General features: G+C 65.1%; 57 protein-coding genes and 2 tRNA genes (1 of these 59 only partly in view). 39 read left to right on the top strand and 20 right to left on the bottom strand.

Annotated features, from left to right (window positions below):
- Window positions 1-149: the final stretch of a bifunctional lysylphosphatidylglycerol flippase/synthetase MprF gene (locus E3O48_RS02130; RefSeq protein ID WP_241982362.1), read on the top strand. Its footprint begins 2341 nt before the window's first position; the window shows 149 of its 2490 coding nt (coding positions 2342-2490); the start codon falls outside the window, past its left edge; the stop codon is at window positions 147-149.
- A 180-nt stretch (window positions 150-329) separates the two neighbouring features.
- A complete protein-coding gene (gene leuA / locus E3O48_RS02125) occupies window positions 330-2102 on the top strand; it encodes a 2-isopropylmalate synthase (protein ID WP_134537153.1) in 1773 nt (590 codons plus the stop codon).
- A 130-nt stretch (window positions 2103-2232) separates the two neighbouring features.
- Here leuA and E3O48_RS02120 read toward each other — a convergent pair whose 3' ends face one another.
- Together E3O48_RS02120 and E3O48_RS02115 are read right to left on the bottom strand one after the other, a co-directional pair.
- Window positions 2233-2886 (bottom strand): hypothetical protein, encoded by a 654-nt coding sequence (locus E3O48_RS02120; RefSeq protein WP_198413010.1) that lies wholly within the window; start codon window positions 2884-2886, stop codon window positions 2233-2235.
- A 213-nt stretch (window positions 2887-3099) separates the two neighbouring features.
- Window positions 3100-3798: a trimeric intracellular cation channel family protein gene (locus E3O48_RS02115; RefSeq protein WP_134537178.1), complete on the bottom strand. Its 699-nt coding sequence runs from the start codon at window positions 3796-3798 to the stop codon at window positions 3100-3102.
- A gap of 75 nt (window positions 3799-3873) precedes the next feature.
- Between E3O48_RS02115 and recO the strand changes: the two genes are divergently transcribed.
- The 16 genes from recO (at window position 3874) to E3O48_RS02040 (ending at window position 20426) form a co-directional block, all read left to right on the top strand.
- Entirely contained in the window at window positions 3874-4596 is a 723-nt protein-coding gene (recO, locus tag E3O48_RS02110) for a DNA repair protein RecO (RefSeq protein WP_134508656.1), read from the top strand.
- Complete coding sequence (locus E3O48_RS02105) at window positions 4593-5411, top strand: isoprenyl transferase (protein ID WP_134537152.1); 819 nt, start codon at window positions 4593-4595, stop codon at window positions 5409-5411. The genes recO and E3O48_RS02105 overlap by 4 nt, the downstream gene beginning before the upstream one ends.
- Window positions 5412-5577: 166 nt before the next feature.
- On the top strand, window positions 5578-6381 hold the full coding sequence (heR, locus tag E3O48_RS02100) for a heliorhodopsin HeR (RefSeq protein WP_134537151.1): 804 nt from the start codon (window positions 5578-5580) through the stop codon (window positions 6379-6381).
- A 75-nt stretch (window positions 6382-6456) separates the two neighbouring features.
- Window positions 6457-7116 (top strand): DsbA family protein, encoded by a 660-nt coding sequence (locus E3O48_RS02095; protein ID WP_134508662.1) that lies wholly within the window; start codon window positions 6457-6459, stop codon window positions 7114-7116.
- On the top strand, window positions 7113-7244 hold the full coding sequence (locus E3O48_RS18155; protein WP_255453687.1) for a hypothetical protein: 132 nt from the start codon (window positions 7113-7115) through the stop codon (window positions 7242-7244). Before E3O48_RS02095 ends, E3O48_RS18155 begins: the two co-directional genes overlap by 4 nt.
- 82 nt (window positions 7245-7326) lie before the next feature.
- Window positions 7327-8502 carry a tRNA dihydrouridine synthase DusB gene (gene dusB, locus E3O48_RS02090; RefSeq protein WP_134508664.1) on the top strand — a complete coding sequence of 392 codons (1176 nt, stop codon included), beginning with the start codon at window positions 7327-7329 and terminating at the stop codon, window positions 8500-8502.
- Entirely contained in the window at window positions 8495-9742 is a 1248-nt protein-coding gene (locus E3O48_RS02085) for a deoxyguanosinetriphosphate triphosphohydrolase (RefSeq protein WP_134508666.1), read from the top strand. Before dusB ends, E3O48_RS02085 begins: the two co-directional genes overlap by 8 nt.
- 25 nt (window positions 9743-9767) lie before the next feature.
- A complete protein-coding gene (gene dnaG / locus E3O48_RS02080) occupies window positions 9768-11651 on the top strand; it encodes a DNA primase (protein WP_134508668.1) in 1884 nt (627 codons plus the stop codon).
- Between the two features lie 179 nt (window positions 11652-11830).
- Entirely contained in the window at window positions 11831-13462 is a 1632-nt protein-coding gene (locus E3O48_RS02075; protein ID WP_134537150.1) for an ABC transporter substrate-binding protein, read from the top strand.
- Between the two features lie 97 nt (window positions 13463-13559).
- The gene (locus E3O48_RS02070; RefSeq protein ID WP_134508672.1) at window positions 13560-14645 is read left to right on the top strand and encodes an ABC transporter permease; all 1086 of its coding nucleotides are present in this window, start codon (window positions 13560-13562) and stop codon (window positions 14643-14645) included.
- 16 nt (window positions 14646-14661) lie between these two features.
- Complete coding sequence (locus tag E3O48_RS02065; protein WP_370248912.1) at window positions 14662-15702, top strand: ABC transporter permease; 1041 nt, start codon at window positions 14662-14664, stop codon at window positions 15700-15702.
- On the top strand, window positions 15699-17387 hold the full coding sequence (locus E3O48_RS02060; RefSeq protein ID WP_134508674.1) for an ABC transporter ATP-binding protein: 1689 nt from the start codon (window positions 15699-15701) through the stop codon (window positions 17385-17387). Before E3O48_RS02065 ends, E3O48_RS02060 begins: the two co-directional genes overlap by 4 nt.
- A 5-nt stretch (window positions 17388-17392) precedes the next feature.
- Window positions 17393-18331, top strand: coding sequence for an ATP-binding cassette domain-containing protein (locus E3O48_RS02055; RefSeq protein ID WP_134537149.1), 939 nt, complete (start codon window positions 17393-17395; stop codon window positions 18329-18331).
- 109 nt (window positions 18332-18440) lie between these two features.
- A complete protein-coding gene (locus E3O48_RS02050) occupies window positions 18441-19349 on the top strand; it encodes a D-isomer specific 2-hydroxyacid dehydrogenase family protein (protein ID WP_370248948.1) in 909 nt (302 codons plus the stop codon).
- 61 nt (window positions 19350-19410) lie between these two features.
- A tRNA-Asn gene (locus E3O48_RS02045) sits at window positions 19411-19483 on the top strand.
- A gap of 79 nt (window positions 19484-19562) precedes the next feature.
- On the top strand, window positions 19563-20426 hold the full coding sequence (locus E3O48_RS02040) for a sensor histidine kinase (RefSeq protein WP_134508678.1): 864 nt from the start codon (window positions 19563-19565) through the stop codon (window positions 20424-20426).
- 26 nt (window positions 20427-20452) lie between these two features.
- Here E3O48_RS02040 and def read toward each other — a convergent pair whose 3' ends face one another.
- Entirely contained in the window at window positions 20453-21019 is a 567-nt protein-coding gene (gene def, locus E3O48_RS02035; protein ID WP_134508680.1) for a peptide deformylase, read from the bottom strand.
- Between the two features lie 40 nt (window positions 21020-21059).
- Between def and E3O48_RS02030 the strand changes: the two genes are divergently transcribed.
- The 5 genes from E3O48_RS02030 to E3O48_RS02010 all read left to right on the top strand — a co-directional run bounded on the left by E3O48_RS02030 (window position 21060) and on the right by E3O48_RS02010 (window position 25061).
- Entirely contained in the window at window positions 21060-21974 is a 915-nt protein-coding gene (locus tag E3O48_RS02030) for a DMT family transporter (protein WP_134508682.1), read from the top strand.
- 197 nt (window positions 21975-22171) lie between these two features.
- Window positions 22172-23428, top strand: coding sequence for a glycosyltransferase (locus E3O48_RS02025; RefSeq protein WP_241982360.1), 1257 nt, complete (start codon window positions 22172-22174; stop codon window positions 23426-23428).
- Window positions 23429-23439: 11 nt separating this feature from the next.
- Window positions 23440-23513 (top strand) — tRNA-Ile (locus E3O48_RS02020).
- Between the two features lie 171 nt (window positions 23514-23684).
- Window positions 23685-23921 (top strand): AlpA family transcriptional regulator, encoded by a 237-nt coding sequence (locus E3O48_RS02015; RefSeq protein WP_134537148.1) that lies wholly within the window; start codon window positions 23685-23687, stop codon window positions 23919-23921.
- 204 nt (window positions 23922-24125) lie between these two features.
- Window positions 24126-25061, top strand: a complete 936-nt coding sequence (locus tag E3O48_RS02010) for a tyrosine-type recombinase/integrase (protein ID WP_134537147.1) — start codon at window positions 24126-24128, stop codon at window positions 25059-25061.
- Between the two features lie 1348 nt (window positions 25062-26409).
- Here E3O48_RS02010 and E3O48_RS02005 read toward each other — a convergent pair.
- The 4 genes from E3O48_RS02005 to E3O48_RS01990 form a co-directional block, all read right to left on the bottom strand.
- Window positions 26410-26760, bottom strand: a complete 351-nt coding sequence (locus tag E3O48_RS02005; protein WP_134537146.1) for a GntR family transcriptional regulator — start codon at window positions 26758-26760, stop codon at window positions 26410-26412.
- The gene (locus E3O48_RS02000; protein ID WP_134537145.1) at window positions 26757-27611 is read right to left on the bottom strand and encodes a hypothetical protein; all 855 of its coding nucleotides are present in this window, start codon (window positions 27609-27611) and stop codon (window positions 26757-26759) included. The genes E3O48_RS02005 and E3O48_RS02000 overlap by 4 nt, the downstream gene beginning before the upstream one ends.
- A gap of 381 nt (window positions 27612-27992) precedes the next feature.
- A complete protein-coding gene (locus E3O48_RS01995; protein ID WP_134537144.1) occupies window positions 27993-28505 on the bottom strand; it encodes a hypothetical protein in 513 nt (170 codons plus the stop codon).
- Window positions 28506-28705: 200 nt separating this feature from the next.
- Window positions 28706-29875, bottom strand: a complete 1170-nt coding sequence (locus tag E3O48_RS01990) for an epoxide hydrolase family protein (RefSeq protein WP_134537143.1) — start codon at window positions 29873-29875, stop codon at window positions 28706-28708.
- A gap of 63 nt (window positions 29876-29938) precedes the next feature.
- Between E3O48_RS01990 and E3O48_RS01985 the strand changes: the two genes are divergently transcribed.
- Together E3O48_RS01985 and E3O48_RS01980 are read left to right on the top strand one after the other, a co-directional pair.
- Window positions 29939-30934 carry a YafY family protein gene (locus E3O48_RS01985; protein WP_166788588.1) on the top strand — a complete coding sequence of 332 codons (996 nt, stop codon included), beginning with the start codon at window positions 29939-29941 and terminating at the stop codon, window positions 30932-30934.
- 74 nt (window positions 30935-31008) lie between these two features.
- Window positions 31009-31653, top strand: coding sequence for a 2'-5' RNA ligase family protein (locus E3O48_RS01980; protein WP_166788587.1), 645 nt, complete (start codon window positions 31009-31011; stop codon window positions 31651-31653).
- A 105-nt stretch (window positions 31654-31758) separates the two neighbouring features.
- Here E3O48_RS01980 and E3O48_RS01975 read toward each other — a convergent pair whose 3' ends face one another.
- Both E3O48_RS01975 and E3O48_RS01970 read right to left on the bottom strand, forming a co-directional pair.
- The gene (locus tag E3O48_RS01975; protein ID WP_206751280.1) at window positions 31759-32238 is read right to left on the bottom strand and encodes a GNAT family N-acetyltransferase; all 480 of its coding nucleotides are present in this window, start codon (window positions 32236-32238) and stop codon (window positions 31759-31761) included.
- A gap of 86 nt (window positions 32239-32324) precedes the next feature.
- Window positions 32325-32936 (bottom strand): VOC family protein, encoded by a 612-nt coding sequence (locus E3O48_RS01970; protein ID WP_198413009.1) that lies wholly within the window; start codon window positions 32934-32936, stop codon window positions 32325-32327.
- 36 nt (window positions 32937-32972) lie between these two features.
- Between E3O48_RS01970 and E3O48_RS01965 the strand changes: the two genes are divergently transcribed.
- Both E3O48_RS01965 and E3O48_RS01960 read left to right on the top strand, forming a co-directional pair.
- Window positions 32973-33578: a GNAT family N-acetyltransferase gene (locus E3O48_RS01965; RefSeq protein ID WP_134508708.1), complete on the top strand. Its 606-nt coding sequence runs from the start codon at window positions 32973-32975 to the stop codon at window positions 33576-33578.
- A 244-nt stretch (window positions 33579-33822) separates the two neighbouring features.
- A complete protein-coding gene (locus tag E3O48_RS01960) occupies window positions 33823-34293 on the top strand; it encodes an N-acetyltransferase (protein ID WP_134508710.1) in 471 nt (156 codons plus the stop codon).
- 126 nt (window positions 34294-34419) lie between these two features.
- Here E3O48_RS01960 and E3O48_RS01955 read toward each other — a convergent pair whose 3' ends face one another.
- Window positions 34420-34767, bottom strand: coding sequence for a type II toxin-antitoxin system PemK/MazF family toxin (locus tag E3O48_RS01955; RefSeq protein ID WP_134508712.1), 348 nt, complete (start codon window positions 34765-34767; stop codon window positions 34420-34422).
- On the bottom strand, window positions 34754-34984 hold the full coding sequence (locus E3O48_RS01950; RefSeq protein ID WP_134537140.1) for a ribbon-helix-helix domain-containing protein: 231 nt from the start codon (window positions 34982-34984) through the stop codon (window positions 34754-34756). The genes E3O48_RS01955 and E3O48_RS01950 overlap by 14 nt, the downstream gene beginning before the upstream one ends.
- A 414-nt stretch (window positions 34985-35398) precedes the next feature.
- On the opposite strand from E3O48_RS01950, the gene E3O48_RS01945 reads away from it, so the two are divergent.
- Window positions 35399-36004, top strand: a complete 606-nt coding sequence (locus E3O48_RS01945) for a helix-turn-helix domain-containing protein (RefSeq protein WP_134508716.1) — start codon at window positions 35399-35401, stop codon at window positions 36002-36004.
- Window positions 36001-36543 (top strand): DUF6036 family nucleotidyltransferase, encoded by a 543-nt coding sequence (locus E3O48_RS01940; RefSeq protein WP_134508718.1) that lies wholly within the window; start codon window positions 36001-36003, stop codon window positions 36541-36543. The genes E3O48_RS01945 and E3O48_RS01940 overlap by 4 nt, the downstream gene beginning before the upstream one ends.
- 145 nt (window positions 36544-36688) lie before the next feature.
- Here the strand turns inward: E3O48_RS01940 and E3O48_RS01935 are convergent, their stop codons facing one another.
- Window positions 36689-37741, bottom strand: coding sequence for an SDR family oxidoreductase (locus tag E3O48_RS01935; RefSeq protein ID WP_134508720.1), 1053 nt, complete (start codon window positions 37739-37741; stop codon window positions 36689-36691).
- 96 nt (window positions 37742-37837) lie between these two features.
- Here E3O48_RS01935 and E3O48_RS01930 point away from each other — a divergent pair, with 96 nt between their 5' ends.
- Complete coding sequence (locus E3O48_RS01930) at window positions 37838-38152, top strand: helix-turn-helix transcriptional regulator (RefSeq protein ID WP_134508722.1); 315 nt, start codon at window positions 37838-37840, stop codon at window positions 38150-38152.
- 284 nt (window positions 38153-38436) lie between these two features.
- On the opposite strand, the gene E3O48_RS01925 is transcribed toward E3O48_RS01930, so the two are convergent.
- The gene (locus tag E3O48_RS01925) at window positions 38437-40194 is read right to left on the bottom strand and encodes an oleate hydratase (protein ID WP_134537139.1); all 1758 of its coding nucleotides are present in this window, start codon (window positions 40192-40194) and stop codon (window positions 38437-38439) included.
- A gap of 30 nt (window positions 40195-40224) precedes the next feature.
- Window positions 40225-40893 carry a TetR/AcrR family transcriptional regulator gene (locus E3O48_RS01920; RefSeq protein ID WP_134537138.1) on the bottom strand — a complete coding sequence of 223 codons (669 nt, stop codon included), beginning with the start codon at window positions 40891-40893 and terminating at the stop codon, window positions 40225-40227.
- A gap of 739 nt (window positions 40894-41632) precedes the next feature.
- Here E3O48_RS01920 and E3O48_RS01915 point away from each other — a divergent pair.
- Window positions 41633-42949 (top strand): FAD-dependent oxidoreductase, encoded by a 1317-nt coding sequence (locus tag E3O48_RS01915; protein WP_134537137.1) that lies wholly within the window; start codon window positions 41633-41635, stop codon window positions 42947-42949.
- 716 nt (window positions 42950-43665) lie between these two features.
- On the opposite strand, the gene E3O48_RS01910 is transcribed toward E3O48_RS01915, so the two are convergent.
- Entirely contained in the window at window positions 43666-44076 is a 411-nt protein-coding gene (locus E3O48_RS01910) for a metalloregulator ArsR/SmtB family transcription factor (protein WP_134537136.1), read from the bottom strand.
- Between the two features lie 372 nt (window positions 44077-44448).
- On the opposite strand from E3O48_RS01910, the gene E3O48_RS01905 reads away from it, so the two are divergent.
- From E3O48_RS01905 to E3O48_RS01895, 3 genes are all read left to right on the top strand, one after another.
- Entirely contained in the window at window positions 44449-45498 is a 1050-nt protein-coding gene (locus tag E3O48_RS01905) for a permease (protein WP_134537135.1), read from the top strand.
- A gap of 26 nt (window positions 45499-45524) precedes the next feature.
- Window positions 45525-45767, top strand: a complete 243-nt coding sequence (locus E3O48_RS01900) for a thioredoxin family protein (RefSeq protein WP_134537134.1) — start codon at window positions 45525-45527, stop codon at window positions 45765-45767.
- Between the two features lie 99 nt (window positions 45768-45866).
- Window positions 45867-46301 carry an OsmC family protein gene (locus E3O48_RS01895; RefSeq protein ID WP_134537133.1) on the top strand — a complete coding sequence of 145 codons (435 nt, stop codon included), beginning with the start codon at window positions 45867-45869 and terminating at the stop codon, window positions 46299-46301.
- A gap of 7 nt (window positions 46302-46308) precedes the next feature.
- Here E3O48_RS01895 and trxB read toward each other — a convergent pair whose 3' ends face one another.
- From trxB to arsB, 4 genes are read right to left on the bottom strand one after another with little or no spacing between them, the layout of a single operon-like run.
- Window positions 46309-47286, bottom strand: a complete 978-nt coding sequence (trxB, locus tag E3O48_RS01890) for a thioredoxin-disulfide reductase (RefSeq protein ID WP_134537132.1) — start codon at window positions 47284-47286, stop codon at window positions 46309-46311.
- Window positions 47287-47288: 2 nt separating this feature from the next.
- The gene (locus tag E3O48_RS01885) at window positions 47289-47948 is read right to left on the bottom strand and encodes an arsenate reductase ArsC (protein WP_134537131.1); all 660 of its coding nucleotides are present in this window, start codon (window positions 47946-47948) and stop codon (window positions 47289-47291) included.
- 12 nt (window positions 47949-47960) lie between these two features.
- A complete protein-coding gene (locus tag E3O48_RS01880; protein ID WP_134537130.1) occupies window positions 47961-48371 on the bottom strand; it encodes an arsenate reductase ArsC in 411 nt (136 codons plus the stop codon).
- A 56-nt stretch (window positions 48372-48427) separates the two neighbouring features.
- Complete coding sequence (arsB, locus tag E3O48_RS01875) at window positions 48428-49540, bottom strand: ACR3 family arsenite efflux transporter (protein ID WP_134537129.1); 1113 nt, start codon at window positions 49538-49540, stop codon at window positions 48428-48430.
- Window positions 49541-49653: 113 nt separating this feature from the next.
- On the opposite strand from arsB, the gene E3O48_RS01870 reads away from it, so the two are divergent.
- The 5 genes from E3O48_RS01870 to E3O48_RS01850 all read left to right on the top strand — a co-directional run bounded on the left by E3O48_RS01870 (window position 49654) and on the right by E3O48_RS01850 (window position 53931).
- The gene (locus tag E3O48_RS01870; RefSeq protein WP_134537128.1) at window positions 49654-50001 is read left to right on the top strand and encodes a metalloregulator ArsR/SmtB family transcription factor; all 348 of its coding nucleotides are present in this window, start codon (window positions 49654-49656) and stop codon (window positions 49999-50001) included.
- 550 nt (window positions 50002-50551) lie between these two features.
- Window positions 50552-50932, top strand: coding sequence for a VOC family protein (locus E3O48_RS01865; RefSeq protein WP_134537127.1), 381 nt, complete (start codon window positions 50552-50554; stop codon window positions 50930-50932).
- Window positions 50933-51498: 566 nt separating this feature from the next.
- On the top strand, window positions 51499-51705 hold the full coding sequence (locus E3O48_RS01860) for a hypothetical protein (RefSeq protein ID WP_134537126.1): 207 nt from the start codon (window positions 51499-51501) through the stop codon (window positions 51703-51705).
- A gap of 132 nt (window positions 51706-51837) precedes the next feature.
- On the top strand, window positions 51838-52035 hold the full coding sequence (locus E3O48_RS01855; protein WP_134537125.1) for a hypothetical protein: 198 nt from the start codon (window positions 51838-51840) through the stop codon (window positions 52033-52035).
- A gap of 120 nt (window positions 52036-52155) precedes the next feature.
- Window positions 52156-53931, top strand: coding sequence for a bifunctional diguanylate cyclase/phosphodiesterase (locus tag E3O48_RS01850; protein ID WP_134537124.1), 1776 nt, complete (start codon window positions 52156-52158; stop codon window positions 53929-53931).
- Window positions 53932-53952: 21 nt separating this feature from the next.
- Here the strand turns inward: E3O48_RS01850 and E3O48_RS01845 are convergent, their stop codons facing one another.
- Entirely contained in the window at window positions 53953-55182 is a 1230-nt protein-coding gene (locus E3O48_RS01845; RefSeq protein ID WP_134537123.1) for a hypothetical protein, read from the bottom strand.
- Window positions 55183-55806: the final 624 nt, after the last annotated feature.

Raw genomic sequence — 55806 nt, 5'->3', positions numbered from 1 at the left:
AACGCAAATTCCAGCCCGAATTCCAGCCCCTGTTCATGGCCTACCCCGACCCGGTGGCGCTGCCGGCCATCGGGATCGCGCTCGCCCGCGCCTACCTGCCGACGCTGTCGATGCGGGAGGCGCTGGTCTTCGCCCGCGGCCTCGGCTAGGTGCCGGCGCCCCGGCATCCGGTGTCGAAACGCAATCGAAACTGGGACGAAACGATGCTAAGTTAAAAATGTGTTTGCCGGTGCGCTCCTCCTTAGCTGCCGCGACGAGTCCTACTGAGGCCTCCCTCGTCGCGGAGTTTGTCGTTGGCTGACCACCAATTCGCGAGGAGATGAAGGACCATGAAGAACAACCAGACCGCGTCGGCGATGCCGATCCACAAGTACCGTCCGTACCACGAGCAGTTCCGGGTTGACCTGCCCGACCGCACCTGGCCGACGAAGCAGATCAGCCAGGCACCGCGCTGGTGCGCCGTCGACCTGCGCGACGGCAACCAGGCCCTGATCGACCCGATGAGCCCCGAGCGCAAGCGCATCATGTTCGACATGCTCGTGCGCATGGGCTACAAGGAGATCGAGGTCGGCTTCCCGTCCGCGAGCCAGACCGACTTCGACTTCGTGCGCAGCCTGATCGAGCAGAACGCCATTCCCGACGACGTGACCATCCAGGTGCTCACCCAGGCCCGCGAACACCTGATCCGCCGCACTTACGAGTCGATTGCGGGCGCCAAGCAGGCGATCGTGCACCTGTACAACTCGACCAGTGTGCTGCAGCGCGAAGTGGTCTTCCGGGAAGACAAGCAGGGCATCATCGACATCGCCCTGTTCGGGGCGCGCACCTGCCGGGAGATGGAGAAGACCGTCCCCGGCACCATCGTCTACTACGAGTACTCCCCGGAGAGCTACACCGGCACCGAACTCGAGTTCGCCGTCGACGTGTGCAACCAGGTGATCGAGATCCTCGAACCGACGCCCGAGCGCAAGGTCATCATCAACCTGCCGGCCACGGTCGAAATGACCACCCCCAACGTCTACGCCGACTCGATCGAGTGGATGGGCCGTCACCTCGCCCACCGTGAGAACGTGCTCATTTCCCTGCACCCGCACAACGACAGGGGAACGGCCATCGCGGCCGCCGAACTCGGTTACCTGGCCGGCGCCGACCGCATCGAAGGCTGCCTCTTCGGCAACGGCGAGCGCACCGGCAACGTGGACCTGGTCGCCCTCGGGGTGAACCTGTTCACCCAGGGCATCGACCCGCAGATCGACTTCAGCAACATCGACGAGATCAAGCGCACCGCCGAGTACTGCAACCAGCTGCCCGTTCCCGAGCGCAGCCCCTGGGCGGGCGACCTCGTGTTCACCGCGTTCAGCGGGTCGCATCAGGACGCCATCAAGAAGGGCTTCGAGGCCATGGCGGCGGATGCCGCGGCGCGAGGCTGCTCGGTCGACGACCTGCCGTGGGCGGTTCCCTACCTGCCGATCGACCCGAAGGACCTCGGCCGCAGCTACGAGGCCGTGATCCGGGTCAACTCCCAGTCCGGCAAGGGCGGAGTCGCCTACCTGCTCAAGACCGACCACGCGCTCGACCTGCCGCGCAAGCTGCAGATCGAGTTCTCCGGGGTCGTGCAGTCCAAGACCGACGCGGAGGGCGGTGAGGTCACCAGCGAGCAGATCTGGGAGATCTTCAACGACGAGTACCTGCCGGCGAGCCACACCACGCCCGACGCCAAGTGGGGGCGCTTCGAACTGCACGCCACCCGCACGTCGAGCGACCTGTCCGGCACGGTCGAACTCTCGGTCGACCTGCGCGACGACAGCACGGTGGCCAGCGCCGTCGGCTCCGGCAACGGCCCGATCGCGGCGTTCCTCGGAGTGATGGCCGAGCGCGGAATCGCGATCACGCTGTACGACTACGTCGAGCACGCCATGTCGGCCGGCGGGGACGCCCTCGCGGCGGCCTACGTCGAACTGGACGTGAACGGCAAGCGGTTCTGGGGCGTCGGCATCGATGCCGACATCTCGACCGCCTCGCTGAAGTCCGTCGTCTCGGCGGTCAACCGCGGCATCCGCGCCGAGGCCGGCAAGCGCAGCCTCGCCGACGCATCCGTCTGACTGCATAACTGCGTGACCGCATGACTGACTGACTGCACAACTGATGCACAACGCATCCGCCGGGAGCCGCCCCTCGTGGGCGACTCCCGGCGGATGCTGTTGGCTGTCCGGACGGACTGTTCGCGGCCGCTCAGCCGCGGGCGTCGACCGACTCGCGGACCCGGGGCTGCGCCGCTTTCGTCGGAGCCGCTCCCGCCGCGGCCGGCTGTTCCGGCGCTTTCCTGGACGTCGCTGTCCGGCCGAGCACGCCGACGCAGTCGTCGATCGACCCGGCGAGCAGGTCGTACAACCGGTCGTCGGGGTTGGGCGTGCACGCCTCGGCGATGCCCTGAACGGCCACCCGGATGATGGTCTCGGCCGTGCGGTCGGTGAACTTCGAGCGGGACCAGGACCCCATCGAGGCAATGAAATCCCGTGCCCAGCGTTCGGCTTCGGGCGCTTCGTCGAATGCTTCCCGGATCCGCAGGGCAAGGCCCTCAGGCAGTTCCCCGGTGTCACCGGCCAGGTGCCGTTCGCAGTTCAGGATCCCGACCGCGAGCGCGTGCTGGTGTTCGGCGCTGGTCACCGACAGCGCCGACGTCGCGGCGCGGACGGCGATCAGCAGGCGCACCCGGGGATCGTCGCCACGGAGGCCGATCACCGACGGGATGAGCGGAACCAGTCGAGACCTGGCCGTGTCTGAGGTGCAGTCGTTCACCATCCTGGCCAGTGAGGCCAGCAGCGGGTGGGTGCAGGTGGGGTGGTCGGTCCAGGCTTCGCCGGCGAGGTAGGAGGCGAACTCCATGAAACATGCGCCCGACCGTGGGTTTCTATGCTTTCCCCTGGAAAGCACGGGCATGAGGTCTGGCACCGGCATCGGGCCGGGTGTGTTTCCTTTCAGTAGATTCATGAGCATCCTCCAAGCAGGGTGAATTCTTCTCACTAGTGTCACCCCGTGCGGCAGGAAAGGCGAGAGTGAATTCGCCCTGCTGTAGGGGATTTCACAGGATTCTGGTCGTCAGGTCCCGCGGTTGCGGCGGCGGAAGGCGACGATGTTCTCGTTGCGTCGCCAGCGCGGCCAGCTGCCGATCGCCCGCTGCTGGGGGAGGCTCCAGCCGTAACGGGCCGCGAGCACGCGGATGACGGTCGTCACCACGACGCAGCTGATCCCGGCGATCGTGATCGGCACCTGGAGCACGAACAGCACCACGAGCAGCCCGCTGCCCACCCCGGCGGCGACGGCGTAGAACGAACCGACGTGCATCACCGCGATCGGCACGTTCAGCATCATGTCCCGGAGCGCCGACCCGCCGACGGCCGTGATCACTCCCACGAACAGGGCGGGGATCTCCGGCAGCCCCTGGGCGAGCGCCTTGCTGGTGCCCAGGGCGCCGAACAGGCCGATCGTGACGGCATCGAGGGTGATGATGAGCGGGCCGAGCCGGTTGAACAGGCTCTGCAGGAGCATGCCGAGCAGGGCTGCCCCGGCCGACACCGGCAGGTACCAGTTGCTCTGCAGGGCGGCCGGCACGCCGTCGAGCATGATGTCGCGGAGCAGGCCGCCGCCGAGCCCGACGGTGATGCCGATGAACGCGATCCCGAGCAGGTCGAAGCGGCGGTCGGTGAAGCGCCCCGCGAACATGGCGCCCTGGATCGCGCCGATCGCGACGGCCGTGAGGTCGAGCCACAGCGGGATCGTGAAGGAGGTTGTGGGCACACTCAATGAAACCACCGAAACGCGCGCTGCGGCGTGCACGCAGGCATCCGTCGCCGCAAGTGGGACAATCGTGATGTGCCTGTCTACCGTGATGAAGCCGTCGTGCTGCGCACCCAGAAGCTGGGTGAAGCCGACCGCATCGTCACCATGCTCACCCGCAAGCACGGCAAGGTGCGCGCGGTGGCCAAGGGAGTGCGGCGCACCGCGTCGAAGTTCGGGGCGCGGCTTGAGCCGTTCATGGTCGCGGATGTGCAGCTCTACGAGGGCCGCAGCCTCGACATCATCACCCAGGCCGAGTCGATCGGGTCGTACGGTGCGCAGATCACCGCCGACTACCCCAGCTACACCGCGGCCAGCGCCATGGTCGAAACCGCCGACAAGCTGACCGAGGCCGAAGGCTCGCTGCAGCAGTACCTGCTGCTGGTCGGCGCGCTGAGGTCGCTGTCCCGCCAGGAGCACGGCGCCGGCCTCACCCTCGACTCCTACCTGTTGCGCGCCCTGTCGATGGCCGGCTGGGCGCCCAGCTTCCAGGACTGCGCCCGGTGCGGCGCCCAGGGCAGCCACTCCGCGATCGTCGTGCAGGTCGGCGGGATCGTCTGCGACGACTGCGCCGCCCCCGGCTCGCCGAGGCTCGACGCCCAGACGATCGCCCTGCTCAGCTCCCTGCTCACCGGTGACTGGGACCACGCCGAATCAACCCCTGAGAAGACCAGAGCCCAGGCCACCGGGGTGGTCGCCGCGTACACGCAGTGGCACCTCGGCCGAGGCCTCCGATCGTTGGAGCATGTCAGTCGATGACCCCGAATCCGTTCGCGCCCAAACCGTTCACCCATAGGGACGCGATGCCGTTCAAGCCCCTGGACTGGACCGGGCTCTACCCGCCGGCCCTTCCGCTGAAGGTCGTCCCCGAGCATGTCGCCGTGGTGATGGACGGCAACGGCCGGTGGGCGAATGCCCGGGGCCTGCCACGGGTGGAAGGCCACAAGGCGGGGGAGGCGGCGCTGCTCGACGTCGTCGCCGGCGCCATCCAGATCGGCGTCAAGCACCTCAGCGTCTACGCGTTCTCCACCGAGAACTGGAAGCGCTCGCCCGACGAGGTGCGCTTCCTGATGGGGTTCAACCGGGACGTGCTGCACCGCAGGCGTGACCAGCTCAACGAATGGGGGGTGCGCGTGCGGTGGGCCGGGCGGAAGCCCCGGCTCTGGGCATCCGTCATCAACGAGCTGCAGTTCGCCGAACGCCTGACCGCCGGCAACGACGTGCTCACCCTGACCATGTGCGTGAACTACGGCGGGCGCACCGAAATCGCGGATGCCGTGCGCGCGCTGGCCGAGGACGTCGCGGCCGGCCGGTTGAAGCCGTCCGGCATCACCGAGAAGTCGATCCAGCGGAACCTGTACACCGCCGACCTTCCCGACGTCGACCTGTTCGTGCGCAGTTCGGGGGAGCAGCGCACCAGCAACTTCCTGCTCTGGCAGAGCGCCTACGCGGAGATGGTCTTCCTCGACACCCTGTGGCCGGACTTCAGCCGGGTCGACCTGTGGCGGGCGATCGAGCTCTACGCGACCCGGAACCGCCGCTACGGCGGCGCCGTCGACGCTCCCTCCGCCTGAGTCCCGGGCCGGCCCCGCCCGTCGCGACCCGTCCAGCCCCAGCCCGAGCCCCTTTCCGCAGCCCGCGCCCGCCGTGGCTGCCGGGTCTCGACCGGCTCGAACAGCGGAGGGGCCGAGATCGGATCAATGCTAGGTTGGCCCCAATATCAGGCGAGGGAGGCCAATCATGGCGAAGAAGACATACACCTCTGACCAGCAGATCGACCGGCTGAGGGTTTACAACCTCGTCGCGGGGAGCCTGCACCTTCTCCAGGCCATCGGCTTCGCGATCGTGCTCCTAATGCTCAGTTCGCAGGTTCTCTTCGCCGTCACGGCCGACTACCTGGCCGGTCCTCCCGGAGTCCCCATACCGCCCGAGCGTGTCACGGTGTTCGAAGTGAACATCGGAATCGGCGTGGTGGCGTTCCTGGCGTTGAGCGCGTTCTTCCATTTCCTCGTCTCGAGCCCCTGGTTCTTCGGCCGGTACAAGGGCGGGCTGCTGCAGAGCCGCAACTACTTCCGCTGGACCGAATACTCGCTGAGCTCCTCAATCATGATCTGGCTGATTCTGGCCATCAACGGCGTGACCGACATCGCGGCGCTGTTCGCCGTCTTCGCGGTGAACGCCGCGATGATCCTGTTCGGTGCCCTGCAAGAGAAGTACGAGCAGCCGGGATCCGGCGGAATGCTGCCGTTCATCTTCGGGTCGATGGTGGGCATCGTGCCCTGGATCCTGATTCTGATCTACTTTCTCCGGCCGGGCAGCGCGAACGAGGTTGCGGCGCCCGGTTTCGTCGTCGGCATCGTCATCTCGCTCTTCGTCTTCTTCAACACCTTTGCCATCAACCAGTGGTTGCAGTACAAGCAGGTCGGAAAGTGGAAGAGCTATCTTCAGGGGGAGCGCACGTACATCACGCTGAGCCTGGTCGCCAAGACAGCCCTGGCCTGGCAGGTCTTCTCGGGGGCGATCATTCCCGCGATAACGGGCTGACCGCGCGGGGCCTGGTCTCGACAGGATCGACCGCCGGGACGGGAATACTGGGGCGCGCCGCCGGTTGGCCTCAGAGTGAGCGAAACCATCAAAGTAGACATCTGGTCCGACGTGCAGTGCCCCTGGTGCTACATCGGAAAGCGCAAATTCGAGGCCGGCGCGGCCCTCTTCGACGGTGACGTCGAGGTCGAATACCACAGCTTCGAACTGGCGCCCGATACCCCCGTCGACTTCGACGGCAGCCCGGTCGACTACCTCAGCCAGCGCAAGGGCCTGCCCGTGGCGCAGGTCGAGGAGATGCTCGAGCGGGTCACCGGGATCGCCGAAAGCGTCGGCCTGCACTACGACTACGACTCCGTGCACCAGACGAACACCGTCATCTCGCACGAGTTGCTCCACTACGCGAAGGCACACGGGCGCCAGCTCGAGATGAAGGAGCGACTGCTCAAGGCCTACTTCGTCGACGGCCTGCACGTGGGCCGGATCGAAGACCTCGCCGACCTGGCCGCCGAAATCGGCCTCGACCGGGCCGACGTGGTCAGGGCGCTCACCGCCCACGACTACCTGGCCGACGTCAAGGCCGACGTCGCCCAGGCCAACGCCTACGGCATCCAGGGCGTTCCCTTCTTCGTCATCGACGGGAAGTACGGGATCTCCGGAGCCCAGGACCCTGATACCTTTGCGCAGGCTCTCCGCCAGGCCGCCACCGAGAAATCCGAGGAGAAGAACAAATGACCGAACAGACCAGCACCGCCGAGGCGACCACCCCGGTCGGCACCCCGGCAGCGGCTCCCGTCCCCACCATCGAACTGCTCGGCAATGCCGGCGGCGGATGCTGCGGCGGCGGCTCCTGCGGAATCTGAACACCCCGCTCGACGACACCGCTTCACGCCGTTCACCGCGGGCGTCGAGCGGTGTCGCCCGGGTCTGGGAGAATTGAACGAAATGATTCCTGAAACTGCGACCAGCCGCGCCGCGCCGCTCTCGATCGGCCCCCTCACGCTGGATGTCCCCGTCGTGCTCGCGCCGATGGCCGGCATCACCAACACCGCCTTTCGCAGGCTCTGCCGTGAATTCGGCGCTGGGCTCTACGTCAGCGAGATGATCACCTCCCGGGCGCTCGTCGAGCGCACGCCCGAATCGATGCGTCTGATCAACCATCATGAGAGTGAAACCACCCGGTCGATCCAGCTGTACGGGGTCGACCCCAAGACCGTGTCCGATGCGGTCACCATGCTCGTCGCGGAAGACCGGGCCGACCACATCGACCTCAACTTCGGCTGCCCGGTGCCCAAGGTCACCCGCAAGGGCGGCGGAGCTGCCCTCCCGTGGAAGCTCGGCCTGTTCCGGCAGATCGTCGAAGCCGCCGTCACCGCGGCCGGCGCCGTCCCGGTCACGGTGAAGATGCGCAAGGGCATCGATTCCGACCACCTCACCTACCTGGAGGCAGGCAAGGCCGCTGAAGGGGCCGGCGTCTCAGCGATCGCGCTCCACGCGCGCACCGCGTCAGAGCACTACTCCGGCGTGGCCGACTGGTCGGCGATCACGACCCTCAAGAACACCATCACCAGCGTGCCCGTGCTCGGCAACGGTGACATCTGGTCCGCCGACGACGCCCTGCGCATGGTCGCTGAGACCGGCTGCGACGGCGTCGTCGTCGGCCGCGGCTGCCTGGGCCGGCCGTGGCTGTTCGGTGACCTCGCGGGGGCCTTCCGCGGCCAGTCGACCGGGGAGCAGACCGCGCTGATCCAGCCGAACCTCGGCCGCGTCGCCGAGACCTTCCGCCGGCACGCCGAACTGCTCACCGAATTCTTCGACAGCGAAGAGCGGGCCTGCCGCGACATCCGCAAGCACGTCGCCTGGTATTTCAAGGGCTACCCGGTCGGCGGCGACCTGCGCGCGAGCCTCGCCTCGGTCGTGTCGCTCGCGCAGCTCGACGACCTGCTCGGCACCCTGGACTGGCAGCAGGAATACCCCGGCGTCGGCGCCGAGGGTCCGCGCGGCCGAGCCGGGAGCCCGAAGAAGACGTCGCTGCCCGAACACTGGCTCGACTCCCGGGAGATCGCCGGCGCGGAACGGGCCAACCTGACCGAGGGCGAAGGGGATACCAGCGGTGGCTAACGAAACCGGGTACAGCAGCACAGACGAGGAACGCTGGCTGCCGGAGGTGCACGGCTCGCGCCGCAGCGACTTCGCGCGCGACCGGGCCCGGCTCCTGCACTCCAGCGCCCTGCGCCGCCTCGCAGCCAAGACCCAGGTGCTCAGTCCCACCGCCGGCCTCGACTTCGCCCGCAACCGGCTCACCCACTCGCTCGAGGTCGCCCAGATCGGCCGGGAGCTCGCGCTCCGGCTCGGCCTCGACCCCGACATCGTCGATACGGCCTGCCTCGCGCACGACATCGGGCATCCGCCGTTCGGTCACAACGGGGAGAAGGCGCTCAACGCGTGGTCCCTGGACATCGGCGGCTTCGAGGGCAACGCGCAGACCCTGCGGCTGCTCACCCGGCTCGAACCGAAGGTCTTCGGCGACGACGGCCGCAGCTACGGGCTGAACCTGACCCGGGCCAGCGTCGACGCCAGCTGCAAGTACCCCTGGCCGGAGGACTCCTCCGTCGCCGATCCCAGCGGCCGGGCCAAGTTCGGTTTCTACCACGACGACATCGCCGCCTTCGAATGGATGCGCGCGGGCGCGCCGGAGCGCCGCCTCTGCATCGAGGCCCAGGTGATGGACCTGTCCGACGACATCGCCTACTCCGTGCACGACTTCGAAGACGCCGTCGTCAACGGGTACCTGGACATCGCCGAACTCGGTGGGCGGGCCAGCACCGAACTCGTCTCCTCGATGCACTCCTGGATCGGCGGCGCCGTCTCGCACGCCGAACTGGCGCAGGCCTATGACCGGCTGGGCGCCCTCGACTACTGGTTGCACGGCTGGACCGCCGGGCGGCGCGACCAGGGGCGGCTGAAGAACCTCACCAGCCAGCTGATCGGCCGGTTCTCCGGCGCAGCGGTGCGGGCCACCCGTCAGGCGTACTCGGGGGAGCAACTCATCCGCTTCGGCGCCCACGTCGTCGTTCCCCGCGAGGTCCAGGCGGAGATCGCCGTGCTCAAGGGCATCGTCGCCGCCTTCGTGATGTCGAAGAACACCCGCCAGCCCATCTACCAGCAGCAGCGGCAGGTGCTCACCCTGCTGGCCGAGCGCCTGCACGCCACCGGCGACGAGCACCTCGACGCCGGCTTCCGCGAGGACTGGCACGCGGCCGTAGACGACGCGGCCCGCAAGCGCGTCGTCGTCGACCAGGTTGCCAGCCTCACCGACCAGTCCGCGCTGGCCTGGTATGAACGTCTCGTGCAGAACTGACAATGGGCAGGACTAGCATTCAGCTATGGCTGGCCTGATTCGACAAAACGACATCGAAGAGGTCAAGGCCCGCACGAACATCGCGGACATCGTCGGCGACTACGTCACCCTGAAGTCGGCCGGAGTCGGCTCGATGAAGGGCCTGTGCCCCTTCCACGACGAGCGCAGCCCGAGCTTCCACGTGCGCCCCCAGGTCGGTTTCTACCACTGCTTCGGCTGCGGCGAGAGCGGCGACGTGTACTCGTTCCTGCAGAAGATGGACCACGTCTCCTTCAGCGAGGCCGTCGAGCGACTCGCCGCCCGGGTCGGGATCGAACTGCACTACGAGGGCGGCGGCGACGCCCCCGACCACACCAACCGGTCTCGCCTCTACGCGGCCAACCAGGCGGCCGCCGAATTCTTCGTCGAACGCCTCGGCAGCGCCGGCGCCCTCGTCGGCCGCAACTTCCTCGGCGAACGCGGCTTCGACTCCCAGGCCGCGGCCCTCTTCGGCGTCGGATTCGCGCCCAAGAGCTGGGACGAACTGACCAACCATCTCCGCGGCAAGGGCTACACGACCGAGGAACTGACCCTGGCCGGACTGGTCTCCAGCCGTGAGGGGTCCACCGGGGTGTACGACCGTTTCCGCGGTCGGCTCGTCTGGCCGATCCGCGACATCACCGGGCAGACCATCGGCTTCGGCGCGCGCAAGCTGCTCGAGGACGACAAAGGCCCGAAGTACCTCAACACGCCGGAGACACCGATCTACCACAAGGCCCAGGTGCTCTACGGCCTCGACCTCGCCAAGCGCGACATCTCGCGCAACCACCAGGTCGTCGTGGTCGAGGGCTACACCGACGTGATGGCCTGCCATCTCGCCGGCGTGACCACCGCGGTCGCCACCTGCGGCACCTCCTTCGGGGTCGATCACATCAAGGTGCTGCGCCGCGTCCTCGGTGATGACAGCGGCGTCGGCGAGGTCGTCTTCACCTTCGACCCGGATGCCGCGGGCCAGAAGGCTGCGATGCGCGCCTTCAGCGAGGAGCAGCGCTTCTCCGCCCAGACGTTCGTCGCCGTCGCCCCCGAGGGCCTGGACCCGTGCGACCTGCGCCTGCACCGCGGCGACGACGCGGTGCGCCGACTCGTCGACTCGAAGAAGCCGATGTTCGAGTTCATGATCCGGCAGTTGCTCGGCCAGTACAACCTCGACACCGTCGAAGGGAGGGTCGGGGCGTTGCGCCAGGCCGCTCCGCTCGTCGCCGACATCCGCGACCCGGCCCTCCGCCCCGGCTACACGCACGAACTGGCTCGCATGCTCGGCATGGAGCTGGGCGAGGTTGCCAGGGCCGTCTCGACGTCGCTGTCGCGCACCCGCTCCGCCGGCGCCGGGAACTCGGCGGGGCAGAGCCACGACGGTGCACGCCGCGACGGCACGGACGAGGCGCCGCGCGAGCAACCGTTCTCGATGACCAACCTGTCCACGGACCCGGTCACCCGGCTGGAACGGGACGGGCTGATGGCCATGCTCCAGCGCCCCGTCCTGGTCGGCGCGGACCTGATCCAGCGCGCGGTGCTGACCAGTTTCGCCCAGCCCTCACTCGCGGTCGTGCGGGATGCGATCGCGGCCAACCTCGAACACCACGACGCCCCCGACTGGCTGGACCGGATCGTGGCGGACGTGCCGCCACCGCTGGAGAACCTGGTCAAGGAGCTGGCCATGGCCCCGCTGCCCGAGCGCAGCGAACGGGAGATCAGCCGCTACGTCCGAGACATCACGGTCGCCCTCGTCGACAAGGACTTGCTCCGCCAGAAGGCTGAACTTCTCGGTCGGCTGCAGCGAGCGGATGCCGCCAACCGCGAGGTCTACGTGGCGCTCCAGCGTGAACTGGTACGGGTCGAGGCCGAACGGCGCAACCTCCGCGAGGACTAGGCACCGGGGTTCGCCGGGGCCTCCCGAGGGCCTCAGCGCTACATTGCAGCTCGGTAAAGATGCCCCGTCCTTGCCGGACGAACCGCGCATTCTGTGCTATTTCTTTCCTTACAGCTATGCCGGGTGACGCGATTGTCGGCGCCCGTGCCTGGATTTTTCAGAGGAAGAGGCTCACGGATATGGCATTCTCATCCACTCCCCGCGCTCGAGGGCTCAGTGCCGCAGCAGTAGTCGCTGTCGCCGCGCTGGCCATGACGGGTTGCTCCGCAGGTGGAACCACCGGTGGGACGACCGGCGGCGCGATCACGATCGGCACGACCGACAAGATCACCACGCTTGACCCGGCCGGTTCGTACGACAACGGCTCGTTCGCCGTGCAGAACCAGGTCTTCCCGTTCCTGATGAACACCCCGTACGGCAGCCCGGATGTCCAGCCGGACATCGCGACCAAGGCCGAGTTCACCGCGCCGACCGAGTATACGGTCACCCTCAAGAAGGGCCTCAAGTTCGCCAACGGCAACGACCTGACGAGCTCGGACGTGAAGTTCAGCTTCGACCGCCAGCTCAAGATCGCCGACGACAACGGCCCCTCGTCGCTGTTGTACAACCTCGACAGCACCGAGGCCAAGGACCCGACCACCGTCGTCTTCCGCCTCAAGGCCGCTGACGACCAGATCTTCCCGCAGATCCTGACCAGCCCCGCCGGCCCGATCGTCGACGAGGAATCCTTCTCGGCCACCGCGATCACGCCGGACAACGACATCGTCAAGGCCAAGGCGTTCGCGGGCCAGTACGTGCTGACCAGCTACGACTTCAACAACCTGCTCTCCTACAAGGCGAACAAGGACTACCAGGGTCTCCTGGGCGCGGCCAAGACCGACGTCGTCAACGTCAAGTACTACTCCGACTCCTCGAACCTGAAGCTCGATGTGCAGGAAGGCAACATCGACGTCGCGTTCCGCAGCCTCTCGGCAACCGACATCGACGACCTCCGCGGCAATAAGAAGGTCAAGGTCGTCGACGGTCCCGGCGGCGAGATCCGCTACATCGTCTTCAACTTCGACACCCAGCCGTACGGGGCGAAGACCCCGGAGGCCGACCCGGCGAAGGCCCTCGCGGTTCGCGCCGCAGTGGCCGACGTCGTCGACCGCGCCGAGATCGCCGACCAGGTCTACAAGGGCACCTACACGCCCCTGTACTCCTACGTTCCGGACGGACTCACCGGCGCCACCGAGTCCCTCAAGGGGCTCTACGGAGACGGGTCGGGCAAACCGGATGTCGCCAAGGCGAAGGCGTCGCTCGCCGCCGCCGGCGTCACGACCCCGATCACCCTCAACCTGCAGTACAACACCGACCACTACGGCCCCGGTTCGAGCGACGAGTATGCGCTGATCAAGGACCAGCTGGACGCATCCGGCCTGTTCACGGTCAACCTGCAGTCGACCGAGTACGTGCAGTACGTCAAGGACCGCACCGCCGACGTCTACCCCGTCTACCAGCTCGGCTGGTTCCCGGACTACTCCGACGCGGACAACTACCTGACGCCGTTCTTCCTCACGGAGAACTTCATCAAGAACCACTACAGCGACCCTGAGGTCAACGACCTGATCCTCAAGCAGGCCGTCACCGTCGACCCGACTGCCCGAACCGCCGTGATCAAGGAGATCCAGGACAAGGTCGCGGCGCAGCTGCCGACCGTGCCGCTCCTCCAGGGTGCCCAGGTGGCTGTCACCGGAACGAACGTGACCGGAACCCAGACGACGCTGGACGCGTCGTTCAAGTTCCGTTACGCAGCACTGGCGAAAGGTTAGTCCGTCAAACGGCTAGAGTTTCTCTAATTTGAAATCCGGGGGCATCCAGCAGCTCGATCGCTGGGTGCCCCCGACCCTTTCCAAGCGTTAGGCAGGCATGACAACTGTGGCAGCGCGCCCACCGGCCCAAAAAGCCGCTCGGCGCAAACGGACTTCCTCGGGTGGGGGGATCGGGCGGTACATCCTCATCCGCTTCACCCTCATCTTCCCCACCATCTTCATCCTCGTGTCGATGGTGTTCTGGCTGATGCGAGCCACCGGCGACCCGATCACGGCCGCCCTCGGCGGTCGCCTCGGTCCGGAGCAGCTCGCCGAGCGCATCCAGGCGGCCGGCTACGACCGGCCCATCCTGGTGCAGTATTTCGAGTACCTCGGGAACATCTTCACCGGCAACTTCGGCACCACGATCAGCACCAACAAGCCCGTCACCGAGGTGCTCCTCACCTACGGCGTCGCCACCGCCGAACTGGTCTTCTACTCGCTCATCGTCGCGTTCATCGTCGGCATCCCGCTCGGCCTCGTCGCCGCGTACTGGCGGGACAAGGCGCCCGACGCGTTCCTGCGGATCTTTGCGATCCTCTGCTATGCCACCCCGGTGTTCTTTTCGGCGTTGCTCTTCAAGCTCGTCTTCTCGGTCTGGCTCAAGGTCCTCCCGGTCGCCGGGCGCGCGTCGACCGGCTCTGAGCTGCAGATGCAGTTCCTGCCCGGCAAGACGGGCATCTACACCATCGACGCCCTCCAGACCGGCGACCCCCAGATCCTCCTGGACGTGGTGTCGCATGCGGTCCTCCCCGCGCTCGCGCTCGGACTGCTCACCGCCGGCGTCTTCCTCCGCCTCGTCCGCACGAACGTCATCGGCACCCTCGGCGCCGACTACGTCGACTCCGGACGCTCGCGCGGCGTCAGCGAATACCGGCTGGTCACCAAGCACGCGTACCGGCCGGCCCTGATCCCGATCATCACCGTGATCGGACTCCAGATCGCGCTGCTGCTCAGCGGCGCGGTCCTGACCGAGACCGTCTTCGAGTGGAAGGGCTTGGGCTTCGAGCTCGCCCAATTCCTCACCGCCCGCGACTTCGTCGCCGTGCAGGGCATCGTCGCCCTGCTCGCCGTGATCGTGGCCCTGTCCAACTTCGTCGTCGACATCATCGCCGCGCTCATCGACCCGAGAGTGAGGTACTGACATGACTGGTAGTGGCATGACCGATACCGAAATGATCGCCACGTCCACCGCGACGGGCTCGAACAAACACGGCCTGTGGAGTCGGCTGCCCGTCGTGCACCAGCTCCGCCAAAGCGTCGGGCTGCAACGCGGGATGCTCGTCGTCGGCCTCGTCATCACCGGGATCTTCATCCTCACCGCCATCCTCGCGCCCCTGGTCTCGCCGTTCGGCTACAGCCAGCTCCGCGACGCGAGCGGCGCCTTCGGCGCCCAGAAGCCCCCGGGCGGTTCGCACCTGCTCGGAACCACTGTCGGCGGCTACGACGTGCTGTCCCGGGTCATCTGGGGTGCCCAGACGGCGCTGATCGTCATCGTCATCGCCGTGATCCTCTCCATCTTCGCCGGGGTCATGCTCGGCTTGGTCTCCGGGTACTTCGGCGGCTGGCTCGACCGCGTGTTCGTCGTCGTCTTCGACGCCGTCTACGCGTTCCCGTCGCTGCTGCTGGCCATCGTGATGTCGATCGTGATCTCCGGGGGCCGGTCGAACCTGATCGGCGGTGTCCTCGCCGCGGCCATCTCCATCACCACCGTGTTCATCCCGCAGTACTTCCGGGTGATCCGGGCGGAGACGGTGCGGATCAAGGCGGAGGCCTACGTCGAGTCGGCTCGCGTGCTCGGGGCCAGCAACGCCCGGATCATGTTCCGCCACGTGCTCCGCAACGCCACCCGCACGCTCCCGCTCATCTTCACGCTCAACGCCTCCGAGGCGATCCTGACCCTCGCCGGCCTGGGCTTCCTCGGCTTCGGCATCGAACCGTCCGCCGCCGCCGAGTGGGGCTACGACCTCAACAAGGCGGTGTCGGATGTCTCGAGCGGCATCTGGTGGACGGCACTCTTCCCCGGCCTCGCCATCGTGCTGGCCGTCCTCGGCATGACCCTCGTCGGTGAGAGCCTCAACGACCTGGCCGATCCCCGATTGCGCGGCCGTCGATCGGTGGCGAAGGCGTCCGGGCTGGTGGCCGAGACATCGGTCGTGCCCGGCGGCATCCTGAAAGACGAATTCGAGGTTCCCCAGTGAGCGACGTCCTGACCATCACCGACCTGGGCATCTCCTTCTCCACGGATGCGGGTGCCGTGCGGGCCGTCGACGGCGTAAGCCTGCGGGTGGCCCCCGGTGAGGTCCTCGCCATCGTCGGCGAGAGCGGCAGTGGCAAGACCGTGACCGCCAAAACCATCCTCGGCCTGCTCCCGGAGACTGCGACCGCCTCCGGCGTGGTGCTGCTCAGCAGCAAGGACGGCTCGAGCGAGCACGACATCCTCTCCATCGGCAAGCGCAAACTGCGCCAGGTGCGCGGCACCGACGTGTCGATGGTCTTCCAGGAACCGTCGACCGCGCTCAACCCGGTCTACACGGTCGGCTGGCAGATCGCCGAGGGTATCCGGGCGCACGGGCAGTTCAGCCGCAAGGAGGCCAAGGCCAAGGCGATCGAGATCCTCGGCCGGGTCGGGATCCCCGACCCGGAGACCCGGGTCAACTACTTCCCGCACCAGTTCTCCGGCGGCCAGAAGCAGCGCGTCGTGATCGCCATGGCCCTCGTGCTCGACCCCGGCCTGATCGTCGCCGACGAGCCGACCACCGCCCTGGACGTGACCGTGCAAGCCGAGATCCTCGACCTGCTCCGGCGCTGCCGCGACGAGTTCGGCACCGCCATCGTGCTGATCACCCACAACATGGGCGTCGTTGCCGACCTCGCCGACCGGGTGGCCGTGATGTACCAGGGCAAGGTGGTCGAGGAGGCCGACGCGCAAACGCTCTTCTCCTCGCCGCAGAACGACTACACCAAGCGCCTCCTCGCCGCAGTGCCGCACGTCGGCCAGGGAATCGCGCACGCCGCTGTGCGCGCGGAGGCCAGGGAGCCGGCCTGGCTGGAACTCCCGCCGGTCGTCGTGGCCGACAACCTCACCATCGAATACCCCGGCCGGTTCGGCCGGGCCGGCTTCACCGCCGTGGACGGCGTGAGCTTCGTCATCCGCCCGGGAGAGGTTCTCGGCCTCGTCGGCGAGAGCGGATCGGGCAAGACGACGACGGGCCGGGCCATCGCCGGCCTGACCCGGGTGACCGGCGGCTCGCTCACGGTGCTCGGGCACGAAATGCACGGGTTCAAGGAACGCGAGTTCAAGAAGCTCCGCAGCGACATCGGCTTCGTGTTCCAGGACCCGGCGTCGAGCTTCAACCCGTTGCTCACGATCGCCGAATGCGTGGCGGAGCCGCTGGTGGTGCACGGGCGGGCCCAGAACCCGGCCGGCGCGCGCACTCGCGTGAACGAGCTGCTCGAGGCCGTTCAGCTGCCCCGGGCCTACGGCGACCGCTACCCGCACGAGCTCAGCGGTGGGCAACGCCAGCGGGCCAGCCTGGCCAGGGCGCTGGCGCTCGAACCGAGCCTGCTCATCGCCGATGAGCCCACCTCGGCCCTCGACGTGTCGGTCCAGGCGAGGGTGCTCGAACTGTTCGCCGAGCTGCAGGAGGAATTCGGTTTCGCCGCCCTGTTCATCAGCCACGACCTTGCCGTCGTCGACATCCTCGCGGACCGGATCGCAGTGCTGTACAAGGGCAAGCTGGTCGAAGAGGGTACCGGTGCCGAGGTCCTGGGGGCGCCGAAGGACCCGTACACGCAGCGACTGCTTGCCTCGCTTCCGGTTCCCGACCCGGCAGAACAGGCCGACCGACGGGAGAAGCTTCGCCGGCTGCGTGCGGCAGGATAGAACGCATGACTCGCGGCGCCAAACCGATTTTCCCGATCTCGACCAGCGATCTCACGGTCGAGTATCCGCCGCACGGAGTGAGCCCGGCCCATGTCGCTGTGCACGGGCTCACCCTGCAGATCAAGCCGGGCGAGGTGCTCGGGCTGCTCGGGGAGAGCGGTTCGGGCAAGAGCACCCTCGCCAGCGTTTTGTCCGGTGCGGCGTTCGCTCCGGGGCTCGGCAGCGCCCGGCCGATCATCACGGGGGGAGAGGCAACGGTGCTCGGCTTCCGGATGCGCAGGATCGGCCGCCGCAAGCTCGCCCGCCTCACCTTCGGGGTCGGCCTGCTCGAACAGAACGCGGCCGACACGCTCCCGCCGACGATGACGGTGGCGGAGATCGTGGCGGAGCCCGTGCTGGAGCGCGACCGGCGCTACAACCGCAAGGCGCTCGACGCGCGCGTGGCGACGATGGTGGACGCCGTGCGGCTCCCGCTGGCGGTGCTGCCTCGCTACCCTTACGAACTGAGCAACGGGCAACGCCAGCGGGTCGCCCTCGCCCGTGCCCTCGTCTTCGGACCAGCCCTGCTGATAGCGGACGAGCCGACCGCCGGGGTCGACGTGACGGTGCGCGACGCGGTGGTCGACCTGATCGGCGAACTCCAGCGTGAACGGTCATTTTCTGCGCTCGTGATCAGCTCGGACCTCACCGTGCTGCGCCGGGTGGCGAACCGGATCGGCGTGCTGTACCAGGGGGTGCTCGTCGGCCTCGGAACCATCGACGAGGTGTTCAAGGACCCGTGGCATCCGTATGTGGCGGGGCTGGCCGCGGCGCTGACCGGGCCGGAGGCAGACGACGAACTGGACAATGAGGCGAGCGACGGTCCGGGCGAGGACGCGGACGCCGATCCGGACGCCGATCCGGACGACCACGACCGGGGCGACGACCGTGCCGACGAATCCTGACCGCCGCGTCGCGGACGACACCGGGCCTGCCGCGCAGCACCGGGCCGTGCTCGCCGACGAGGTGACGCCCATTCCCGAGGGGATGCGCCCGGCCCGCGGTCCGATCGCCGTGCTGCCACGGCCCGCAGAGGTCTTCACAGCGGCCGTCCGCGCCGCCGAGGGGGAGGTGGCGGAGTTGTCGCCCGCGACCCGGGGATTGATCTGGCTCTCCTACGCCCAGGCCGACCTGCTCGGGGCCACCCTGGCCGCCAACCCGCAAATCCAGTGGGTGCAGCTGCCCTGGGCCGGCGTCGACGCGTTCAGCGCCGTCCTGGCCGCGCAGGCCCGTCCGGACCTGCTCTGGACCAGCGCCAAGGGCGCCTACGCCCAGCCGGTGGCCGAACATGCGCTCGCCCTCGCACTGGCCCTGCTCCGCGTTCTGCCCACGCGGGCCAGGGCCTCAAGCTGGTCCACCGTGCCGGAGGGTCGCTCGCTGTACGGCCGTTCCGTGGTCATCATCGGCGCCGGGGGGATCGCCCTGGAACTCATCCGGCTGCTGGAGCCGTTCGGGGCCCGCATCACCGTGGTGCGCCGCAGCAGCCGGCCGGTACCCGGCGCGGACCGCACCGTGCCGACGGATGCCCTGTCCGAGGTTCTGCCCGAGGCCGATCTGGTCATCGTCGCCGCAGCGCTGACAGAGGCCACCCGGCACCTGATCGGGGCGGTAGAGCTCGCGCTGATGCGTCCGGAGGCGAACCTGGTCAACATCGCACGGGGGCCGCTGGTCGACACGGACGCGCTGGTGGCGGCCCTGGCCGCCGGCTCCATCGCCGGCGCGGCCCTGGACGTGACCGACCCGGAGCCGCTGCCCGACGGGCATCCGCTGTGGAGCGAACCGCGGTGCCTGATCACACCGCACTCGGCAGACACGCCCGAGATGACGGCGCCCCTCCTTGCTGAACGCATCCGGTTGAATGTGAGAGCGTTCCTTGGCGATGGGCGGTTCGTCGGCGTCGTCGACGCCCGGATCGGGTACTGAACCCAGGCCCCGATTTGGCAGATGCCGAACTTTTGATAAAGTAACAGAGTTGTTCAAGCATTCCTCGATAGCTCAATTGGCAGAGCAGCGCACTGTTAATGCGCAGGTTCTTGGTTCGAGTCCAAGTCGGGGAGCTAAAGGCCACCTAGGGCTCCACCCCGGGTGGCCTTTTTTGCACCCGGGGCACTAGCCGCCGCAGGAAAGGCGTAGTCCATGGATTTCTGGTTGATCGCGAGCATCGTGCTGGCAGTCCTCTCCGTGCTGTTGCTCGTGCTGTGGCTGCGAGCGCGGCGAGTCGCCGTCAACCAGTCCGCGGCCGAGCAGCTGCGGATCGACCTCGAGCTGAGCCTCGCTGAGCAGCAGGGCCGACTCGGCATCATCCGCGAGCTCCAGGACATCGCGGTGCTGGCCGTCTCCCGGTTGGTCACCGGGGCCGAGGCGGCCAGGTACACGGCCGAGACAGACCCGTCCAGCGCGGTGCGGGCCGCCACTGCCCTCGCCGAGGACGGGCGCGGCGCCCTCGCGGACATGCGCCGGGTGCTCACCATCGTGCGCGAGGGCGAATCCGTCGCCACCGCGCAGCCGGGCCTCCAGTCGGCCAGGGACCTCTTCCGGGTTATGCGCGATGCCGGCCTCGTCGTGGGTTTCACCGAGGCGGGCGAGCGGTTCCCGCTCAAGCCAGGCGCTGAGCTGGCCATCTTCCGGATTCTCCAGAGCGCGCTGGCCAACTCCCTCAAGCACGGCGGCCCGGGTACGGAGGCGAAGATCACCTTCACCTGGACCCGGGACGGCCTGCAGCTGCAGGTCGACGACGACGGCATTCGTGCCGGCGCCCGGCGTTCAAGCGCCGATGCGGGGGAGTTCGCCGCCCGCACCAGTTACACGATCGACGACGACCTCAAGGCGCTCAGTGAGAGCATCAGCGGTGCGGGGATCACCCAGATGCGGGAACGGGCCGAGTTGTTCGGCGGTGTCTTCAAAGCCGGCACCGTGCCCGGCGTCGGATTCTCCGTGTCCGCGATCTTCCCGTCGCTGCGTTTCCACAACGGTGTGCACGGCGTCGACCTCTCCCGCTGAGCGGGAGGTGGCCGTGTCCCGGTGGCTCAGTCCTCGAGGTTGTCGACCCCGGGGACCCAGCTGAGGTCGGGGATGCCCCAGCCGCGTTTGCGGGTGACCTTGTTGGCGATCTTCGCGTAGAAATGCTCGAGACGGTCCACGTAGAGCGTGCCGTCGAGGTGGTCGTATTCGTGCTGGAAGATCCGGGCCAGCCAGCCCTCGGCATGGATCTCGAACGGCTCCTGGTCCAGGTCGACCGCGCGCAGGATCGCCGACGGGGAGCGCAGGAGGGGGAAACGTTCGCCCGGGTAGGACAGGCAGCCTTCGACGTCCTCGTCCTCGTCCGCTTCACCGGCCGGGACCGGGGTGATCCACAGTTCAGGGTTGATAGCCACACCACGCCATGACCGGTCGTCATCGTCGAGGTAGCTGTAGGTGAAGAGGCGCAGCGGCACGCCGACCTGGGGCGCGGCGAGGCCGACGCCGGGGGCGGCATCCATTGTCTCGTACATGTCCTGTACCAGGACGCGCAGGTCATCGTCGAATTCCTCGACGGATGCTGCGGGGGAGTGGAGAACGGGATCTCCGGAAATAACAATTGCTCGCACGGCCATTCAGCAAGGATAACGGGCTGGTTCTCGATAGGGTCATTGAGTGACCCTCGACCTGACTGACTTGGCTGTGGACCTCACGATCGATCCCCGCCAGGCCATCGGAATCCCGCTCGCCCTGGTCGGCGCGGTCTTCCTCTCCCTCGGGGCGCAGTTTCAGCACCGCGGGGTGACCAAGGTCGAGGCCAGGACCGTGGAGGTCACCGGCGGGCTCAACCCGCGCCAGCTCGCCCTCCTGCTGGGCCGGCCCTCCTGGGTGTTCGGCACGCTGATGCTCGGCCTGGCCATCCTCTTCCAGTTGTCCAGCCTCAACTTCGCGCCGATCATCGTGGTCCAGCCTCTCGGCGCGGTGGCCCTCGTGATCACCTCGATCCTCAACGCGCGCGTCTCCGGCGTGAAGGTCAACCGGGCGTCCAAGATCGCCATCGGCATGTGCGTGGGCGGGGTCGGACTTTTCGTCACTGTCGCCGCGTTCACCGCCGTCGACAAGCCGGTCACGGATGCGAACCTCGTCACGATCCTGATCATGCTGGGCGGTGTCCTGCTCGTGTTCGGGGGCCTCTTCGGCTTTCTGCGCACCCGCTTCCCGGCGATCCTGTACATCATCGGCGCCGGAGTTCTCTATGGATTCGTCGCGACCCTCGCGAAGGTGATCATCAACCGCACCCAGAACGGCAACTTCGAGTGGCTGACGCTGACCTGCGTGGCCGGGCTGCTGCTCGGCGCGACCCTCGGGGCCTACTTCGTGCAGAACGCATACGCGTCCGGTCCGCCCGACCTGGTGATCGCCGGCCTGACCGTGATCGACCCGCTGATCGCGGTCGGCATCGGAATCGTCGTGCTCGGCGAGGTGGCGCAGGCGCCGGCCTGGGCGGCCGTGGCCTTCATCGTCGCCGGTGCCATCGCGATCTACGGCGTCTTCCTGCTCGCCCGCTACCACCCGCAGGCCGCGGGATAGCATCCGCCGGCACCCTCGTTCCGCTTGTGCGATGCCCCTCCGCGGCTCCGCGCAGTGACGCGCCGGTGCCGGGAATGGCTGTAGTCACGACGGTTTAGAATAGGGTGCTAGAAGACCTCGTCGGTGTGCGCGCCGATGAATCCTTGATTTCTTGCCGGATGACGACCTCCGGCTCACTTACGTTGGGACAATTCCACTTGTCAGATTCGACCGATTTGCCGAGCGACGCCTCCCGTGTCGAGCCGGCAACGAAGAAGCCGATTCGGGTTCTCATCGCCGCGGACACTTTTGCCCCTGACGTCAACGGTGCGGCACGCTTCGCCGAGCGGCTCGCCGCCGGCCTGGTCGCGCGCGGCCACGAGGTGCAGATCATGGCACCCGCGCCGTCCCGCAAGCACGGCACCTGGACCGAATTCCACGAAGGCCAGCCGATGGTCGTGCACCGCCTGAAGAGCTGGCGCTGGTACCCGCACGACTGGCTGCGCTTCGCCCTGCCGTGGCTGATCCACGCGGAAAGCCGCCGCATCCTCGACACGTTCAAACCGGATGTCGTGCACTTCCAGTCCCACATCAACGTGGGCCGCGGCGTCACCATCGAAGCCGCCAAGCGCGGGATCCGCATCATCGGCACGAATCACTTCATGCCGGAGAACATGCTCGAATTCACCCTGCTGCCCAAGTGGCTGCACGAGGGCATGGTCAGGGGCGCCTGGAAGGCCGCACGCCGCACCTTCGGCCGCGCCGAAGCCGTGACCACGCCGACCGTGCGTGCCGCCGAGTTCCTCGAGCGCTACACCGGGCTTGAGGGCGTCCACGCGATTTCGTGCGGCATCGACGCGCACAACTACGCGCCAAGCTTCGAACCGCGCACCGAGAACCGAATCCTCTTCGTCGGACGCGTCACCGGGGAGAAGCAGATCGATGTGCTCCTGCACGCCGTGACCCTGCTGTCACCCGACCTGGACGTCAAGGTCGAGATCGTCGGCGGCGGCGACCAGAAACGCAATCTCGAGCACCTGGCCCAGACGCTCGGCATCCGCAACCGGGTCACCTTCACCGGGTATGTGACCGACGAGGAGCTGCGCGCCGCGTATACGCGATCGACGGTCTTCGCGATGCCGTCCATTGCGGAGTTGCAGAGCATCGCCACGATGGAGGCCATGGCCTCCGGGCTTCCTGTGGTCGCCGCGAACGCGATGGCCCTGCCGCACCTCGTGCACGACGGTCAGAACGGGTACCTCTTCGAGCCGGGCAGCGCCAAGGACATGGCCGCCAAGCTCACCCAGGTGCTCACCGCGGCTCCCGACGAACTCGCCGCGCTCAAGCGCGAGTCGCTGAAACTGATCGGTGTGCACGACATCAACCGCACCCTGAACACTTTCGAGTGCCTGTATCGTGGGGAACCCGTGGTTGACACGATCACCTCCGAGGCTGCCGCACACTCCCCGGAGTAACCGCGGTTTTTGGGGCGGTAGCTCAGCTGGTTAGAGCAGCGGACTCATAATCCGTCGGTCCCGGGTTCAAGTCCCGGCCGCCCTACTTTAATTAATATCTGATCAGGGTTTCTTGTCCTCACTGAAAGGGCAAGACTTGATGCACTATCCGTTTATTCACCGTCTATTCCAAAGTTCCCGCCGTTTCGGGGTGCTTGTAGGGAAGCTGCACGATCCAGTTCGATTGGGTTGGGGTGACCTCGAACACCTACAGGATATGGACAGCGAACGACTCTTCGGGCTCGGCCTCGAGCCTGTACTGACTACAAGCGAGCTCGCCGAATATCTCGGCGTGCACGTGCAGGCCATCTACGACCTGCGCACCGACGGCCGCGGCCCGTCCGGCATTCGAGTCGGCCGGGAGATCCACTACCGCGTCTCTGACGTTCGCCAATGGCTGGACGGACTCCATGAACCCGAACGATCCCTCAGCGGCAGCGGGACTGAGTGCTAGTGGCCGGACGACCCCGACTACCGATCAGCACATTCGGCGAAATCACTACGCGACAGGTGAGTCCCGGGATCTTCCGAGCGACCACACGCTTCCGCGACTGGGATGGTCAGTCGCGGAAGGTCACAGCGACTCGTTCGAGTCGTAATGCGGCACAGGCAGCGCTCAAAGTCGAACTGGCCGGGCGCATGCGCACCGGCGGCATAGGTGACGCTGAATGCGGGCTCGCCATTCCCGATGCTCGCCGACGCCTGGCTGGAGGACGTGATGCTCGACGTCGACCGTGCCCAAGGAACAAAGGACACCTACAAGCGGGAGTTGCGCGTGCTCGTGCTGCCCTTCTTCGAGCACTTCACCATTCGCGAAGTGACCGTCGGCCGGATCGAGCTGTTCCTGAAGAAGCAGCGTGAAAAGTCCTACACGCGAGCGAAGCACTCCCGCACGATCCTCAGCATGATCTTGGCGTTCGCGGTGCGACGGGAGATCATCGCGCGCAATCCCGTGAAGGAGACCTCGCGGATGAAGAAGCCCCCTCATACCCCGAAGGCGCTCACGACGGAGCAGATAGCCGCCATCCGCCTCGTTACCCACGACTGGCGCACGGCGGCGGGCACGATGGGACCACGCTCCGACGGGCAGGTGCGAGACATCATCGAGGTGATGCTCGGCACGGCGACGCGGATCGGGGAGGCACTGGCACATCGGCAATGCGATGTAGACATGGATGCCGACCCGCCGCGAGTGAACATCAGCGGCACCCTCGTCGTGCACAACGGCGCCGGTACTCTCCGTCAGGCGCACCCGAAGACTCACGAGTCGAACCGCGTCATTGCCGCACCGCAATTCGCGGCCGACGTGATTCGCCAGCGCTTGGCGCTCATTGATCCGGCGGACGCTGAGCACTTGCTGTTCTTTTCACGGAAAGGCACTCCACTCACGCCGTACAACGTCAGACGCACGTTTCGGGGCATCCTCCGGAACGCCGGCCTCGAGGGCATGGAAATCACCCCGCACTCCTTTCGTCGTGCCGGGGCGACGTTGCTCGCCAACGAGTTGGGCATCCAGGCTGCGGCCGACACATGCTTGGACACACCTCGACGTCGACGACGAAGGCTCACTACGCCGAGCCGGACCGCACGGTGAAGTCGGAGCCGGCGACGGTGCTGCAGCGGCTGGCGCCGCCCTCCTAGGAGACCCCAGACTCTCAAGACGCCCAACTCGGAGGCCGGTGACCAATTGGTCGGCCCGGTGTCGGCCAGGGCCGGTCGGGTGCCAAACTTTGGCTCGGATTCGGCTACACGCCTGTGTCTCCATCTGCACCGTCGACCTTGGTCTGTCTCAGTAAGGGAACCCCTGGCGGGACTGCTGCAGCACCTCTAGGACTGCCGCTTGTTTGCCCCGCGGACGCCTCGAATGAAGTTCACGACCGACAGGATGCCAACGATGAGTAAGAAGGTCGGAATCAGCACGCTAGGAAGTAGATGGCTGGCATCAAGTACATTCTGGGACGACCATTCAACGTAGGCCGTGACCCAACCTAGAAGGCCCAGAAAGATGCAGGCGAAGGAACCAAGCGTTACTACCGCTGCCTTCACGATCCGTTTTCGGTTCGGGTGCATTTCTCTCCTGACTTCCCATGACCATGAACGTAGGGCACATCCGCTGATCTTGGACAGTGCCAAGTTTGGGCCTGCTGAGTGCGTCAGCTGCGCGGGTCGTCTACGGTCGATACTCTTTCGCCGGCGGCGATGTTGGCAGGTCGCCGGGGGCCGCTCGGCCTCCGAAAGTCATGGTGGCGATCGAGGACAGCCCGGCACCGATGCCCTTGGCGAGGAAGGACAGGAATGCCCCCAGTATTTGCCATAGCCCGGCATAGCCACGTGACTGAGTCATGCGGTGCCCCGATCTCTAGGTCGTATGCATCTCGGCGTCGAGGCCTGCACGATCGCGCGGGCACCGCACGGCGCGTATTTGTCACGACCAAGTGAGGTTTCAGATGGCGGCGCCCACGAAACTTGGAACCCATCATATTGCTCGGGGTGCGCACTAGCATTGGCGCAGGGGGAACAACTTATGACGCAACGTCACCACTCTCGGGCACTTATGGGACTTTCGGCGATAGCCATCCTGCTTCTGGCCGGCTGTTCGAACTCAGCCGCACCAGTCCCTTCGACGACGTCAGCTATCAGTACTCCACTCGCTTCGACCGAGCCTGAAGAAGATTTGTCGGCGTGGCAGGTGGAGATGATCGCTTGCCTCGCCGATCAGGGCTGGGAAGCTGCCGGAGATGGCCAACATGGTTCGGTGAGTCCACGAGCTGACTTGACCGGTGATGATTCCGTTCAAGACGGTATGGCAGCGGAAGAGTGCATTGAGCGCCTCGCTCCTCCCAACTAGGTAAGCCGCCAGCCACGTCCCCATCGGGAGAACTTCTACCCGACCGCGGGAAAGTGCTCTCCAAACGATGAGCGATGTCCCCGAAGGGGGAACGTCACGTCGCTTCTGTTCGCCAGACTGCGCGGAGGATTGCGATGGTGTCTTCGAGGGTGACGAGTGCGCCTTCGCTTGCTTCCGCGAGTGCGCGGGCGTGCTCGATGACCGCCTGTGGCGCCCGGGATGCGCCAGGGGCCACGCGGGTGCCGGCGGCGGTGCGGGTGACGATGAGTCCGTCGCGTTCCAAAGATTTGTAGGCCTTTGCGGCTGTGGCCTGTGCGACGCTGAAATCTCGTGCGGTTTGTCGGACGGTTGGCAGGCGTTCGCCGTCACCGAGTTGTCCGGAGCGGATCGCTCCGCGGAAGAGCGCATCGATTTCATCCGCAGAGCTTGGCGTGGTCCCGGTCATCGCCGTGGTCCGTTGGTCGAGACTTCATGCTCCGGTGTTGCGAGGCGTGAGCGTCGTGTCGCGAGTGCGGCTCGGGCGGTGTCGACTGCAAGTCGGAGGAGGAACGCGACTCCGCCAGCCTGGAATGCATAGCCCAGGAGGTTCATGGGGCGGGCGATCGCGTCGTAGCCACCGGCTACGAGAATGCGCGGGTAGGACTGATTGTCGGAGACCCATTGCTCGTCTAATCCGACCAGAGCTTGCCCGGAGGAACCGGTGTGCATCCACACGGCTCCGAGCGTGGTGATGAGTCCACCGAGCAGGATGTACGTGAACAGTCGAGCGGTTAGTTCTCGTTCCGAGCGCGCGCTGGAGGCGGTCGATCGGGCAAACACGGGCCGGTTGGCGTCCGTGTGCAGCACGGCGAAAAAGACGGCGCAGGCCAGTGCGAGCGCCACGAGAGTGGCGAGATGGTTCGGCCATCCTGCCCCGGATAGGTAGCCGTACCCGCTGTTGAAGCTCATGTAGATCGGCAGGTCGGTGTAGTCGGGAACGTTTCCGAAAAACGGTCCGTCTGCAGGCGCCGTCCTGGCGATCGCAATCTGCCACGCTGCCGTCAGTGCGAGCAACGTCGCGGTGATTCCGGAGATCCAGAGCAAGGTACGAGACGCAAACGCATGCCACGGGCGGCGGGGAACAATTGAACGCTCTCCCGGCGCGGGAAGTGGCATCCGTCGAAGCGCTACGGCCGCCGCAGCCACCACGAGTGTCGCCGCGAATAGCGGAGCCGGCCTACGCCACCAACCGTCATACCCGGATGCGTCATAGGTCGACACGGCGATCGCGCTGACTGCCGTCGCGACGACAACCACGAGCAAGGAACCCGCCACTCCCGCCCAGGTGAGAGTGGCCGTGCGCCGCCCGGTCTGGGGGAGTGAAACCATGCGCCGGGGTCGAACCCACGACAGAGCGAAGAGGACCAGGCCGAAGGTGATGGCCACTTCCAGAGGTAGTAGATCTTGAACGGCGTGCACGAAGAGAAAGAGGAAGTTCATCTAGGCCCCCAGAAGATCGAATCCCTCGCGAGCATCGCGAGCATTGTGCTGTAAAAGTAGCACAAGATTGTGCTATCGAAACAGTGCAAGTAAGCGCGGGGGAATTCGTCCCCGATCGGCGAACCGTGAACGGACTTCGACGACGCGTCGAAAATGCGGAGCGATAGGAGTGATGGCTCGACGCGGTGGCGGGAACGGTTAGCGGTTCTTGATGCTGCTCAATTTGAATTGAATGATCCGCTCGACGTCGTCATAATCCGCGAGTTTCAAGACTTTGATCTCCACGTCATACCCGTCAATGATCCCTGTTGCCGAGCAGGCCGTGTACGCCCCGGTGAGCCCGGCCGGAAGCGGCGAAGTCTCGCAGTCACCTTCAACTTTCGCACCGCCAAGCGCTTCATCGCTGATCCGTTGTACATCGGCGGGAGTCACGTGCTGTTCAGTCCGGTAGGCGCGCCACATGCTGTCGCAAGGCACCGTGTAGCGAATGCAGAAGGGTCCGCCAGCCACGTTGTGGCCATCCTCGCTCCAGCTCGGATCGGGACGCATTTTGTCCGCGATGGCCACCATCGGTGCCGTGGCGATGTTGAACGCGACTTCCATTACGACGAATGGGGATGCCAGCACGACCAACGCAATGAGGGCGCCCGTCAGCCATTTCCGAAGCCGACTCCTCTTGCTCGGCTGGGAGCTATCCACGGGGAAGCCCATGTTCTTCTCCGTCTCTGCGTGAAGTTGCCTCGCAAGTTGAATCGTCGAAGAGTGTTCAACGTGTCGGGTGCAAAGCTATCGGTGCTCCCGCACCTCCGGGCACTCCCTCGTTTGGGGATATCGTTCGGGAGGCCGAGTACAGGAACCCTCTACACGACGCCCTATCGGTTAGTTGGGCTGCAGAAGTAGAGAGCCTTAGGCTAGTCCTTCTCCTTCAGTTGGTGCAGGAAGCCGCGGAGGTCATTGATGAGAAGTTCGGGCTCTTCGAGGGCGGCGAAGTGGCCGCCGTGATCTTCGAAGTCGTTCCATCGAACGATCGTATTCGCTTGGATGGATTGTGAGCGGATGCCGACGTCGTGCGCGAACTGGATAGCTGCGGTCGGCACTCCAGAGTTTGCTGGCGTGGCGCCCCAGGAATTTTGGGCGTAGCCGACGTAAGCGGACGAGCCGCCGCTGGCGGTGAACCAGTACAGCGAGGCGTTCGCCAGGATCCACTCGCGCCCGAGGATCTCATCAGGCAGGGTCTCGAGTGGCCAGGTCCAGGAACGGAACTTGTCGAGCATCCAGGCCAACTGGGCAACAGGCGAGTCGGCAAGGGCGACGCCGACGAGGCCCGGCCGGGTGGACTGGATGGAAATGTAGCCATACTCCTCGTTCATGAACCTGCGAACGCGCGCCATTCGGTCCTGATCGAGGGGGCTCATCGCGGCACGGTCGTCCTCACTGATATCGCCGGAGAAGCCCAGCGCTCCGTTGATGTGCACGCCGATCACGCGTTTAGGGGCGACGCGGGCGATTTCCGGGGAGATGACGGCGCCGAGGTCGCCGCCCTGCACCAAGAAGCGCCCGTAGCCGAGGCGGTCCATCAGCTCGACCCATGCCGCAGCGATGTGCGCGGTGGTCCAGCCTGCGCTGTTGAGCGGAGTGGAGAAGCCGAAGCCGGGCAGCGAGGGGATGATCAGATGCACGGCATCTGCCCTGTCTCCGCCGTAGGCCTCCGGGTCAGTGAGCGGTCCGATGAGGTGCAGGAACTCAAGGAACGATCCGGGCCAGCCATGGGTGAGGAGCACCGGCGTCGCATCCGGCACGGCAGAGCGAACATGGGCGAAGTGGATCCGCTGACCGTCGATGACCGTCATGAACTGCGGGACCTCGTTCAGACGCGCCTCGAAGGCCCGCCAATCGAAATCCTCGGCCCAGTCGGTGACCAGATCCTGGAGGTAGCCGCTGGGGATTCCCGTGTCCCAATCGTTTCCAGGCAGCGGGGCAGGTATCCGAGTCGTACGAAGGCGGGAGGTGAGGTCGTCGATGTCTGCCTGCGGGATGTCGACGCGGAAGGAAGTGATCGTGCTGTCGTGTGTGGTGTCCATGAGCGCACTCTCGCAGGCAAGGCGGACAGGTCTTGTCCTGCTATTTACGGGATGATGGTTTCTATGTGGGATACGCCCGGGCGGCTGCTGCGACTACTGGCGCTCCTGCAGCGGCGGCGCGACTGGAACGCGGAGCAACTCGCCGAAGAGCTTGACGTGACGCCACGCACCGTGCGGCGGGACATCGGCAGGCTGCGGGAGCTCGGCTACCCTGTCACGACCGTGCTGGGTGCCGGCGGCGGCTATCAGCTCGAGGCCGGGGCAACACTGCCGCCCCTCATGTTCGACACCGACGAAGCCATCGCCGTGATGGTCTCCCTCCGGGACATGGTCGCCAACACCGCCGGTACCGCCGAGGGCGCCTTGAGCGCGTTCGACAAACTGCACCGGGTCATGCCACCCCGGTTGCAGCCCGTCGTCGAGGCGTTCCTGGCTCACACCAGCAGCCTCGACCTGGGGACAGCAATCGGTCCATCGGCTGGACCGGTCAACATCACCACGCTCGTGCTCCTCGCGCGCGCCTGCCGCGACCGCCGACAACTCCTGTGCCAATACCGCCGCTACTCGGGCGAGATCGGAAACCGGCAACTCGAACCGCTACACCTCGTGCATACGATGGGCCACTGGTACCTCCTCGCCTACAGTCTCGAGTCCTCTGGATGGCGCACATTCCGCGTCGACCGGCTCAGCGAAACGCAGATCACGAACAAGCCCAGCTACCCGCGGCAACCGCCAGCCGAGGACCTGCACGAGTATGTGACAGCGCAACTAGCGGCCGGATGGCGGCAGGTCACAGGAACCGTGCGCGTGCACGCTCCGTGCGCACAGGTTGACGCCTGGATCAGACCGGCCTGGGGAACGGTCACCGAGGAGACCGCTAATACGTGCATTGTGAACGCGGGTGCCGACAGCTACCAGGCAATGGCCAGATGGCTGCTACTCATCGGCGCCCGTCTCACCATCCTGGAGCCAGCCGAGCTCCGCACCGCATTCACGGACCTGGCAGCCGAAATCGCCCGCATCGCCGACGACAACCCCGACGAGGAACGTGCCATCTGACGAACCGTCAGCGCATTCAGGCCGATCCTTTGCATACGCTGTCACTCGGGACTGATGTTTGGGGAAGGACCGTCATGCCGGCCGAGGCCAGGGAAGGCGCAATCGATCTACGAGACCATTGGTGGTGGCGCTCCGGCTGGGAGAGAGGGACTCGCTACTACACCTGGCATCTCACCTTTGAACATGAGCCCGCGCTGCAGCGGCTCGTCCTCGACTATCAAGAAGTCCTGAGCGGCTTCTCGTTTCTGGACCCTGTACCGATCGAATGGCTGCATCTAACCCTCGTCGGGGTAGGGAATGCAACGACTGTCAATGATCTGCACGTGCGCACGGTCATTGATCAGGTTCGAGGCGAGATCGCTGGGGGGCCACCGATCTCACTCACCTTCCAGGAACCAGTTGTTCTGCGGGAGGCGGTCTCGCTCATCGTCGAACCGACCGAATCCCTTTCGAGGCTGAGGGCAACGCTCCGCCACGCAGTGACTGGCTCCTTGGGAGCAGCGGCTCCACCTGAGGATGCCCGCTTTCCATTTGTCCCACACGTGACGATGGCCTACGTCAACGCTGACGCGGACGGACGGGGAGTCATACGTGCTCTGGAGCACAAGCCGGAGCGGGTCGCGGCCCGGGTCTCGCCGGTTCTCGCACTCATTGAGCTCCACCGTGACAACCGGCAATACGAGTGGCGAACCTTGGAGGAGATCCCGCTAGCGGATTAGAGGACATTGAGCTTCTGGGGCCCCACAGCGTGCCGTCGCGCAGCCGAACGTTAACCGGGCACCATCAACCAGCCAAGTCCTTCGCTGGGCGTCAGGAATCGGACGTCAGGCCAGTTCCTTCCGGAACCAGTGGTTAGCGTATGGGTCGGTATTGTGCGCTTCCCCTTCGATGTAGCCAAGGGACGCGTACAGGCTTCGCGCTTCGACGAGGTCCGTTCGTGTGTCCAACCGCAACGCATGGAGTCCGAATTCGAAGGATTTGCGTTCTAGTTCCTTCATGAGAAGGCGTCCCACGCCCCTACCCCGTGCCGCAGGTTCCACGAAGACTCTGGTCACCTCGCCGATGTCGCCGGGCCGTACCCGCATTCCTGCACAGCCGAGAACGGTGGCTCCTTGGCGGGCCAGCAGAAGGATGCCCAGTGGTGCGACCAGGTCATCACTGGGGTATCCGGCCTGGGCGTCCAGGGTCTCCTGTCGAGAGGCGGGTCGCCCGTAGTAGCGACTCACAAGCTCCTCGTAGTACCGACGTGACACGTCCTGGGCTTCAGCAGACGTCGGTGATGTCGCGGAGACAAGGATCGGCATCGTTGGAGTCATGCGATCCACAGTAGTTCTCGAGACACCCGACCAAGCGTGAGCTTGCTCCTACAGAGCGGCGTCAGGCTGCAGGGTTAAAGGGTGCCGGCCCCGGTAGGCCTGCGGCCCAGAGATGCTTGGAATCGGATCAAGTATCCATCCGGGTCCTGAACCAGGAACTGGGCTACGCCGGCCTCGGTCGTGCCAGTCCGGTACCACTTCGTCTCCGGTTCCATGAAGAGGGTCCAGCTCGCGGCGTCGAGAGCACTCAGCAGCGGTTGTATCGACGCCACAGTGATCTGGAAGTTGATCCCGCGGCCGAGAGGCGGTTCCAGAGGGGCAGGTATCCAGTTCCGTCCCGATCCTCTTTGTTCGAGCATGATGTGCGCCGTGCCGCTGGTGATGTAGGCAAACCCCTCGTCGGGGCGGTCGTAGAGCACCTCGAATCCGCACAGACGGCACCAGAAATCCAGGCTCGCCTCGAGAGAGGTGATCAGTAGCTCCGGGACCAGGCCGGGACCCGGCGTGCTGTCCGCGTCTGGCACGACTTCGGTTTGAAGCGAGACCTCTACCTCAGCGGACGTGGTCGATGCCGCAGGGACAAGGATCGGCGTTGGCATCATTCGGTCCACCTTACGCTCCGACCCACTGAGCGGATGTGTCGCGGCTTGATCCTCAAAACCGCCCGTGATCAGCGCCTCATTCAAGCTCAAAGAGTTTCCGAGGTGCCATAGCGTCAAAACATGGATCTCTCAGTATCGTGCACGCTCACAGGTCCGCTCGTGACCCTTGAACCGCTCTCGCTGGATCATGTGGGTGATTTGTGTGTGGCCGCGGACGAGGGTGAACTCTGGCGCGCTTGGTACACCGCGGTACCGCACCCCGAGTCGATGGCGGGAGAGATTGCCCGCCGGCTCCGTCTTCACGCACAGGGACTTGTCCTGCCCTGGGCCACCCGGCTTACATCAACAGGACGGATAGTCGGCATGACGACCTTCATGAATCCGAACGTCGATGCCCCGCGAGTGGAGATTGGATCGACCTGGCTGGCCAGAAGCGCTCAGGGCACCGGGGCGAATCGCGAGGCCAAGCTTTTGCAGCTGGGCTACGCCTTCGACGACTTGCACTGCATCGCGGTGGAATTTCGCACTCACTGGCACAACCGCATATCGAGAAAGGCGATAGCAGCATTGGGCGCGAAACAGGACGGAGTGCTACGCAGCCACTCCGTCGGACCAGACGGCGCGCTTCGGGACACCGTCGTATTCTCAAATATTCAGAGTGAGTGGCCGGCCGTTCGGGTTGGTCTCCGACACTCCCTGGCAACGGGCGGATTCTCCGCAGAATAGTTGCGCGATGGCAGAGACAGCCTCATGGGCTCAGATTCGTCTCCATCCCCGGACGATCCCCGGCACTCATTCTGCGAGAAGGGGGGAGCGGCTGCTGATGGCGTCCAGGGTTCGCAAGGGAACGCTAAGAGTGACAGATCTAGGCCAGGGCCTCATCCAATAGTTCATGCCCTCCGGCCCGTCCCCGCTCTGCTCTCGGAATCCGTCGGTGCAACTCGACGGCTCGGCCTGGAAGAATTGAGAGGTGACCGTAACCCTTCAGCGAATCTTGGCCAGCGAGTTCCCGACATGGATTGAGCAAAGCTGCGCGGAGTATGTCGGCGATTTACTTGCCCAGGGTCGATCACACGAGGAAGCTCGGCGCATAGCGGTCGAGAGCATGGCTCGTTCATTCCCGAAGAGTACTCAGAGCCCCGGCAATGAGGTCTTTCACGTTATGAACGAGGTTGGCACGGCAGTGGGATATCTGTGGATCGGGCAGGATGTCACCACCGATCCGGGGGCGTGGTGGGTCTGGGACGTTTTCATCAACGCTGACCAGCGTGGCCAGGGTCATGGGAGAACAACGATGCTGCTCGGCGAGGAATATGCACGCTCACACGGTGCGCGCTCTCTCGGCCTCAGCGTCTTCGGATTCAACACCGGTGCCAGGGGACTTTACGATTCCCTCGGCTACGAGACAACCTCGGTGAAGATGCTCAAGAAGCTCGAATGAGCCTTGTCTTCGCTATCGCTGGTTGGCGTCACCGCAGGGCGGCGCCGAGATGGATGCCCGTAGGTGGAACCCTCAGCGGGCACGCCAAAGTCCGGTAGCGGATCCCGCCGCGGAGCGGTGGGGTCGCTACAGCTGCAGGTGAAGACGTAATGCGTCGTCAAGTTGTTCCATGACATCCGCAGGGGCACGCCCGAGGATCGCGCCCAGCCGCTCGACGGCGATCGAGCGCACCTGCTCGGCCTGGGCCTTGGAGTCCTGAGGTAGCCCGGTCGCGCCGGCGGGCAACAGCGCCTGAAAAGGGAAGATCCGGTCAGTGTTGCTGGTGACGGGCACGACGGTGACCACTCCGCGGCCCAGCCGCGCCGCGATCGAATTCGCGCGATCGTTGCTGACGATTACGGCCGGACGTCGTTTGTCGGCCTCGCTCCCTCGCACCGGATCGAGATCCACGAGCCGGATCTCACCGCGCAGCATCGGCAATCCCGTCAGCCGCGGTCACGCTCCACACCGCGAGGTCACCCGAGGCTTCCCACTCGCTCCAGGCCGCCTCGTAATTCTGCTCCAGAGCGGGAAGCCGCAGCATGCGCACGGCGTGGTGCACTGCGGCCGACCTAGACGAGAGGCCGGCAGCGCGAGCATATTCATCGAGGACAGCAACATCCTCGTCTGGCAGACTAACACTGATTTTCATACCATAATACTACCGCGGTACTACCAAAACGGCGATAGGTGTTCCAGGTTGCTGTCGTCATCGCGCCACACGGCTATCAAGCCAAGTTCTTGCTATCCCAGAGCGGGCACAGGGCCTGCTGCCGATGCGTCGCAGGGGGAACCCCCTGTGCTTCTGCAGGGCGGGCGTACACTCGGCGGCAGGGCTGAACGGCGCCGTTCCGCGGCCGGCCGGCCATCCGCCGCGTTGGGCGGGTGGTTGTTCAGGCGGAAAGTTGTGCAGTCACCTGGATGGATCACCCAGTTGGACGCTGCGGGCTGACAGGAGGAAGGTGCACACCATGGACGCGGACGAGATCGTTCAGGAGGAGGAGCCTGGTCCAGTTGCCGCGGTCACGCGGTACCGCTGGCGAGCCTTGCCGGCACCCGCCTGGTCATGTCTCTAGTCGACGAGGTGCACGTCCCGGTTGGGATGGTCTGGGAAGACCTCCAGCGCCCTCGACCTTGTTGCAGTACAATGCAACACAGGAGGAATGAGATGTCGACAACGATTGCAGACACGCGCCGGTCAGTCGGGTGGACGGTTCGTGATCTCGCTGAGAATCTGGGTGTTGCTCCCAGTACGGTCACGCGGATGGAACAGTCCGAGCGGGACGACCGGATTCAGCTCGGAACGCTCAAGCGTGCCCTGGCTGTGATGGGGCGACGTCCCCGCGTGGAGGTCGTCAACACTCGTCGTGAAGAGAGGGTGACGATGGAACTGCATCGCACTCTCGCGAACAGGCTCAGGACCGATCCGCAGGCTGTGCTTGATGTGGTGCCGGACAACCTCGTTCGCCTTCGGGCTCGGCTCCGTTCCCCGATCGGGCAGAAGTGGGTTGATCGTTGGGCCGAGCTTGTGGATAGTCCCGTGGACCTACTCATCCTGGGCATGCTCGCGGACACTCCGGAGGGTCGGGAACTCCGACAGAACTCGCCGTTCGCTGGTGCCCTCACTCAAGGCGAGCGGGTCGCAGCAATCGAGCGGGCTAACCAAGAATGAAACGCAGGGAGCTCGAGGAGGCGATCCGGCACGCCACCAGGGTCACTGAGCAACGCGAGGTACTCGTCATTGGCAGCCAGGCCATCCTCGGTTCCTATGATGAGACGCAGCTGCCCGAACGGGCCACGCTCTCTGAAGAGGTCGACATTGCACCGATCACGGACGATGCGGACTACACCCTGGCTACGCTCATCGACGTCAACCTGGGGGAGTGGTCCCAGTTTCACATGGACCACGGCTTCTACGTGCAGGGTGTCAACGCTACGACCGCGGTGCTCCCGAATGGCTGGGAGACCCGCACCGTTCAGCTGGCACCAGACAGTCCCAACGGCGCACTGGCCCGATGCCTCGATCCACACGATCTGTGTGCCGCAAAGTTGGTTCGTGGTGATGAAAAGGACCTGGAGTTTGTGGACGCGCTAGTCGAAGCCGGGCTCATCGATCCCGTCTCCCTCGTTCGAATATGCAGCGAGTTCCCCGTCACCGATACCCGACGCAACATTACGATCCAGCGCGCGCAGGCCTTCCTCCGTGGATAGTTCGTCGTCGACCATGGTGCCGGGGAATTCGAGCCGGCGCCACACTCCGAAGCTGGGCAGCCGCAGCCGCATTCCGACCACCGTCCGCGTCAGTTCGGGGCATCGTCCGGGCAGGCGCTTTGGCTGCGGCGTTCCCGCCTTCCGCTTAGGGAATCAGTCGCTGGTCTCGGAGGCTCTGGAAGATTCTCAGGAACATTGCTTCGCTATCAACATAGGTGTGGAAGCCAGCACGTCTCGATTTTGAGGTGTCGGCAATGACGTCGTAATCCCACGCAAAGACGAAGTCGCCAAACTGCCAGGAGGACACATCAGAGTAGGGAGTCTTTGCCAGATCGTGCTTCGCAACCATTGCGTCCCAGAGGTCAGACTTGCCTGCCATCACGTCGCTCAGGCTCATCGGCAGCGGTGGCGCTACCTCGAGGTCGAAGAACGCTGCAATTTTCGGCCACATCGACGACCAGCGGAACATGTCCCCGTTAGTGATGTTGAAAGCTTGGTTCCTGCTACCGGGGCTCGTTGCCGCCCAGACCGTGGCTTCCGCCAGCAGCCCCGAGTCCGTCATCTCGATCAAGCTTGAGTAGGCCCCGGGCTTGCCCGGGAACCGAAACGGGACGCCGAGCTCTTTGCTGATCGAGGCGTACACCGCAAGCACCATGGCGAGGTTCATGGGGTTACCGAGCCCAATGCCGGCCACAACCGAGGGGCGCAATGCCGACCACGACCAAGCGGCGTCGGCCTGACGGCGCTCAAGGAACTGCTGCTGGTCAACGTTGAATTCCGGCGGCATGTGCGGCGGATCGTCCTCACGGGCCGGCGTCGAGAAGGGCCCCAGGTGAGCGCCATAGACCTTGTACCCCTGCATCAAACTGATGTGCTCCAGCTTCGGCGCCACGGGTTCGATCGCATCGACAACATTTGTGAGCATCGCCAAGTTCGGCGGCACCAGTTCCGCCCAACTCGCGCGATCCTGATAGGCGGCATAGAAGACATGGGTGACCTCAGTCAGGCTGGCGAGCTTCCCAGCGGTGTCGTCCTTGTCCAAAAGGTCAACGGCGATATGCCGAATCGATCCCTGACAAACCCCTCCCCGCCGAGAGAGTCCGATGATCGTCCAGCCTCCCACGCGATCGAGGTGCTCGATCAAGTTCCCGCCGATCACACCACGTGCTCCGACGACCAATGCAGTTCTCAGTGCCATGGTTCCTCTTTCATCGCAATAACGCAATTTACCGATATCAGGTCTACCACAGCATCGTGACATCGCGATATCACGATTTGACACTATGCTGGAGTCATGGAAGACCTCAGCGACGATCAACTGGTGAGCGCCTTCAAAGCGCTCGGCCACCCAACTCGCTTGGCAATCTTGGGCTGGCTCAAGGACGGCAACTCATTTCCGCCGCAGGATCGGCCAGCGGACGAGGTCGGAGTGTGCCTCAAGCACATTCAAGCGCGTGCAAACGTGTCACAGTCCACCGCTTCACAGTTCATGGCGACGCTGCAACGCGCAGATCTTGTGATCTGTACTCGTATCGGCCAGTTCTCGCACTACCGTCGTAACGAGCGGACCATTGCCAAACTCGGCGAGGCCATCGGCGGCGATATCTAGCCACATTGCCGCCCCGTTCACCGCAAGCCCCGAGCGAACCGGAACCACTATGGCGCTCTGATGTACGTCACCATGGCGGACGTCTACGGACGCAGATTTGGCCCCAATTCGCAGAGGGGACTCCGACGCCTCGGGGGAGTGGCGGTTGGGAAGGCTCGTCGGGCACTCGTACTTCCCCTGGTGCACCGAGAGCGACAGCTGACTGAGTGCATCAACCCGAAGCGCCCGCCCAACCACAAGGGGGCGGGCGCTTCACCTTGACACGCGACGGACATCACTCCGATTCAGGAGATGAGGCCGTACTCTGTGAGCATCTCGCTGATCTGGGTGTCGGCAATCCGCTTCATCACTTGCTGCTGGACCGGGCCCGGGATCTCGAGCTCCTTGCCGTCGCGAAGACGGCTGGTGGCGGCCAGTAGCTTGCGCACGTCGTAGGTGGAATTGACGACTTCTGGCACGCCGCGGTCGATGCCGAGGAGCTGGTAGGCCGCCTCCATTCCGGTGCGCACCGAATACTCGACAGTGAAGATTGTGTCGCGGGTTCCGGCTTCGGCGAACTGGCCGAGAAACGCGAAATTGACCGCGTCGGCCGGGACCACAGCGGGTCGGTCGCCTGCTTGTCGGGGCATAAAGAACGCCGTGATGTAGGGCATCATCACGGGCACGCATGTGGCGGCCTGCGCCGCGAGCTCGTCGATCTCGGCCACGGGAACGCCCATGTGGTAGAGCCACTCCTGGGTGATCTCCTCACCGGTGCACTCCTGCATGGTCTTCTTCACGTAGTCGCCAGGCTTGTCGACGAACAGCGAGTACACCCAGACGACGATCTGGTCCGGGGGCTGCTGCTTGAAGTGCGGCTGGCGGTTGACGGTCCAGCTCAGCAGCCAGGAGGAGTCCGTGGCGGTGACGATGCCGCCGGTGACCACCCTTCCGCTGAATGGATCGCGTTTGGCGATCTTCTCGATGTACGCAGGGATGCGCCGGTCCAACGTGGTGACCGTTGCCGACTCCCATTTGGTCTGCGGGATGTTCGAGCCGAAGACGTCCGGGTGCCCGAACGACGGGTCCTGTGCGGCTATGCGCCGCCACAGGTCCCAGGCCGGGGCCGGGCCCTGGTCAAGCTTTGCCGGTGTGTGCTGGTCCCCGTTGTCGGAGTTCTCGGTCAGTGAGCCGATAGTGGTGAGTACGAGGTCATCGTCGCCGAGATCGATGCCGCCGCTGACGCCCTCAGCGATCCAGTGGATGGCCGTGGCCGTCTTGCGGTCGGCCGTGATCGCGAAGTCGACGTCGGTGACCTCCGTGCCGAACCTGAACGTCACGCCCTGGTCGAGCAACCAACGGTACAAGGGCAGCACCAGTGACTCGTACTGGTTGTATTTCGTGAACTTCAGGGCCGTGAAGTCGGGCAGTCCGCCGATGAGGTGGATGAATCGGTGCAGGTACAGCTTCATCTCGAGGGCGGAGTGCCACTCCTCGAAGGCGAACATGGTTCGCCAATACATCCAGAAGGTCGTGGTGAGGAACTCCTCGCTGAAGACTTCGTTGATCCGCTTACCCTCCATCGACTCACGGGTGGCCAAGAAGACCTCGGTGAGTTCCTTTTGGGAGCTTTCGGAGAGATCGAAGCGGCCGCCGGTCCCGGCGTCCTGGCCCCGCTCGATCGTGGCCCGCTGGAGGGAGTAGTTCGGGTCGTCTTTGTTCAACCGGTAGAACTCATCGAGCACGGACAGGCCCTCGGTCTCGATCGAGGGGATCGAACGATACAGATCCCACAGGCACTCGAAGTGTTCTTCCATCTCCCGCCCGCCGCGGATGACGAAGCCCTTCTTCGGCTCTCGGATTCCGTCCAGGGCCCCGCCGGGGAGCGGGAGCCGCTCGAGGATGGTGATCTTTGACCCGTCCATCTGGCCGTCGCGAATCATGAAGGCCGCTGAGGCCATTGACGCCACGCCGGCTCCGATGAACCATGCGGTCTTGCGTTCGACGCCGTCGGGTTTGCGCGGGTGGACGAACGCTTCGTAATTGCTGCTGGAGTAGTACACGGTCCGGCTTCTCTCTCTGTGATTTCTGGATTACTGCTGTACGGTCGCGAGGAAGCCGCGCACGATCTGCGCGACCTGTCCCCGAAGTTCGTCGCTGGGATCTGCTGTGGGCTGCGCGCCCGTGGACGGCGCGGCGAGTATGAGTGAGAGCGCCGCGAAGATGGTGCGGGCGGCCCACCGCGCCTCTTGCGCAAGGACGTCCTCTTCGATGCCGCAGGCAGGAGTGCTCTCAACCAGCCGCGCAGCAATCGCTCGCTCGAGACGGGCGACCAGTTCCAGGCCCTCGGCCCGATACACCTCGGCTGCGGCGCCGAAAAGCAGCTCCCGCTGGTAGGCGACCATCGTGAACGGGTTTTGAAGGGAAATCATCAGGATGGGCCGGACCAGCGCGACGAGTGCCTCGACCGCGTCGAGGACGCCTGCCGATGCCCGATCACCGTCATCGATGGCCGCATTCATGTCTTGGTTGTAGACCATGAGCAGGAGCTCGTTCTTGGACGACGCGTACCGGAACACGGTGCCGGCGGCGACGTCGGCACGGTCGGCGATCTCCTGCGTACTCACGCCGTCGAAGCCGTGTTCAGCGAACAGGTTTGCTGCCGCCGCAAAGATCCGGCGACGCTTGTCGTCCATGTTGCGCTCGCGCCGACCCCCTGCGGTGCGGGTCGTTCCGCGCAAGCGATCGATTTGATCTGGCATGCCGCCTCCAATGAGTGGACTCATTAATGTATACGCTCATTTTTTTGGGAGTGCAAACGGTTCAACTCGATGCGGCGGCCGCGCCGAACCTGATCGCGTCAGGACAGGGGCCCAGGAGCCACCGCTGACCCGCCCGACGATGATCGCCACCAACAATGATGTCGACGAGAACACCAGCTTGCACAGAGCGGGCCTCGCCCGGGGTGAACTCGCCTGGTGGGCCGGCGGAAGACCATCGCCGACGCTCCGGATGACTGGCACGAACCTGCCCGCCGCGGGCCCAGACTTCCGGACTCGTACGCCAGGACACCCCTGAACCCGTCTCGCCCAACCCCTGGCTCTGGGCGGTTCCCCTCTGCCACCTCGACATCGACCCCGACGGGCGCCCGCCTCGGATTCGCCGTAGCACCCCAGTTCGAGGCAAATCGGGGTGCTACTGCCATCCGGGTCTAGGGTTTCATAAGCGGTCCACGCGTTCTCGCGGATGAGGGTCTGCGAGTGTGTCCGGGCTGACTTCCAGGTGTCTGCGTATGACATTGCGTTGCCGGGCGGGCGGGTGGGGAGGGAACGACTTCGGTTCGACGCCCCGGCGCCCTTTCGTCCAAATCGGGAGATAGTCGGAGGCGATCGAGGGACCGAGCCGCGAGGTCCGCCGTGAGCTCATGAACGGACGGTGTCCTTATCGGACCGACCACGACTCGAGTTCGTGCTGGCGTTTGCGGCTGACTGAGGAGGCAGAATGAGAGCGCACGATGTGGTTGTCGTTGGAGCCGGTCTTGCTGGGTTGAGCACTGCCCGGGACCTGATGAACGCCGGGTCCGATGTTGTTGTGTTGGAGGCTCGTGCGCGGCCCGGCGGGCGGGTCGAGCAAACCAGGACTGCCGATGGTCGCCTCGTTCAACTCGGCGGAGAGGTCGTGGGCGACTCGCACACGGCGTATCGAGGTCTGGTCGATGAGCTGGGGTTGCACCTCGGTCCGAGCTTCACCGATATCCCGGGCGAGTCGACCTGGCTGATGAACGACGGCCTGTCAGTGGGCAACACGGTGCCATGGCTATCGGCCGCCGAGCGGGGCAAGCACGACCGGATCGAGCAGCAGTTCACAGAGTTAGCGGCAACCGTGGATCCAGACAATCCCTGGGAGCATCCCGACGCTGTGGCCCTGGACCGCCTGTCAGTTGGCGATTGGTTGCGCTCTGAAGGTGCCACCCCCAACATCGTCCGCGCCATGGAAGTTCGCGCGATGGCCTTGGCGGACGACTCCGTCGAACGGCGGTCACTGCTCGGCGACCTTCGCAAGGAGGCAACGGCGGGCGCCCTCGGGTTCTACAACTACGACGCGTGGGAGAGCTTGAAAGTCGTCGAGGGCTCCGCCACCGTCGCACTTCTCATGGCCGCGCAACTGGCGCACCGCATTCACTACTCCAGTCCCGTAGCCGCCATCGACATCACCACGAACAGTGTCTCCGTGACCCTTCACACCGGTGAGCGCTTCACCGGGACCGATGTCGTCTGCTCCCTGCCGGCAGGGCCGCTTCGGGACGTTCGCATAACCGGTCTCAGCGCCCAACGCCTCGCATCGCTACACCGCCAACAACACGCCCCCGCCGCGAAGTTCGTGTCCGTATACGATTCCTCCTTCTGGGAGGAGAGCAACCAGAACGGCACCGGCTACTTTGAACACACCATCCTCGGCGGGACGTGGGTACAGAACAGGGGTATTCTCTCTGCACTCGTACCGGTCGGCAAGCTGGGCCCCTACTATGCCACGCCGCCAACGCTCCGTGAGAAGGCCCTAACCGCGGAACTGGGACTAGCCTACGGGCCGAGGGCGACAACCCCGACGGCCGTCTTCATGCGCAACTGGGGTGCGGATCCGTGGACGCAGGGTTACATCACAGCCTGGCGTCCCGGAGAAGTCACCGCCGTCGGTCCCCTTCATGGCACGCACGAACCTCCCTTCTGGGTGGTGGGCTCCGACCAATGGGTGTGCGGTTACATGGAAGGCGCCGTGCGCACCGGACGCGCAGCCGCCCGAGAGCTCATCGAAAGATGAAGTTTCGGTTCCAGGCTTGAGCGTCCCGTCTCGCCCTCAGCTCGAGACGGAGCATAACGTGTGGGTCGAAGTGCCCGTTGGTCGGACCCTGTGCGGACGGGATCGCACACAGGTCATGGCCGCTAGTGATCGCGCACCGAGGGGCATTGGGGAATCGCTGGTAGACCTTCCGTCTTTTCCCGTCATCCGTTTCAGTCGTCTAGTGCGGCTGGGACGAGATTCAAGAGAGGACTCTCAGGTTGTGATGCGTCCTCTCGACAACTTGGGTGATTGGCTCTTTCCGGCCGTGGAGACGTACTGCCCCTCGGCCCTGCTCGACTGGACGTCGCTAACGTAACCATCCGGGATGAGGGCGTGGGGGTTTGCGGTGGTTACACACGAACCGACGAGACGTGCCTGGCTGTTGGGAGTCGTGATGTACGCGTTCATGGTGTTCCTCAGATTCTTCGCCGGCGTCCAGGGCGCGAGAGTTCGGGGGTCAGTCGGGACGCAAGAGGTCCAGGGATTGCCCCTGTCAGTCCCAGCGCAATTGGCGGGGCATTGATGGGGCGTCGCGCGACTCTGGCGTGAACGTCATGTTGGGTTGATGCGCTGGTCCAAGGTGTGGCCGGTGCGGCAATCAGGCCACTAAATCGATCGGAGTCGATATATCGAGTCTGGTCGTTATATCGATGAATGTCAATCTATGGCGTTGGTCCCCAGCGCGGCGGGGTGGTTCAGCTAACGCCAACCATGCAGGAGCGAGCTTCCTGATCGGGGGACGGCTGTGCCCAGGTGCCGGTGTCGAGGGTTCGGGCGATGGCGTGGATGGCCTCCGGGACGACGCGGTAGTGCACGCTCATCCCGTGACGTTCCTTGGTCAGAATCCCGCTGGTCTGCAGCTTCTTGAGGTGGTGGCTGACAGTGGGCTCGGACAAGTTCACAATCGGGGCCAGGTCGCAGGTGCAGGCTTCCTGGTTCGGCTGGGCCAGGAGGTAGGCGAGCAGCTGGAGGCGCACCGGGTCGGCCAAGGCCTTGAGGCGAACCGCGAGGGCGATCGCATCGTCCAGGTCGAGCGTGGGGCTGTTCCCCAGCGGACCGCAGCAGATCGGCGATACGTCATCGAGGAGCGGCAGCGTTTTGGGCATGCGATCAGTCTGCCACCTTCTTGACACATATCAAAGAGGTGGTCATACTTTGAATTAGATAAACGTCGAATAGTTCGGTGTTTCGTGAAGGAGGAACTCATGAACAGTTGTTGTGGTGGATCGGGTGCGACAAGCACTGCCGCGCCAGAGAAGGAACTCGCCGCTGCGGGTGGGTGCTGCGGTTCCGAAGGAAAAGCTGACAACGCTGCCGGCTGCTGCTCGTCCAGCGGTGAAGCGACCAGTTCGCCCGTCGGCGAGAAAGTGGCTTGCTGCTAACAGGTAGAACCGGCATGGGGCACCTCGGCTCGATGTGGAGGGGTCCCACGCCTGGACCCAGCGTTTCAATTCAGGTTTCCTAGTCGAGGAGTAGTTGTGAGCATCGCCGAACGGATACCGACCACCACGCGTGGCCGGGTCGGAATCCTGGCCGCGGGGGTGGGCCTCTGGGCCTTGGCCTACTGGGTCAACGAGTGGCTCTGGGACGTGGTGCTCTACGACGCGTTCGGCCTCGACCCCGAGAGCCGGGTCACCGAGACCATCCATTTCTTCATCTACGACTCGTTGAAGATCCTGCTGCTGCTCGCCATCATCATCTTCGCTTCCACTGTGCTCCGCTCCTTTATGAGCGTCGAGCGCACCCGGGCCTTCCTGGGCGGCAAACGCGAAGGCGTCGGCAACGTCCTCGCCGCCGGCCTCGGCGTGATCACCCCGTTCTGCTCCTGCAGCGCCGTGCCCGCATTCATCGGTTTCGTCGCGGCCGGCGTTCCGATCGGCGTCACGATGAGCTTCCTGATCGCCAGCCCCCTGGTCAACGAAATCGCCATCGGCCTGCTGTTGACCCTGTTCGGCTGGCAGATCACCGCCCTCTATGTGGTGTCGGGCCTGCTGATCGCGATCGTGTCCGGCTGGATCCTCGGACGCCTGCATGTCGAAAAGTGGGTGGAACCGTTCGTGTTCGACGTGAAACTCGGCGGCGAGCTCATCGATCCCTCCCTCGGTCTGACCTTCGGGCAGCGGATGCAGATGGGCGTCGAAGAGGTCAAGTCCATCATCCAGAAGATCTGGATCTACCTGCTGGTCGGCATCGGCCTCGGCGCCCTCATCCACGGCTGGGCTCCGGCTGATTTCTTCACCACCTACGCCGGACCCGACAACCCCTTCGGCGTGCTGATCGCGGTCTTCATCGGCATCCCGCTCTACTCCAACGCCGCCGGCATCATGCCCCTGGTCGCCGCCCTCTACGACAAGGGCCTCCCGATGGGCACCCTGCTCGCCTTCATGATGGCCGTCGTCGCCCTGTCGCTTCCCGAGATGATCCTGCTCCGCCGGGTGCTGAAACCGCAGTTGCTCGCCATCTTCATCACGACCACCGGCCTCGGCATCGTCGCCGTCGGCTACCTCTTCAACGCCATCCTGGCCTAACCCCACTCCTGAAAGAAACCACCCCCATGATCATCAAGATCCTCGGACCCGGCTGCACCAACTGCAAGACCCTGACCAAGGTCACCACCGCCGCCGTCGCAGAGCTCGGCCTGGACGCCACCATCGAAAAGGTCGAAGACTACGCCGCGATCGTCGGCTACGGCGTGATGAGCACACCCGCCCTCGTCATCAACGAGAAGGTCGTCGTCTCCGGCCGCGTCCCGACGCCGCCCGAAGTGCGCAGGTTCCTGACCGCCGCCGCGAAATAGCCGAGATTCATGCCGCTGCGCTGGCCGGGTGAGCCCGATCCAGGTGCCCGTGCGGTGACGGCCAACTGGTGAGAGATTGAGCACGAGAAGGGAAAGACTATGACCACCCCACCGAAGAGCTATCGTGTGCACGGCCAAAGCGTTTCCGGCGTTGCCGCCTCGATCGACGCGGGCAATCACCGCATCCCCATCGACGCCACCTGGGCAGCCGAGGAGCCGTCCGGGCTTCCGGGGCCCGCCGAACTACTGGCCTCAGCGTTCGCCGCCTGCTTGCTCAAAAACCTCGAACGGGCCAAGGCCATGATGCCGTTCGACTACGAGAGCGCCGAAGTCGACGTGAAATCACGGCGCCAGGATGCCCCGCCGAAATTTGTGGAGATCGAGTACGAAGTCCGCATCGTCACCGCCGAAGAGCAGCGACGAGTGGAACTGCTGCACCGAAATCTGAGTCAATTCGGCACCGTCTTCAACACCCTCGCCGCGGCCTGCAACGTGCATGGCACCGTGGTCGCCGTTCCACCGAGCCCCCACTAGCGGCGACTTACACCTTTTCAGCGGCAGGTGCGGTGTCGTGGCGGGGGTATTCGGCGAGCCCTGCAGCTGAGAGATAGTGTTCGGCATCCAGAGCAGCCGCACAACCCGTACCGGCGGCCGTGACCGCCTGACGATACCGCCGGTCAACAAGATCCCCGCAGGCGAACACGCCCGGCAGATTCGTGTCGGTGCCCGGGTGACTGACCTGCACATACCCGTCCGGGTCAAGGTTCACCTGGCCGGCGACGAGGTCGCTGCGGGGGTCGTGCCCAATAGCGATGAACAGTCCCGTCGCATCCAACGTGGAAATCTCAGCGGTCACGGTGTCCCGCAGTGTGAGGCCCGTGAGAGCTTCGTCCCCGGTGGCCGAAACGACTTCGCTGTTCCAACGCGGTTTGATTTTCGGATTGGCCAGGGCGCGCTCCTGCATGATCTTCGAACCGCGGAAGGCGTCCCGGCGGTGCACGAGAGTCACCGAGTTGGCGAAGCGGGTCAGGAACATGGCTTCCTCGAGTGCGGAGTCCCCGCCGCCGACAACCGCGATGTCCTGCCCGCGGAAGAAGAACCCGTCACAGGTCGCGCACCAGGACACGCCGTGCCCGGTGAGGCGATCTTCACCCTCCACGCCCAGCTTCCGATACGCGGACCCCATCGCCAGGACCACGGCATGCGCCTGGTACGTGGCGCCCTCGCCGGTCGTGACCGTCTTGACCAGGCCGGTCAGGTCCACGGTGACGGCGTCGTCGTAGACCAGGCGCGCGCCGAAGCGTTCCGCCTGTGCCCGCATCTCTTCCATCAGGTCTGGACCCAGGATGCCGTTGCGGAATCCGGGAAAGTTCTCCACCTCGGTGGTGGTCATCAGAGCGCCACCCATTTCGACGGAGCTGGTCAGCACGATCGGGGAGAGCCCCGCCCGTGCCAGATAGGTCGCGGCCGTATACCCGGCCGGGCCGGAGCCGATGACAATGACGTTCTCGATGCTCATGGTCACTGGTCCTGGGGTGCGAGGGTGCCGAGCAGCCGCTCGACCCGGGCCTTGATCTTGTCGCGAATCACACGGACCTCCTCAAGAGTCAGGCCGGCCGGGTCCGTCAACGCCCAGTCTTGGTACGTCTTCCCCGGGTAGACCGGGCAGGCGTCCCCGCAGCCCATGGTGATGACGACGTCGGCGGCCTGCACGACATCGTCGGTGAGGGGCTTCGGGAACGCTTCGGTGAAGTCGAGCCCGATCTCGGCCATCGCTGCAGCGACCGTGGGATTCACCTCACGTGACGGGGATGAACCGGCCGAGCGTACGTGCACGGAACCGCCGGAGAGAGCGTTGGTGAACACGGCCGCCATCTGCGACCGACCCGCGTTCTGCTCGCAGACGAACAACACCTCGGGCACCGGGTGCGCGATCGCGCCCTTGGCCTGCGCCAGGGCAGTCAACCGGTCCGTGGCGAACCGGATCGTGTTAGTGGCCAGATGCGCCTTCACCGTCGACGTGCGCAGCAACGCCGTATAGGACTCGAGCACATAGCGTTCGACCGTTTCGGCGCCGAAGACGCCCGCGAACTTCACGGTCAGGTCGCGGGCGAGACGCTTCAGGTATTCCTCGGGATACGTCAGGCCCGGTAGCGACCGGCGGGCGCTGGTGTCGCTCATTGTGCGCCGGCCCTAGACCGCGGCGGGGAGGATCTCGGCGAGCAGGGCCTGGATGCGGCCCTTGATCTCATCGCGGATCGGGCGCACGGACTCGATGCCCTGGCCGGCCGGGTCGGCGAGTTCCCAGTCCTCGTAGCGCTTGCCCGGGAAGATCGGGCAGGTGTCGCCGCAGCCCATGGTGATCACGACATCCGATTCCTTGACGGCCTCGGTGGTGAGGATCTTCGGCACGTTGTTGGCGATGTCGATGCCCTCCTCGGCCATGGCCTCGATCGCGACCGGGTTGATCTGGTCTTTCGGGGCGGAGCCCGCGGAGAGCACCTCGACGCGGCCCTGGGAGAGGGCCGTCATGTAGCCGGCGGCCATCTGGGAGCGGCCCGCGTTGTGGACACAGACGAAGAGAACGGTGGGCTTGTCACTCATGCGTGGTCATTCCTTCTTGATTTTCTGGGGGCGTGCATCGGATTCGTGAGAAGAGACTAAACCCGGTCCGAGACCGGTTGTGAGGCAGCGACGGTTGCCTGCGGCGTGGTCCCCGGGAACAGTCGGGGCCGCAACCAGAGGGCCACGTAGACGAGGGCGACCAGCGCGGGGACCTCGATCAGCGGGCCGACGATGCCGGCCAGGGCCTGGCCGCTGGTGGCGCCGAAGGTGCCGATGGCCACCGCGATGGCCAGCTCGAAGTTGTTTCCCGCGGCGGTGAACGCCAGCGTCGTGGTGCGCTCGTAGGACAGACCGATCAGCTTGCCGAGAAGGAAACCGGTGAGGAACGTCACCGCGAAGTACACGAGCAAAGGCAGAGCGATGCGTGCGACGTCCAGCGGGCGGTCGATGATCTGCCGGCCCTGCAGAGCGAACAGCAGAACAATCGTGAACAGCAGGCCGTACAGGGCGAACGGGCCAACCTTCGGCAGGAACCGGCTCTCGTACCAGGCGCGGCCGCGGGTGGCCTCGCCGATCCGGCGGGACAGATAGCCGGCCAACAGCGGAATGCCGAGGAAGACGAGGACGCTGGCGGTGATCGCCCAGATCGAGAACTCCGCGCTCGTGGTCGACAGCCCGAGCCAGGCCGGCAGCACCTGGAGGTAGAACCAGCCCAGGGCACCGAATGCGAACACCTGGAAGACCGAGTTGACGGCGACGAGGAACGCGGCCGCCTCTCGGTCACCGCAGGCGAGCTCGTTCCAGATCAGGACCATGGCGATGCAGCGGGCGAGGCCCACGATGATCAGGCCGGTGCGGTATTCAGGCAGGTCGGGCAGGAAGATCCAGGCGAGGGCGAACATCAGGGCGGGGCCGATGAGCCAGTTCATCACCAGCGAGGAGATCAGCAGCCGCTTGTCCCCGGCGACCGCTCGCGCATCCGAATAGCGCACCTTCGCGAGCACCGGATACATCATGACCAGCAGCCCGATCGCGATCGGCACGCTGACCGACCCGATCGTGAAGGCGCCGAGGGCGTCACCGACGGCGGGAGTGAAGACCGCCACCAGCAGCCCGCCGCCCATCGCCGCGAGGATCCACACCGGCAGGAACCGATCGGTGAATCCCAGTCGCGCAGGTGACGTGGTCTGTGGTGCAGGGGAAGACATGAGGCTCCGTAAATGTCCGTGACGTGTGGATCAATGACGAAAAATGGACGTGCGTCGATGTGAAGTCTTTCCAATACATCGATGAATGTCAATTTATGGGGGATACTGTTCACATGTCGTTCACCGACCTCGTTCCCGCCCCGACTACCAGCTGTTCACAGGCCCCAACGCGCGAGTCGATCGGCACCGACACCGCCAACACAATGGCCATTTCGTTCAAGGCTCTGGCCGACCCGACACGGCTGCGTCTCGTGTCCATGGTGACCGCTCACGCGGAAGGCGGGGCCTGCATGTGTGATCTCACTGAGCCACTCGGACTCAGCCAACCAACCGTGTCCCACCATCTCAAGGTTCTGGTGGAAGCCGGCATCCTGCACCGCGCAAAACGCGGGACCTGGGCCTACTACATCCTGGTTCCGGGATCCCTGGATTCCATCGCCGCCCTGCTCTCAAAAATCTGAAGTCACTCCGGGAGCAACTCCCGACCGGATTCTCGTCTTCATGAGCGGTCCGCGGGCGGGCCGAACCGGACCAGCTCGTTGGACGGACGTCTACGGACGCAGATTCGGCGCCAATTCGTCGAAATACCGAAGTCGTGAGGGAGTGGCGATCGGGAACCTTCAGCGGACCGGGCGATGATACGGGCTCACCCGCGTGCCCGGGTGGATTAGCGGCAGAGGAATCACCAACTGTCGGGATCTCGTCACCGCGTGTTTCAACCGGTGGGCGTATGGTGCTCCCAGCACGGTTGCGAGACACGGACGCGCCCTCAATTTGGGTTCCGCCTACCTGTATCCGACGACGCCAATCGTGTCCATAATGGCGACATGAATGCTGTGGAGACTCTCGATCCGGTCGCCACTCACACCGCGCCGAGGAACTCCCCAGTAGCTGTCCCGGCCCGTGGCCGAAAAGCCAGTGGTCGGTCCCAGAAGAGAATCGGTAAATCCGCCGTGCGGGCACTGCCGTCAGGGCGAGTCCCTCTATCAATGCCAAGAAGGAGAAATCAGCATGCTTAAGGAACTTGACATCATCGCCGTCCTTCCAGCGAAGAACATGGCCAGAGCCAGAACCTTCTATCGGGACGTGCTTGGGCTCGAGCCCGCGGTCGCAATGGATGAGGAGAACCTCATGTACCGATGCGGAAACGGAACGGCCTTCCTGCTCTACAAGACCGACAACGCCGGCACCGCAAAGAACACTCAGATGGGTTGGGGAACCGACGACATCGCTGCAGAGGTCAAGGAACTCCAAGGTCGCGGCATCGTCTTCGAGGAGTACGACTTTCCTGGCCTCAAGACTGAGAATGGCATCGCAGCAACCCCGGTCGGGAAGGCTGCTTGGTTCACCGATAGCGAGGGCAACATTCTCAACATCTTCCAGCGCAATTAACCCCAACACTCCGCGTTCAGCAGACGTCGACGAGCCTGCCCGTAGGTATTGGCAGACAATTTCCCGGCTGAAGCAACTGGTCTGGCCTGGGATCCGATGCTGACCGTCTCGCCCGAGCACGGGCAAGGACCTGTACAAATTCCACGGATCCGGAGGTCCGCGAGTAGCGATCCCAGATCGGTTCCGGCCCAACGCGCGTAGGCGCGACCACGCCGCCTTCTGGTTCAACCTTGCCGACCAGTGGAAAGGTCGTGGCGTGACCATGACGTTTAGCCTCAGAGTGCCGGAAGCGGACGAGCACCTCGACGCTCTTGCCGCCCGCCGTGACGGGATGCTTTCCGCAACCGCGCACGCTCTGGTTCGGATGGGGCCGAGAGAGGGCAGCTGCGGACGTGTACGCGGCGGCGTCTCGTGAATCGGAGCCGGCGGGCGACACGGACAATCGGTCACTGCGGTCTTCCCGGCGAATTTGAGAGTTGCCGAATGTATCCTGCGAGGGGACTTGGAAAAGAGGAATCATCATGATCACTGGTCGATCGCGAACTCGCACCCGAGAGGACCTTCACGTGGTCGCCCTGTCCGAGCACGAGTGGAGGATCAGTGACCGCAGGATCGCGACCGACAATGCGCTGTCCCTCGTGGGCTTCATCGACAAGAACCGTGGCGCCTACGAGGTCATGGAATTTGTGGATCCCGTCGAATACGCCCGGTTCACGAGTCTGGAGGCCGCGATCTCATATTTCGTCACTGCAACTCCGGACGCCGCGTACTGAGAGCATCGCCGCCAGCCCTGGTTACGCACTCTTCATCGTGTGTTCTCCGAATGGACCCTCGTCGACGGGCCAGGGGGATCAGGCTTGTGGTGCGGAAGACATCCGCAGGCGCAGGGGAGCTGAGGGACGTCGATGGATCACAGTCAGCTCTTCTCAGTCGTCATGGCGGGCCCTGCCCTGTGGGAAGTCCGTCATGAGGTCACGAATGAATTGGCGGGCATGATCCAGCGCACACCGCGAGGATTCCTGCTACAGAATGACCAAACGCAGGCGATCGGCAGTTTCGGCTCGATCAGCAGCGCACTCGAGGGCCTGTACGAGGTGGCGTGATTCGTCGACGGCGCGGTGGGGGCTGCCGACGGCGCTGCCCAGGGGGTCGGGCGGCTGAACAGTCGGCGAACTCCGGCGCGGGGAATTGGGCCAGGGACCTGAATCGGGTATCGATGAAGCATGAGCACCATTCTTGGCACCGATGTCGGCCGCGACAATCGGGTCGTCTGTCTGGCGGACCTGGCGACGGGCGTCCAGGTGATTTCCGCGGCGACGCCGGTGACGGAGATCGACCGGGTGTTTCGCGCGGACCGTCAGCTTCGTTCGCTCGTCGTGCACGACGATGGCGTTCATTCCCTATTGTCCCGGGAGCAGGTGGAGTTCACCTTGACCGGGCGGCTGGGCTACGGGCGCGGCCTGCATGCCCGGTCCACGGCCAGGCAGATGGTGCCGGAGAAATCCTTCTTCCTGCCCGGCACGATGACCCTGGCCACCGCCGCGCAGCGCGTGCTGGAACTGCCCGAGGGCAACCGTTATCGTGACGTGCTCGTGCTGACCGACGATGGCCCACGGGTCGTCTCGGTGTCCCAGATCTTCGAACGGTTGTCGGCGGATTTCCGGTATGCCGCGTTGCACGATTCGTTGACCGGGCTGCCCAATCGACGGCAGCTGGAGGAGCGTGGCAGCGCATCGATCGAGGATGCCGGCGACATCACCCGACTCGGGGTGCTCTACATCGACCTCGACGGTTTCAAAGCCATCAACGACACCTTCGGACATCAGACCGGGGACGAGCTCCTGGTCGGCTTCGCAGAACGGCTGCGCCACGTCATCCGCCCGACGGATGTGCTCGCCCGCCTGGGCGGCGACGAGTTCGCGGTTCTGCTGGTTGACGTGGATGAAGGGCAGCTTCGCGCCATCGCCGACCGGGTCGTGCTCGGCGCATCGGTCCCGTTCGTCTGCGACGGGCACCTGCTGCACGTGTCGGCGTCGGTCGGCATCGCGATGGCCGGTGATGTCGCCGCGGAACAGGAGCTGAGCCCGCTTGATGCGCTGCTGCGCCACGCTGACGGGGCGATGCTCAAGGCCAAGCAGGCCGGCAAGCGCCAGGTCGCGCGTCTGGACGGGCATGGCGAGGCCGCGCCGATCGTGCGGAATGCGCTGATCCGACGTCGGCTGCCCGAGGCGTTCGAGACTCGCGCGTTCAGCTTGCACTATCAGCCGCAGTTGGACCTGGCCAGCGGCGACTGCTCAGCCGTGGAGGCGCTGCTGCGCTGGACCGACCCGGTGCTGGGCGCGGTGTCGCCTGCGGAGTTCATCCCGATCATGGAACTGTCGGGCGACATCCACCGCATCGGACAGCGAGTCATCAACGAGGTCTGCGCCCAGGCCCGGACCTGGCTGGATGCGGGAACCCCGCGCCGGGTCGCGGTCAACGTGTCTCCCCTTCAACTCGCGGCGCGCACCATTGTTCCCGAGCTCCTGGACGCCCTGACCCGGCATGGCGTTCCCCCCGCACTGATCCAGGTGGAGATCACCGAGGGCGCCGCGATCACCGACCTGCCCCGGGCGATCGGGCAACTTGAACACCTCCGCCAGGCCGGGATCAGCATCGCCCTGGACGACTACGGCACCGGCTTCTCCTCCCTCGCCCTGCTGCGCAGCCTGCCGCTGACGACGGTGAAGATCGACAAGACCTTCATCGACCACATCGATTCCTCGCCCGCCGACGCCCTGCTCGTGGGCGGGATCATCGACACCGCACACGCCCTCGGGCTCACGGTCACGGCCGAAGGCGTCGAACGCCCCTGCCAACTCCAGTTACTGCGCGATCTGGGCTGTGACGCGGTGCAGGGCTATCTCATTTCGCGGCCTGTTGCACCGGACGATCTGCCTCCCACCCCGATCTCCGACGCAGCCGCGCCGAATGACTTCGGCGGACCGAGACCGGCCTGATCGCCTGAGTCAACCGTCGAATCAGGATGTGCGCAGGAGGGACGTCGGGTCCCGTCTCATGGACACCGGGTACTCGGTGGTGGGCGTTCCGATGCGAACGAGCATCTGGATCGTTTGGCCGTGAGGCGCGAACTCCGCGTGGATCGCCGCGTACGGAGCAGCCATCGTCGGGTATTCCTGCAGGACCTGGCTCAACGGTTGCATCACCAAACCGAGCGTGCGGGCGTGGAGGGAGAACTGCGCGTAGAGAATCCCGGCCTCGACCTGTTCCGTGCGAGTGTTCCCGGGCGTACTGATCAGTGCGTAGGCGGCCGTGTGTTCGATACCAGCCTTAGTGAGCGCGATCGCATTCTTCGCCCCGGCCGCATCGTCGTTCAGGGCGGGTACGACGGCGATCAGGCCCTGGAGGACATACTTCATGAATCCGCTGGTACCCTGTCCCTCAACGGCGAATCCCGAACGTGCCTCGTTCTTGGCTTGCTCCGAACCGTGGAACACCGCGTCGCTCTCCTTGGTCGCCGCGACGTTGCGAGTCTCGATGCGGGTTCCCTCGACTCCCAAATTGCCGAGCGTTGCCCTGTCCTTCCGGTCGCTGAGTATCGCGAGACTCGCCGAGGAGTTCTCGGCGACCCTGGTCAGCCCATCCGTCTGCGCCTGGGTCACGGGCGCCGCGGTGTACGGTGACCGGTTCGTATCGGACAAGAACAGGGAGGCATAGTCGTCCGTCGTCGCGGAGGGATCACTCGCCAGGGTGATCCGCGCCACCGGACGCTGGCTCATCGACTTCGTCAGGTCCGCCTCGTCATAAGTGCCGTCCGGGAACAACTCGAACGCCGCCGAGTACCCGAGCTTCTTAGCGGCGATCCGCAGGTAGGCCAGGAAGGTGCCCTGCGAGACCAGAGTTTGCCGTGCGAGCGGATCTACTGCCGGAGTGAGACGGCTCGGATCTGCGTAGAGGTAGAGCACGCGGGCATCGGCCGTGTCGAGGCGAACGTTCCACGGTTGCATATTGTGTCCGCTCGGCGCCAACACGGCATGGGCGACGACCTGCATCCGAATGTCGGTGAACTGCTGGTAGTAGGTCGCGCCCCACGGCTGGAGGTAGGTCGCGGGAACGAAGATTCCACCCACGGTGAGGATCGCGCCGAGCCCCACCCCGAGCACGGCGGCCACCGACCCGATCGTGATGAAGACGATTCGTCGGGCGCGGGGTGCGCGCCGAATAGTGCGATGAGAAACAAGGGGATTCACGGTCGGACTTTCTGGATTGTCGAGGCGGCGGGGATCGACACAACCAACCACGATCTGGCGCCGGTGTTCGCTCGTCGGCGGTCGACCGCGGTGAAGGCACGGGGCGAATTCATGGCTCATCCTGGGGACATCCCCTCACCTCATCGTGCACCCGCGAGGCACAGCATGGAAATCGCGGGGCAGGATCGCCGGACAAATCGCCTGGCAGGGTGCAAGAAATGAGCAGCCCATTGGAAAGTAGCCGTCACAACGCTGCCGAGGTGTCGCCATACCTGACCGGGTCAGGATTTCGTCGCCCCAGGCCCGCTCTGCCAACCGTTTGATCGTGACGATCGGCTCCGACCAGATGCCGCGCTTGTCGTCGGCCCACTCGTCGGGCAGCGGGCCCTCCCATTCGCGCTAGGTGTCGAGGTCGAGCATGACGCTCCAGACGTGGAACGCTCAACGGCCACTGCAGACCGCCAGGTCTCGGAAAGATCGAGAACGAACGGGGCAAGGATGCTGAGCCGTTCCCCCACTTAGGGGCAATACCGTTCAGTTAAGCATTCTCGTGTTACGTTGTGGATATGGCGCGTACAGGGTGGGTGAAACCGGTCTCTGACCGTCGGTTGTCGGATTTAGTGT

Source organism: Cryobacterium sp. HLT2-28, assembly GCF_004402495.1.
Lineage (GTDB): Bacteria > Actinomycetota > Actinomycetes > Actinomycetales > Microbacteriaceae > Cryobacterium > Cryobacterium mannosilyticum.
The sequence above is the reverse complement of the archived record's forward strand: the minus strand, read 5'-3'. Positions and strand labels throughout refer to the sequence as shown.

What these genes read in the sequence shown, in the direction of transcription:
- leuA (WP_134537153.1), top strand. Translation starts at nt 330, where the DNA reads ATGAAGAACAACCAGACCGCGTCGGCGATGCCGATCCACAAGTACCGT.
- E3O48_RS02120 (WP_198413010.1), bottom strand. Translation starts at nt 2,886, where the DNA reads ATGGAGTTCGCCTCCTACCTCGCCGGCGAAGCCTGGACCGACCACCCC.
- E3O48_RS02105 (WP_134537152.1), top strand. Translation starts at nt 4,593, where the DNA reads ATGACCCCGAATCCGTTCGCGCCCAAACCGTTCACCCATAGGGACGCG.
- heR (WP_134537151.1), top strand. Translation starts at nt 5,578, where the DNA reads ATGGCGAAGAAGACATACACCTCTGACCAGCAGATCGACCGGCTGAGG.
- E3O48_RS18155 (WP_255453687.1), top strand. Translation starts at nt 7,113, where the DNA reads ATGACCGAACAGACCAGCACCGCCGAGGCGACCACCCCGGTCGGCACC.
- dusB (WP_134508664.1), top strand. Translation starts at nt 7,327, where the DNA reads ATGATTCCTGAAACTGCGACCAGCCGCGCCGCGCCGCTCTCGATCGGC.
- dnaG (WP_134508668.1), top strand. Translation starts at nt 9,768, where the DNA reads ATGGCTGGCCTGATTCGACAAAACGACATCGAAGAGGTCAAGGCCCGC.
- E3O48_RS02075 (WP_134537150.1), top strand. Translation starts at nt 11,831, where the DNA reads ATGGCATTCTCATCCACTCCCCGCGCTCGAGGGCTCAGTGCCGCAGCA.
- E3O48_RS02070 (WP_134508672.1), top strand. Translation starts at nt 13,560, where the DNA reads ATGACAACTGTGGCAGCGCGCCCACCGGCCCAAAAAGCCGCTCGGCGC.
- E3O48_RS02065 (WP_370248912.1), top strand. Translation starts at nt 14,662, where the DNA reads ATGACCGATACCGAAATGATCGCCACGTCCACCGCGACGGGCTCGAAC.
- E3O48_RS02055 (WP_134537149.1), top strand. Translation starts at nt 17,393, where the DNA reads ATGACTCGCGGCGCCAAACCGATTTTCCCGATCTCGACCAGCGATCTC.
- E3O48_RS02040 (WP_134508678.1), top strand. Translation starts at nt 19,563, where the DNA reads ATGGATTTCTGGTTGATCGCGAGCATCGTGCTGGCAGTCCTCTCCGTG.
- def (WP_134508680.1), bottom strand. Translation starts at nt 21,019, where the DNA reads ATGGCCGTGCGAGCAATTGTTATTTCCGGAGATCCCGTTCTCCACTCC.
- E3O48_RS02015 (WP_134537148.1), top strand. Translation starts at nt 23,685, where the DNA reads ATGGACAGCGAACGACTCTTCGGGCTCGGCCTCGAGCCTGTACTGACT.
- E3O48_RS02005 (WP_134537146.1), bottom strand. Translation starts at nt 26,760, where the DNA reads ATGACCGGGACCACGCCAAGCTCTGCGGATGAAATCGATGCGCTCTTC.
- E3O48_RS01995 (WP_134537144.1), bottom strand. Translation starts at nt 28,505, where the DNA reads ATGGGCTTCCCCGTGGATAGCTCCCAGCCGAGCAAGAGGAGTCGGCTT.
- E3O48_RS01990 (WP_134537143.1), bottom strand. Translation starts at nt 29,875, where the DNA reads ATGGACACCACACACGACAGCACGATCACTTCCTTCCGCGTCGACATC.
- E3O48_RS01985 (WP_166788588.1), top strand. Translation starts at nt 29,939, where the DNA reads ATGTGGGATACGCCCGGGCGGCTGCTGCGACTACTGGCGCTCCTGCAG.
- E3O48_RS01980 (WP_166788587.1), top strand. Translation starts at nt 31,009, where the DNA reads ATGCCGGCCGAGGCCAGGGAAGGCGCAATCGATCTACGAGACCATTGG.
- E3O48_RS01975 (WP_206751280.1), bottom strand. Translation starts at nt 32,238, where the DNA reads ATGCCGATCCTTGTCTCCGCGACATCACCGACGTCTGCTGAAGCCCAG.
- E3O48_RS01965 (WP_134508708.1), top strand. Translation starts at nt 32,973, where the DNA reads ATGGATCTCTCAGTATCGTGCACGCTCACAGGTCCGCTCGTGACCCTT.
- E3O48_RS01955 (WP_134508712.1), bottom strand. Translation starts at nt 34,767, where the DNA reads ATGCTGCGCGGTGAGATCCGGCTCGTGGATCTCGATCCGGTGCGAGGG.
- E3O48_RS01950 (WP_134537140.1), bottom strand. Translation starts at nt 34,984, where the DNA reads ATGAAAATCAGTGTTAGTCTGCCAGACGAGGATGTTGCTGTCCTCGAT.
- E3O48_RS01945 (WP_134508716.1), top strand. Translation starts at nt 35,399, where the DNA reads ATGTCTCTAGTCGACGAGGTGCACGTCCCGGTTGGGATGGTCTGGGAA.
- E3O48_RS01940 (WP_134508718.1), top strand. Translation starts at nt 36,001, where the DNA reads ATGAAACGCAGGGAGCTCGAGGAGGCGATCCGGCACGCCACCAGGGTC.
- E3O48_RS01935 (WP_134508720.1), bottom strand. Translation starts at nt 37,741, where the DNA reads ATGGCACTGAGAACTGCATTGGTCGTCGGAGCACGTGGTGTGATCGGC.
- E3O48_RS01930 (WP_134508722.1), top strand. Translation starts at nt 37,838, where the DNA reads ATGGAAGACCTCAGCGACGATCAACTGGTGAGCGCCTTCAAAGCGCTC.
- E3O48_RS01920 (WP_134537138.1), bottom strand. Translation starts at nt 40,893, where the DNA reads ATGCCAGATCAAATCGATCGCTTGCGCGGAACGACCCGCACCGCAGGG.
- E3O48_RS01915 (WP_134537137.1), top strand. Translation starts at nt 41,633, where the DNA reads ATGAGAGCGCACGATGTGGTTGTCGTTGGAGCCGGTCTTGCTGGGTTG.
- E3O48_RS01910 (WP_134537136.1), bottom strand. Translation starts at nt 44,076, where the DNA reads ATGCCCAAAACGCTGCCGCTCCTCGATGACGTATCGCCGATCTGCTGC.
- E3O48_RS01900 (WP_134537134.1), top strand. Translation starts at nt 45,525, where the DNA reads ATGATCATCAAGATCCTCGGACCCGGCTGCACCAACTGCAAGACCCTG.
- E3O48_RS01895 (WP_134537133.1), top strand. Translation starts at nt 45,867, where the DNA reads ATGACCACCCCACCGAAGAGCTATCGTGTGCACGGCCAAAGCGTTTCC.
- trxB (WP_134537132.1), bottom strand. Translation starts at nt 47,286, where the DNA reads ATGAGCATCGAGAACGTCATTGTCATCGGCTCCGGCCCGGCCGGGTAT.
- E3O48_RS01885 (WP_134537131.1), bottom strand. Translation starts at nt 47,948, where the DNA reads ATGAGCGACACCAGCGCCCGCCGGTCGCTACCGGGCCTGACGTATCCC.
- E3O48_RS01880 (WP_134537130.1), bottom strand. Translation starts at nt 48,371, where the DNA reads ATGAGTGACAAGCCCACCGTTCTCTTCGTCTGTGTCCACAACGCGGGC.
- arsB (WP_134537129.1), bottom strand. Translation starts at nt 49,540, where the DNA reads ATGTCTTCCCCTGCACCACAGACCACGTCACCTGCGCGACTGGGATTC.
- E3O48_RS01870 (WP_134537128.1), top strand. Translation starts at nt 49,654, where the DNA reads ATGTCGTTCACCGACCTCGTTCCCGCCCCGACTACCAGCTGTTCACAG.
- E3O48_RS01865 (WP_134537127.1), top strand. Translation starts at nt 50,552, where the DNA reads ATGCTTAAGGAACTTGACATCATCGCCGTCCTTCCAGCGAAGAACATG.
- E3O48_RS01855 (WP_134537125.1), top strand. Translation starts at nt 51,838, where the DNA reads ATGGATCACAGTCAGCTCTTCTCAGTCGTCATGGCGGGCCCTGCCCTG.
- E3O48_RS01850 (WP_134537124.1), top strand. Translation starts at nt 52,156, where the DNA reads ATGAGCACCATTCTTGGCACCGATGTCGGCCGCGACAATCGGGTCGTC.